We start from the raw sequence: 56,431 nt of genomic DNA, 5'->3' as shown, positions 1-56,431 counted from the left end.
CCGCGATAGGGGATGTGAGCCAGTTTGCCGCCGATGGCCTTGTTGTAGATCTCGCCGGCCAGATGCTGAGGCGTGCCATTGCCGGCCGAGGCGAAGGTCAGGCCCTCGGGCTTCTCGCGAGTCTGGGCGAGGAAATCCTTGATGTTCCTGATTCCCGTCGACGGATGGACCTCCAGCACCAGCGGGAAGGACGAGAGCTGCACCACCGGGGTCAGGTCGGTCAGTGGGCTGTAGCTGAGGGTCTTGAACAGACTCTGGTTCACCGCCATCGGGCCGCTGGCGGCCAGCAGGATCGTGTAGCCATCGGCCGGCGCCTGCTTGGCCACCTCGCCGGTGCCGACATTGCCGCCAGCCCCGCCCTTGTTCTCGATCACGATGGGCACACCCAGCCGGTTCTGCAATTCGGGCTGCAGTAGCCGCGCCATCAGATCAGTGGGGCCGCCCGGCGGATAGGGCACGACGAAGCGGATCGGCTTGGACGGATAGATCTCCTGAGCCGGTGCGGGACCGGCCAGGCCCAAGAGGGCCAGAACGACGGTGCCGAGCGGGATGAGGCGGTGGTGGTGTTGCATGGGACGTGTCTCCTTCTCTGTTGTTGTCGATGCTCGTTTTAGCCAAAGCGCGCGCGCAGGCTCCGGGCAGTGGCCAGCGGCCGGCCCAGAACCTCGGCCGCCTGCGCGGCCTGGCTCACCAGGGCAGCGTTGTCCGGCGCTAGCGCGCCGTCCTTCAGATACAGGTTGTTCTCGAAGCCGACCCGCACGTGACCGCCCAGTGCGGCAGCGGCCGCCATGCAGGCATGCTCGGCCGCGCCGAAGGCACAGACGGCCCAGGGCTCGGTGCCGGTGTGGCTTTGCACAAAAGGAAGCAGGTCCTGTGGCGACGAGGTCTGGCCGGCGCTGTAGCGGCCCAGCACGAAGAGCAGGAACCAGGCCGCGTCCGGGATCACACCGACGCGCTGCAAGGCCTGCCAGCGCTGCACATCGGCCGTGTCGTAGAGGATTACCTGGGTCATCATCCGCTGGGCAGCCAGCCAGCCGAAGAACTCGGCCAGCCCGCGCTCGCCAATCTCGGGGTGGTCCAGCTCGCGCAAGCCCACCGACACAGCCTCGGGGCGCAGCGCCCGCACCATCGCGATTTGAGCCGGCGCCTGGTAGACCTTGGCGGCCTCGCTGGTGACCTGCAGCACCATCGCTTCGCCGACCGCCGCGCGCACCACACGCAAGGCCTCGCGATAGCCCTCGACATCGAGGCTGTGGCGACCGGCGGCGTCGCGGATATGCAGGTGCAGCATCGCCGCGCCGGCATCACAGCAGTGCTTGGCGGTCTGGGCCAGCGTCTCGGGGGTCAGCGGCAGCGCGCCGTGATCGGCGGCCTGCTTGTAGGCGCCGTTTGGCGCCACGGTGATGATCAGTTCTTCTTGCATCTCAAGCCTCCTTCGGTTCGGGACGCCGGCGCAGCGGCGGCAGTTCGTCGGCTAGCAGCGCCAGGCCCTGACGCAGCAGCGCGTCGTAGCGGGCGCGCTCGGCCAGGCGCTTGCCCTCGGGCCAGTCGAAAAACCCGGCGCCGGCCTTCATGCCCAAACGCCCCTGGGCCACGCGCTCGCGCAAGGCCCGCGCCGGCTCGGCACTGTTGGACAGGCTCGGGTACATGGTCGCTGCGGCGGCGCAGTGCACGTCCAGACCCGCATGGTCGCGCTGCAGCACCGGCCCGGCCGCCAGAAAGCGAAAGCCGAAGCCAAAGCGCACCGCCGCGTCCACATCCTCGGCCGTAGCCACGCCCTCATCGATCAGCGCGAAGGCCTCGCGCGCCAGCGCGTGCTGCAGGCGGTTGGCCAGAAAGCCCGGCTTGTCCTTGCGCACCAGCACCGGCACCTGGCCGCAGGCCCGCATCGTCGCAGCCAGGCGCGCCGCGAGCGCCTCGTCGCTGCGCGGCCCCAGCACCACCTCGACCAGGGGTACCAGATGCGCGGGCATGAAGAAATGCAGGCCCAGCATCCGCCCCTGAGTGGACAAGCCCTCGGCAATGGCGCTGATCGGGAAGCTGGAGCTGTTACTGCTAAGCACGCAGTCGGGCCGCGCCAGCGCCTGCAGCTCGGCAAACAGGGCCTGCTTCTGCGACAGCTGCTCCGGGATGCACTCAATGACCAGGCCTGTGCCGGCCCAGTCGACTTGGGACAGCTCGTCGACCAGACCCAGACCCTGCGAAGCCAGGCCCAGCGGCGCCAGGCGCTCTGCCACGTAGGCGAGCAGGCCCTCACGGCGTTCCGCATGGCGCTCGATCACTGTGACGTCGAATCCGCCGCGTGCCAGCACCACGGCCACATCGGCCCCCATGGTGCCGCCACCGACCACCAGCACCCGCCCATCCAATACACCCGTCTGCGCCACCACCATTCGTCCCTCCTGATGCAATAGAGCGCAGTCTAGGAATCAGGTATTGATACGTCCATTCGCAAGTTTTGATAAATTAATCACCCATGCTGATCAATTGCTCGCTGCGTGAGCTGGATGTCTTCCTGACCCTGGCCGACACGCTGAACTACCGCCGTGCCGCCGAACGTCTGCATCTGTCGCAGCCAGCGGTCTCCGGCGTGATCACGCGCTTGGAGCAAAGCTTGGGCGCCGCGCTGTTCGAGCGCAGCACCCGAGCCGTGCGTCTGACCGCCGCCGGCCAGGTATTCCAGCAGCGCGTGGCCCTGCTGCGTCAGCAGGCAGATTCGGCCGTGCAGGCGGTGCGCGACATCAGCGAGCTGCGCGCTGGCCGGGTGCGGGTCGCGGCCCTGCCCTCGCTAGCGGCCACGGCCGTGCCGACCGCGTTCGCACGCTTCGCAGCCCTGCATCCGGGCGTGCGGCTTGAGATGCTGGACAGCCTGTCGGGCCCGGCCTTCGACCTTGTGCGGGCAGGCCAGGCCGATTTCGCACTGACCGCAGCCAACCCGGCCTATGCCGATCTGGAGTACCAGCCGCTGGGTGAGGATCGCTTCGTGCTGCTGCTGCCGGCCGGCCATGCACTGGCCGCAGGCAAGACTCGACCCATGCGCTGGGCCGACTGCGCCGCGCTGCCGCATATCTCGATGCCGCACCCGACCAGCGTGCGCCAGTACGCCGATGCCGCCTTTCTTCGCAACGGCATCGGCTTCGCGCCCCAGTACGAGGTCGAGCACCTGGCCACCATCAATGCGATGGTGGCAGCTGGCCTCGGGGTGGCGGCCCTGCCGGAACTGGCGGCCCTGGTGGCGCGCGGCCCCAAGGTCAGCAGCCGGCCGCTGAGCGATCCGGTGATGCCGCGCCCGCTGGGTTTGGTGACCCCGCGCGGGCGGCCGCTTTCGCTGGCGGCCGAGGCCTTGGTGGCGCTGTTACGCGAAGAGGTCGCAACGCTGATCTAGGGTCGCCCAAGCTTCAGCACCGTCGTGTAGGTCACCGCCACCCGGCCGTCCCGCGCAAAACGGGCAAAGATCTCGCGCGCCGTGGCACTCGCGACTTGACCCTGCTCGCTGTCAGGCCTAGGCATGTAAGAGCGCGAGAACACCAGGCTGATCAGACCAGCCTCGTCCAGCCAATGCTCATGCGGCCACTGCCATTCGCGCGGCATGGTGCCAGCGAAGAAGCGTCCGACCTGGCCACGGTCCTCATGCGCGAGCAGGCGCAAGCGGCCCTCGCCGCCATGCCTCGCGAACACCTCTTCGTCCAGTGCCATGTGCAGCGGCTGCTCGCGCTGGCGGTCGTTCCAGATCAGCGCCACCTGACCGACGGGGCTCAGCACCCGCAGGGCCTCGGCCCTTGCGGCCTCGGGCTCGAACCAATGGAAGGCCTGGGCGGCAGTGATCATGTCCAGGCTGGCAGCGGCGGCCGGGATCGACTCGGCCCGGCCCTCAGCGCTGCGGTAGCCTGCAAGCCCACCCAGCCGCGCATCGCAGGCGGCCCGCATCGTCGCATTAGGCTCCACCGCCAGCACTTGCCAGCCGCGTGCCAGCAGGCCCTGGGTCAAGAGCCCCGTTCCGGCGCCGACATCGGCGACACGACTCGGTGCCGCCTCGCTGTCCAGCGCATCGAACAGAGCCGGCGGATAGTCGGGCCGCGAGGCCTGGTAGTCGGCCACCTTGGCGTCGAACACCGCGCCAACACCACCGGCGGCCGCATACAGGCCGCGCAAGGCGGCACCTGTATCTTTCTGATCATGAGCTTTTGTCATGAGCGCGTAGCATAGCCGGCCACCATGACGATACCGATATGAGCGAACACTTCTACGAACCCCGCCTCGGCCATGGCCTGCCGCATGACCCTTTCAACGCCATCGTCGGCCCGCGCCCGATCGGCTGGATCGCGTCGCGCGACTCGGCCGGCGTGCTGAACCTGGCGCCCTACAGCTTCTTCAATGCCTTCAACTACACGCCCCCCATCATCGGTTTCGCCAGTACAGGCTGGAAAGACACGGTACGCAATATCGAGGCCACCGGCGAGTTCGTGTGGAACCTCGCGACGCGCGAACTCGCCGAGCAGATGAACGCCAGCTGCGCGGCAGTTCCGCCTGAGGTTGACGAGTTCGTACTGGCCGGGCTGGCGACAGCGCCCTCACGCATCGTCGGCGTGCCGCGCGTGGCGGCGGCGCTGGTGTCCTTCGAGTGCCGGCTGAGCCAGTTAATACGGCTGCAAAGCGCAGCCGGCACGGCGGTCGATACCTGGCTCACTCTGGGTGAGGTGGTGGGCGTACATATTGCCGAGCACCTGCTGGTCGACGGCATCTACGACACCGCCGCAGCCCGGCCCATCCTGCGCGGCGGCGGCCCGGCCGACTACTTCGAGCTGGGCGAGCGCTTCAAAATGCGCAGACCCGCGTAGAGCGAGGGCCACAGCAGGTTCAGCGCCAAGCCGCTCATCACCAGGGCGGCCGCGCCCAGCTTCCACAATGGCAGCGGCTCGCCCAGAAACAGGGCCGCGCTGCCGATGCCGAAGACAGGCACCAGCAAGGCCATCGGCACAATGGTGGCGGCCGCATGCCGCGCGAGCAGCCAACCCCAGACTCCGTAGCCGAACAAGGTGTTGCCGACCGACTGCCATAGCACAGCAGCCCAGGTGCCCCAGCCCGCCTGCTGCAGCCCGTGCCCGATCGCCGCCGGCCCTTCGACCAGCAGCGACAGCAGAATTAGCGGAGGCACCGCGAACAGGCTGGTCCAAACCATATAAGCCAGCATATTGACGCGCCCGGCCCTCTTGCCGACGATATTGCCGCAGGCCCAGCTGAAGGCAGCGGCCAGCACCATCAGCACGCCCAGCACCGTGGTGCTGCCATCGGTATGCATCGCGATCACCGCAATGCCGCCGGCCGCTAGAGCCAGGCCCAGCCATTGGTAGCCCTGCACCCGCTCCTTGGCCAAGCGCATCGCCAGCAGCAGCGTAAAGAAGACCTGGGTCTGCACAACCAGCGAGGCCAGCCCGGGTGAGATCTGGGCGCGCATCGCCAGATAGAGCACGCCGAACTGGCCGACGCCGATCAGGAGGCCGTAGGCAGCCAGATTGCGCCAGCCGACCTGGGGCCGAGGCAGGAAAAAAATTGCCGGCAGCACCGCAAAGAAAAAGCGAAGCGCAGCGAACAGCAGCGGCGGCAAGGCATTCAGGCCAAGCTTGATGACGACGAAGTTGCTGCCCCAGATGGCGACGACGGCAAGGGCAAGCAGGAAATGGCGGACAGGCATTGCGGCATGAGTCATGGTCGCAGCCTACCCTAGCCCATCTCGACCCGATTGCGGCCCTGCGCCTTGGCCTCATACAGCAGCAGGTCGGCACGCTCCAGTAGCTGGGCCAGCGTCTCGCTGCCGCGGTACTCGGTCAGGCCGATCGACACGGTGATGCCCAGGGCCTGGGCGCCGATCGGGATCAGCAGGCCCTCGACCTGCAGGCGCAGGCGCTCGGTGCCTGCCCGGGCGGCCGGCAGCGCGGTGTCAGTAAGCAGCAGCACGAACTCCTCGCCACCCCAGCGCGCCAGCACATCGGCTGCGCGTATCGCCGCAAGTGCGGCCGGTGCGAAGGCGCGCAGCACGGTGTCACCGGCACTGTGGCCATGGCCGTCGTTGATGCGCTTGAAGTGATCGAGGTCCAGCAGGGCCAGGCAAAAGCCCCGGCCCGACCGACGGCTGCGCAAGACCTCCTGCGCCAGCAACTCCTGCATGCGGCGGCGGTTCAGCAGACCGGTCAACTCGTCGCGCGTGGCCATGGTCTGGATCTTCTCCAGCGCCAGTTCCAGCTCTTGTTTCTGCACCGCCAACCGGCGGCGGATCTGGCTGAGCCGCCCCGCCAGCAAAGAAACACTGGGCAGCATGAAGGCCAGCATCAGGAAATGGCCGAACTCGACCGCTGGCCGATAGACCTCCGGTCGCCGTATCGCCATCACCAGCATCACCAGTCCCAGCAACAGCAAGGCATACAGGCTGAGCCACAAGGCGCTGCGCGCGCGGAGTTGGAACATGCCGAACATCAGAATCACGGCCAGGATGGGGAAAATTGCGCCGCGCACCGGGCCAGCCAGCGCATAGCCGGCGGCCGCACTGCTGATCGCATAGAGCATCTGCGGCACCGTCAGCGCAGGGTCCGGCAGTCGGCGCGACCAGCCGCTGCGGATGAGTAGGTAGAAGCCGATCAGCCCGCCTAGCGACAGCAGATTCCACCAAAACACCGGCGCCGCCGGCGCCTTCGCGACCCAGACCGCGTACTGCATAACCAGCACACTTAAGCCCATCAGTAGCAGCGCCAGCCCGGCCTGAGCCAGACGCAGCCGCTGGTCAGGGTCGGTCGTCAGCAACCAGTCGGCCAGGCGTTTGTGCATGGGCGGCGAGCCTAACTCAAGCGCCCGTCTTTGCAGCGGCACGATTGCTCAAGGAATGCAAATGCGTCAGCGGCATCGCCGCACCGGCCTTGACTTCGCCAAGCGAGAAGCTTGTGTGGATGTCCTTCACATTGGGCAGATTCAGCAAGGTGTCGATTGAGAAACGCGAGAAGGCATCCAGATCGGTAGCCATGACCTGCAGCTCGAAGGTGCCGGCGCCCGAGATGTAGTGGCAGGCTATCACCTCGGGCAGCTGGCGGATCGCGTCCTCCAGCAGCTTGGTGGCGGCGCCGTTGTTGCGGTCAGCATCAAGGCGCACAAAGGCCAACACGCCCAGTCCGACCTTGCGGCGGTCGATCTCCGCACGGTAGCCGGTGATATAGCCCTGCTCCTCCAGCCATTTGACGCGCCGCCAGGTCGGCGCGGCCGACAGGCCGATACGCGCGGCCAGCTCGGCATTGGACAAGCGCGCCTCACGCTGCAGCTCGGCAAGGATGGCGATGTGGTAGCGGTCCAGCGCCTCGCCCTGGGCTTGCTCCTCGGGCGCCGGCGCGGCGGGTCGGCCGCGGGTGGACAGCGAAGCTGTGGTCTTTCTAATGGTTTGCCCGGTATCGGTGTTTTTGGAAGCCAATTTGATTTCTCAAGTACCTTTTGAGCAAGATTATTGCGCAGACCCCCGCCTTTCAGCGAGATTTAGAAAGCACCACGCGGGCCGCTTTCCCTACACTGCGCGGCGGGTCTCAAAAGACCCATACTCACGATCAGCGAGGCTGCCACAAGCGGTTGACGCTGCTTGTCGCCCCACAGGAGACCGAAGCCAATGAACGCACCGCTACCCGAACACATCTTGCGCGCCCTAGAGAAGGTCTCGCTGGACGACAAATACGCGCTTGACCATGGGCGCGCCTTTATGAGCGGTGTGCAGGCCTTGGTGCGGCTGCCGATGCTGCAGCGCACCCGCGACGCGATGGTCGGCCTGAACACCGCCGGCTTCATCTCCGGCTACCGCGGCTCGCCGCTAGGCGGCTACGACCAGATGCTGATGCAGGCCAAGAAGCATCTGGCCAAGCAGAACATCGTGTTCCAGCCAGGTGTCAACGAGGAGCTGGGCGCCACTGCCGTCTGGGGGACGCAGCAGCTCGATCTGTTCCCCGAGAAAAACAAGTTCGACGGCGTGTTCGGCATCTGGTACGGCAAGGGGCCAGGTGTTGACCGCTGCATCGATGTGTTCAAGCACGCGAATATGGCCGGCACGGCCAAGCATGGTGGCGTGATTGCAGTGGCCGGCGACGACCATATCGCCAAGAGCTCGACCGCCGCACACCAGAGCGACCATGTTTTCAAGGCCGTCGGCTTCCCGGTGTTCTTCCCGAGCAGCGTGCAGGACATCCTGGACATGGGCCTACATGCGTTTGCGCTCAGCCGTTTTTCGGGCCTGTGGTCAGGCCTGAAGACGATCCAGGAGATCGTCGAATCGTCCAGTTCGATCAGCGTCGACCCGGACCGTGTCAACATCATCCTGCCCGAAGACTTCCAGATGCCCGACGGCGGCCTGCACATCCGCTGGCCCGATGCGCCGTTGGAGCAGGAAGCGCGGCTGATGGATTACAAATGGTACGCCGCGCTGGCCTATATCCGCGCCAACAAGCTGAACTACAACGTCATCAGCACGCCGCAGGACCGCTTCGGCATCATTGCCAGCGGCAAGGCCTACAACGACACCCGCCAGGCCCTTCACGACCTAGGTCTGGACGACGACACCTGCCGTCGTTTGGGTATCCGGCTGCACAAGGTCAATGTGGTGTGGCCGCTGGAAGCGACGATCACGCGCGACTTCGCGCAAGGCCTGCAGGAGATCCTGGTGGTCGAAGAGAAGCGCCAGATGATCGAGTATCAAGTCAAGGAGGAGCTCTACAACTGGCGCCCCGACGTACGTCCGAACGTGCTGGGCAAGTTCGACGAGATCGAGGGTGACAACACCGGCGGCGAGTGGAACCAGCCCAACCCCAGCCAGAACTGGCTGCTGCGCCCGCAGGCCGACCTGACCCCGGCCATCATCGCCCGCGCGATCGCCAAGCGCCTGAAGAAGCTCGGCGTAGACGTCGATGTGCAGTCGCGCCTGGATGCGCGCGTCGCCATCATCGACGCCAAAGAGAATTCGCTGAAGCTCGAAGAAAAGACCGCCGGCGGTGCCGACCGCACACCCTGGTTCTGCTCGGGCTGCCCGCACAACACGAGCACCCGCGTGCCCGAGGGCTCGCGTGCGGTGGCCGGCATCGGCTGCCATTACATGGTGTCCTGGATGCCCGGCCGCCATACCGCCACCTTCACGCAGATGGGCGGCGAGGGCGTGCCCTGGGTGGGCCAGCAACCCTTCACTACCGAGAAGCACATCTTCGCCAACCTCGGTGACGGCACCTACTTCCACAGCGGCCTGCTGGCGATCCGCCAGAGCATCGCCTCGGGCGTCAATATCACCTACAAGATTCTCTACAACGACGCAGTCGCGATGACCGGCGGCCAGCAGGTCGGCGAGCGCCCCGAGGGCCATAGCGTGATGCAAATCATGCAGAGCGTCACCGCCGAGGGTGTGGCCAAGCTCTGCATCGTCACCGACGAGCCGAGCAAGTACAACGGCGTCTCGCTACTGGCAGGCGTCACCGTGCACCACCGCGATGAGCTGGACGCGATCCAGCGCCAGTTCCGAGAAGTCATAGGCACCTCGGTCATCATCTATGACCAGACCTGCGCGACCGAGAAGCGCCGCCGCCGCAAGCGCGGCAAGCTGGTCGACCCGGCCAAGCGGGTCGTCATCAACGAGCTGGTCTGCGAGGGCTGCGGCGACTGCTCAATCCAGTCGAACTGTCTGTCGGTCGAGCCGCTGGAGACCGACTTCGGCCGCAAACGCCAGATCAACCAGAACAGCTGCAACAAGGACTACAGCTGCGTCAAGGGCTTCTGCCCCAGCTTCGTCACCGTCGAAGGCGGCGAGCTGAAGAAGCCCAAGAAGGACAGCAAGCTCAGCCCCTTCCACAGCAGCCTCCCTGCCCTGCCTCAGCCGATGATCCCGAATCCCGAGCGGGCCTGGGGCATCGTTGTCGGCGGGGTCGGCGGCACCGGCGTAATCACGATAGGCCAGCTGCTGGGCATGGCCGCTCATCTGGAAGGCAAGGGCGTGATCACCCAGGATGCGGCGGGCCTGGCGCAGAAGGGCGGCGCCACCTGGAGCCATATACAGATCGCCAACCATGCGCAGGACATCCACTGCACCAAGGTCGGCACGGCCGAGGCCGATCTGGTGATCGCATGCGATTCCATCGTCGCGGCCAACAAGACCACGCTGGCAGTCATGCGCGAGGGCCGCACCTATGTGGCGCTGAACACCCATGGCTCGCCGACCGCCAGCCTGGTCAACGACGCCAACTGGAGCTTCCCCGGCGCAGCCTGCGAGAGCGCGGTAGCCAAGGCGGTAGGCCCGGCGCTGCTGGGTAAGTTCGATGCAGAGGAGGTCTCGGTCAAACTGCTGGGCGATTCGCTCTACACCAACCCTCTGATGCTTGGCTATGCCTGGCAGCAGGGCCGGGTGCCGCTGTCCTATGCCGCGCTGATGCGGGCTATCGAGCTCAATGGCGTGCAGATCGACAACAACAAGGCCGCGTTCGAATGGGGTCGCCGCTGCGCCGAGGACCTGGCCGCAGTGCAAGCCTTGTTCGCAGCGACCCAGGTGATCCAGTTCGTCAAGCGCCCCGGCCTTGACGAGATCATCGCCAAGCGCGTCGAGTTCCTGATCGACTACCAAGACGAGGCCTACGCGCAGACTTACCGGGCCTTTGTCGACAAGGTGCGCGCCGCCGAAGCGCCGCTGTCCTCGACCAAGCTCAGCGAGGCAGTGGCCCGATATCTGTTCAAACTGATGGCCTACAAGGATGAGTACGAGGTCGCGCGCCTGCACACCGACACGAAATTCACCGACAAGATCGCCGCGCAGTTCGAGGGCGACTACAAGCTGGTTCACCACCTGGCCCCGCCGCTGTTGGCCAAGAAGAACGATAAGGGCGAGCTGATTAAGCAGCAGATGGGCGGCTGGATACGCCCGGCCTTCGGATTGCTGGCCAAGATGAAGGGCCTACGCGGCACGGCGCTGGACATCTTCGGCCGTACCGAGGAGCGCAAGATGGAGCGCCAATGGATCGTCGACTACCGTGCCGGCATCGAGCGCGTCTTGTCCAAGCTCTCGGCGGACAACTTGGCCACCGCGGTCGAGTTGGCCCGCGTTCCGGAGGATATCCGAGGATACGGGCATGTGAAAGAGCGCCATCAGCGGCTGGCCAGGGCCCACTGGGAGCGTCTGCTGGCCGGCCTCTGACCCCTCAGTTCGCGGCCTTGGTGGGTATCATGCGTCCATGGTGCTGTGCCGTTTCCTTGTCCTGCTGATGTGCGTGACCGCTGGCGCATGGGCCAAGGACAAGCCGAATGAACGGCCGCTTGTGCGGGCCTGTGGCCACCCGGCCGCGCCGCCCATGAGCTGGGATCATGAGGGGCAGCTGATCGGCGTTTGCGTAGACGCCGCGCGGCTGGCTTTCTCGGCCATAGGGCTGGCGCTGAAGGTCGAGCCGCCCGGCCCCTGGAGCCGTTGCCAGCTGATGGTCGAGACCGGCGAGGTCGACGTTAACCTGTGTGGCTTCGCGACCGACAAGCGGCGCGAGTACGCGGTGATGGTGGATCCTCCGGTCGGCCGAAACGAAGCGGTGCTGATCGTGCGCCAACAAAGCAGCCTGGTCTACAAATCCTGGGCCGACCTGCATGGTCTGCGCATCGGCATGGGGCGTGGCGTGAGCTTCGGATCGGAATTCGACACGTATCTAGCACAACATACCCGGCTCGATATTGCCATCAGCGAAACGCACAATCTGCAAAAGTTAACCCTCAATCGACTTGATGCGGTGATCACGGCAAGAATCGCAGGCCAGCAACTCATCCGCAGCATGGGTTGCGAGGGGCAGCTGCGCTTGCTGCCGGGCAAGGTGATCGAGGGACAGCTGTTCATGCAGATGTCCAAGCGCTCCAAGCACCTGGCCGTGCTGCCGCAACTGAGCTCGTTCCTGAAGCAGCCGGCCCAAGCTGCTTGGCTGCAGGATCAGCAGCTCGCCTTCGAAAACAAGTACGCCCAGCTGCATCCGGCGGTGCAGGCGGAGTTCTGCGGGCGCTGACGATTCTCACATGCCGCCAATCCCATCGGTGGCAATTCAATGCAGGAAGGCCTGCCCGAGCAGCGGCGCAAGGACTGACCCCGCCGGCTGCCCCTCACCGGCTGCCCCTGTCGGACTGTTGCCGCCTAGAAGCCCGCAGTGCCCATGGCCAGCGGGCTTTTTGTTGACACATCGCACGAGCCTCGGAACTGGGCTCCAAAACAGTGACTGTTCCGCATTGACTATTACGGCGCGGGGGCATTCAATCGACGGCATAAGGCCGGTGCTCGGCCAGCAGGAGACATGCGATGAAGAAATTGGGCATCTCTTTCCGTCTGTGGCTACCCACACTCGCGACCGCCGTACTGCTGACGACGGTGACTGTGGTCTCCAGCTGGCGCACCTCGAGTGAGCTGGCCAGCGAGCAGCAGGCCCAGACCGCGCAGCGCGACAAACTCGAGATGGCATTGCGCTGGGCCGGCCTAACCCAGGCCAATGCTGCCCGCACCATGGCCGGACTGATGAGCCAGGACACGGCGCTGGCCGGCCAGCTCAAACCCGAGATGGACGCCACCTCGGCCGCGATCTCCGAGCTTCAGAAAAAGATCGACGCCGCAGCCGACAGCGAGGCCGAGAAGGGCAGTCTCGCCGCCATCGCCAAGACGCGAGGTGTCTACATCGCCTCTCGCAACGAAGCCGCCAAGCAACCCAGCGAGGCTGGCATCGCCAAGGTGCGCGCCGAGCTGACGATTTATCTGGACGCGCAGAAGGCCTTTGTCGACCTTCAGCAGCAGCGCGCCGTCGCGCTGGCCGCCGAGGCCCAGCGCTCGCGCAGCATCGACATCACCATCACCGCCAGCGTGCTGAGCGCCGTCGTGCTGCTGCTGCTGGTGTCGACCGGGCTGATGGTGCGCGCCATTGTGCCGCCGCTGCGAGCCGCATTGGATGCCACCGAGCGCATCGGTAGCGGCGACCTGTCGGTGCAGATTGCCACCGGCGCGCGCAGCGACGAGATCGGCGATCTGCAGCGCGGGCTGAACGCCATGGTGGTGTCGCTGCGCGATATCGTGCAGTCGGTGCGCTCCGGCGCCGAGAGCATCCGCACTGCGGCCAGCGAAATCGCCGAGGGCAATGCAGACCTCAGCCACCGTACCGAGGAGGCCGCCAGCAGCCTGCAACAGACCGCCTCGACGATGGAAGAACTGACCGCCACCGTGCGCCACTCCTCCGACTCGGCCGCCACCGCCAATCAGCTGGCGCTGAATGCCGCGCAGGTGGCACAGAGTGGCGGCGATGTGGTGGGCCAGGTGGTGGCAAGCATGGGCCGCATCCAAAGCAGCTCGGGCCGTATCGGCGACATCATCGGCGTGATCGACGGTATCGCCTTCCAGACCAATATCTTGGCGCTAAATGCGGCCGTCGAGGCGGCGCGCGCCGGCGAGCAGGGTCGTGGCTTTGCGGTAGTCGCTTCCGAGGTGCGCTCGCTAGCGCAGCGCAGCGCCGAGGCGGCCAAGGAGATCAAGGGCCTGATCGGCGCCAGCGTCTCCGAGGTCGATGCCGGCTCATCGCTGGTAAACCAGGCCGGCAGCACGATGAGCGAGGTGGTCGGCAGCGTGCGCCGCGTCGCGGATGTGCTGGGCGAGGTCAGCGCCACCAGCCGCGAGCAAAGCCAAGCTATCGGCCAGGTCAATCAGGCCGTCGCCCACCTGGACACAATGACCCAGCAAAATTCAGCCTTGGTCGAGCAGAGTGCGGCTGCGGCCGCCAGCATGCAAACCCAGGCTGCTCAGCTGGCCGGCCTGGTCGAGGCCTTCAGGCTTGAGGCACAGCCCGCCTGAGCGGTTTCTTAAGACTCAGCCAAGTCGCGGTAAGCATGCCAGCCGGCGTGGGCCAGCAGCGGGAAGATCACGCGACCAAGCCCAGCATCAGCGTGGCAAAACCCAGCCCCGTCAGACCGACGATAAGCGCGGCCCAGAGCAGCATCGCAGCTCCGTTAACGCGGCAGCATTGCAGGCTCGTCAGCATCGCAGTGATCGCATCCACCGGGCGGTCGATCAGCAGCGGCGCGCTGACCACGCCCAGAGTAAACACCAGGGCCGCCAACCCGGCGCCGACGCAGACAAAGGCCAGAAGCAGCTCGCTGTACTGGCCGGACATCAGCTCCAGCGGCCAGCGCGACAACTGCAGCCGCTGCCCCTCGTAGAACAGCGCGAACACGATGGCCGCCAGCCGTTCTCAGACGATGTAGGCCAGGGCAAGCATCAGGCCGAACAGCGCAATCGAGCCGGCGTTCGCCCGCCAGGCACGCCAAGCCTGGGCGCTATCCACCACCTCGCTATGCTCCATCTGGCGTGACAGCGCATACAGCACGATGGCAAGGAATGGCGCCACCAGCAGAAAGCCGCCCAACAGGGCTGGCGCCATATAGGAGGCCTGCCAGCCGGCCCCACCCAGCGCCAGCCCAATGGCAGCGACCAGAGCGCCGGTGCCCAAGCTCTGCGCCGGCGTGCGCAGCAAGTCGGCGCCGCCTTGTCGCAGCCAGACCCAGGGCCGTTCGACACCGACTTTGCGCACACGCGGCACCGGGATGGTTTCGCAGGACTCGGCAAGCAGCTGATTCATGATGAGCTCCTGAGCAGACAGCCGATCGATGCCAGTCCTCCTGTCAGCGGCCGTACAGTACTTGCGGCAGCCACATGCCGATCTGCGGCCAGATGTAGAGCAGCACGATGGCCACCACCTGGATGCCCATGAAGGGCAGCATCCCTGCAAAGATCTGGTTCAGAGTCACATGTTTGGGGGCCACGCCCTTCAGATAGAAAGCACTCATCGCCACCGGCGGGCTCAGGAAGGCGGTCTGCAGATTCAGCGCCACCAGGAGGCCGAAAAACAGCGGGTCGACGCCGAAGTTGTCGAGCAGCGGGATGAAGATGGGCATGAAGATCACAATGATCTCGGTCCACTCCAGCGGCCAGCCAAGGACAAAGATGATGACCTGGCTGAGCACCAGGAACTGGGTCTTCGTCAGATTCATACCGAGCACCCACTGCTCGACAAGCTCCTGGCCGCCCAGCAGCGCGAACGCCGCCGAGAAGATCGCCGAGCCGACGAACAGCCAGCACACCATCGCGCTGGTCTTGGCCGTTAGGAACACACTCTCCTTGACCACATTGAGGGTCAGCTGCCTGTAGGCCACTGCCAAAAGAAAGCCGCCCAAGGCGCCGACAGCCGCCGCCTCGGTCGGCGTGGCCAGACCGAACACGATGGAGCCCAGGACCGCCATGATCAGCACCAACAAGGGGAAGAAGCTGGACAGCAGCATCTTGAAGATCTCAAGCCGCGCAAAGCTCAGGATGGCGTAGAAGGCCAGCAGCGCCAGCGCGCCGATGCCCAGACCGATCCAGAAGCCGGTAGAGGCGGGCTTGCGCTCGATCCGCACAGCGTCGACAGCAGATGAGGGCGCTGCTGCGGCGCTGGCCTCGGACGGTGCCACAGGTGCGGCCTCACTGACAACGTCGCTAGCGGCGTCCTCGCTGCCCATCTCTTTGAGTTCCTCCTCCTCGGCCGGCGGCTCGGACAGCCCGCCGCTGGGCTCGGCCAGCCCGCTCGGCTCGGCGAGTCCGCTGGGCTCGCTGCCGGCCCCCATCTCGGACAGCTCGCTGTTCGGCGCTTCCAGCGGCGGCAGCTTGGTGGCGCTGTTGTAGCTGGCCAGGGCCACTATCGCGAAGAGAAGGGCTGGCAGGAGCGCAATACACAGCTGCTTGAGCAGATACGAAGTCGGCACGCCATGGTTGCGTGAGCCCTTCAGCGCGTCGATCAGCAGTGGCACGGCACGCTTGGCTTGGGTGGCCCCGACCTTTAGCAGATCGGGTGGCAGAGGCACGAAGCGCTGTTCGGCCGTCAAGGGCGGCGCCATGGCCGGCTTGAGCTTGGCAAGGATGATGACGTAGAGGATGTACAGCCCCGCCAGCATCAGGCCGGGGAAAAAGGCGCCGGCATAAAGTTGCACCACCGACACTCCGGCGGTGGCGCCGTAGACGATCAGCAGCACCGAAGGCGGGATCAGGATGCCCAGGCAGCCACCGGCCGTGATAGCGCCTGCCGACAGCCGCACGTCGTAGCCGCCCTTGAGCATCTGCGGCAGCGCCAGCAAGCCCATCAGCGTGACGACGGCGCCGACGATGCCGGTCGCGGTGGCAAACACCGCGCAGGTCACCAAGGTCGCCACCGCCAGCGAGCCAGGCACCCGCGCCAGCGCCAGATGCAAACTGCGGAACAGCTTCTCGATCAGATTGGCCCGCTCGACCAGATAACCCATAAAGACGAACAGCGGTATCGAGATCAGCACATCGTTGGACATCACCTTGTAGGCCGACTGCACCATCAGATCCAGAGTCTTGGTGGTGTTCTCCTCGTAGGCGATCCAGGTGAAGACCATGCCCATGCCCATCAGCGTGAAGGCGGTGGGGAAGCCGAGCATGATGGCAACAACCACCAGGGATAGCATCAGCAGGCCGATGTGGCCATTGGTGATCTTTGGCACGGCGATCAGCATGCCCAGCGCGGCCGCGATGATCAGCCCCATCAGGATGAAGCCGAACCAAAGTTCCTTGCGTAGTTTCATGCCTTGCCGCCTTCCTTGCTGACGTATTGGTCCAGGGCCTCGATGTCGGCATCCTTCACATGCACCATCTCCTTGAGCTTCTCGACATCGACCTCTTCGACGTCCTCATCGCGCCGGGGCCATACACCGTCGCGCAGGCACAGCACACAGCGAACAATCTCAACCAGCCCCTGCAGCAGCAGCACGCCCCCGGCGATCGGGATGATGAACTTGAAGGGATAAAGGGGCAGTGCGTCGGCCGAGAAGGTCTGCTCGCGGATCGCCAGCGACTCCTGGGCGTATTGCCAGCCGGCCCAGGTCAGCGCCACGATGCCGGGTAGGAAGAACAGGACATAGAGCAGCAAGTCAACTGAGGCCTGGGTGCGTGGGCGGAAAAAGCCGTAAAGCACGTCGCCGCGCACGTGGCCGTTCTTGCTCAGCGTGTAGGCACCAGCGGTCATGAACAGCGTGCCGTAGAGCATGATCTGCGCGTCCAGCACCCAGGCATGGGGCTTGTTGAGCACATAGCGGGAAAACACCTCCCAGCTGATCAGCAAGGTCAGCAGCACGACCGACCAAGCGAAGGTCTTGCCTATCCAGGTGGAGAAACGGTCCACCGCCAGCAGCAGGTTCTGCATCACGAATCCTTCCCAACGCGGATCTCAAGAAAAAGGGGGCGCTGCGCCCCCTTTCATTCGGCGCTGGCAGTTCAGGCCTTTTTAGCCGGCGCCTTGCGACCGAAGTAGTGGTTGTAGGCCATCTTGAAGTCCACTGTGTAGTCACCCTGCCACTGGCCGGCCCGCGCCGCGAAGGCGCGCTGGCTGTCCAGGATCTTCTTGAACATCGCGTTCTCGCCGCCCTTCTTGGTCATGATCTTGTCCCAGGCGGCCAGCTGGGCGCGCAGGATGGCGTCGGGCGTCTTGTAGAACTTGACGCCGGCCTTTTTCAGCTCCTCGTAGTCCTTGGAGTTGCGCTCGATAGCCTTCCAGCTCATGTCGGCGCTGGCCGCCTGCACGCCGTACTCGACGATGGCCTTTAGCTCAGCAGGCAGGGCGTTCAGTTTCGTCTTGTTGAACAGGATCTCGAACTGCTCGCCGCTTTGGTGGAAGCTCTGCAGCATGCAGTTCTTGACCACATCAGGGAAGCCCAGAAGCTTGTCCGAGCTGGCGTTGTTGAACTCGGCGCCGTCGATCAGGCCGCGGTCCAGCGCCGGCACGATCTCGCCGCCAGGCAGCGGGTTCACCGCCGCGCCCATGTCGGTATACATATCCACCGCCAGGCCGACGGTGCGGAACTTCACGCCCTTCATGTCGGCTTCCTTGGCGATCGGCTTCTTGAACCAGCCAAAGGGCTGGGTAGGCATCGGGCCGTAGAGATAGGAAGCCACATCCAGGTTCAAAGAGGCATAGATTTCTTCCAGCAGGGCCTTACCGCCACCGTAGTTGTGCCAGGCCAGCAGCATGTTCGGGTCCATGCCAAACGAGGGCCCGGAGCCCCACAGCGCCAGCGCCGAGTTCTTCCCGTAGTGATAGGCCACCACGCCGTGGCCGCCGTCCAGAGTGCCCTTGGCAACGGCATCCAGCAGCTGGAACGCAGGCACCACCGAACCGGCCGGCAGCACCTCGATCTTCAGCCGCCCGCCGGCCATGTCGTTGACCTTCTTTGCGAAGTCCTGGGCGTACTCGTGGAAGATGTCCTTCGAGGGCCAAGTCGACTGAAAGCGCAGGCTGGTGGTCTGGGCCGTCGCGATCATCGGTGCGGCCAGAGCGCCTGCGGCGGCCGTCCCGGTGGCGGCTTTCTTCAGGAAGCGCCGGCGCGCGGCCGGGGCCTTGTCTTTGGGTTCTACGCTCATCTCGGTCTCCTAGGTTTTGAAGTCAAGCATTCGCGCCTGGGCTACCGCCCAACGCCGCGCCACCGCCTCTTGTGTCCGAGGCTGGCCGCGCTGGGCTTGAATATCAAAGCCTTGCCGTGAGCGGGCAAGTGGGTCAAACCCGCGAGGCCCCCCGGTTATATGGACATTTTCTGAACACTCGACTTTCAAGGCCGCAGCCGTGCTGGCACTCGGCTCTCGAGAGCAGGCGGCCGGTAGTCGGGCCGGAAGCGGCAGCTCGACGGGAAGCGTGCCTGGGCTGCTCGACATCCGTCGGCCACCGAGGCCGGCGTCGGCTTGCGCCCCTGTTCGGCCCAGGCCTGCAGCGCCTGCAACGCTGCTACATAGCTGGCGTCGCTGAGGTAGCTGTGATCGCTGTCGTCGGTGAAGGCCTGTACCAGCGCATTGGCACGCCCAGCGCTGGCCATGGTCTGGGCCCAGACCGACTCCAGCTCGACGAAGACGGTCGGGTCGTCAATGCCATGGACGGTCAGCACAGGCACCGGGATGCGGCCCTGGGGGTCGGCATCAGCGCCAAAACGGGCCACGGCGGCCGGGTCGGCGGCGTAGCGCAGCACGCCGGCGTTCAGGGCCTGGTCATCGGGGGAGCCGCGATAGACCGCGCCGATATTGCCGAACACATTGCCACCGCCGGTGCGCCTGGCCGCGATGTCTTGGAAGTGGAACGTAGCCCAGTTCAGATGGCTTTGCACGCTGCGCTCGGGAATGCGGATCACGTCGACAAGAGTCTTGAGCCGGCGGGACTGCTCGGGACTGCGTTCACCTGCCGGCAGGCCCAGGCCGAGGCAGTCCGTGGCGCGCTTTGCCAGCTCAACCGAGGTGAGCGTGGCTCCGGCCGGCAGCCCCATCCACAGCGGATACGGCGACTCATCGGGGCGCGGATGGTTATTGCACAGGTATTGGTAGACCACGCGCAGATCGAGCCGGAAGTCGTAGGAACGGGTACCGCCTGCCAGCAGGCCATTGCTCAAGAGCACCGCGTCATAGGGTTTGCCAGCAGTGAACAGCTCGGCGCCCCTGGCCGCCACGCTGCCACCCCAGGACTGGCCGTGCAGAATCGTCAGTGCCGGTACTGCCACATGCTGCCTGAAAATGCCCCGCAAGCGCTCGGTGTCCTCTGCCGCCGCCGTCACCGCCACCCCGCCCTGGCGGAAGCTGGACGCAGCCCATGCATAGCCAGCGTGCGGCATGACGGACCAGCGCCGCAAATCTTCCTCGACCCGTTTCATTGTTGGTGCGCCGAGGAAGGGGCCGCCATGGGCATGCAGCACCAGTCGGCCGTTCCAATCGCCGGGCATGGCGATCAGATAGAAGGCGCCGGCGCTATCTTGACCGCCCAGGCAGCGCACATCGGCGCCAAGACCGGCCGGGCACGCGCGGGGCTGCGGCGCGGCCTCGACCACGGGCGGTGTCTGGTGAGCACAGGCCGCCAGCAGCGCAGCACACAGAGCCAGCGACAGTCGTTCGATCCTCAGCATGGTGTCGAGCCCCGCTTCGCTCGCAGACCCAGCAGCAAGAGACCGGCCAGCAGCAGCGTGTAGCTGGCGGGCTCGGGCACAGGCGTACTGAAGCCCAACTGCTCGCTTGCCACGCGTTGCAGCCGCAGCGCGTCGGCGCTGCTGATGCCCAGGTCGGCCGCCGCAACCTCGGCGGCGCCCAGCAAGGCCGGATCGAGACCGGTCAAGCTGCCGAACAGGGTCAGCGCGCTGAGATAGGAGCCGTAGGTGCTGGCATGGGTGCCGTCGTCGAACCAGAGATCGATCAGGCCATCGCTGGCGGCATCGGCCGCATACATATCAGGTGTCGCAATGCCGCTGGTGATCGCGCGCATAAAGCTGTCGCCGACCGGCGCGATCGCGGTGACGCCGCCGCTGCCGTCGGCGCCGGCCAAGGCCGCCGCCGCCTGATAGGCGGAGCGCAGGTCCTCGTTCATCGCCCCCAGCGAGCCATAGAAAGAGGTGGCCGCCGTGCTGGTAAAGCTGACAGCGCCGGTCACCGGATCGGTGACGGTCGTGAACGGCGCGTTGACCAGGTTGGGCCGTGCCCAGGTCTGGTACAGATAGAGTTCCGTGGCCGTGCTGGCGTTCGCATTGGCAGGGATGTTGCGAAGGGTTCCGCAAGTGCCAGCGCTGGCGCCAGTGATGGCCGCGCATTCGGCGTTGCTGCCGCCGATCAGGTCGCGCTCCCGGTAGGACAGCGCATTGCCCTGGTGCGCGTAGTCCTCGATCAGGTCCACATAGGTGTTGAAATACGCCGGGTTGGAGGCCAGCCCGGCCTGCTTGGGCAGGGCCTCGTCGCTTTGCTCCTGCAGCACCAGCTTGCTCCAGCTCTGCGAGGCGATATTGCCGCGCAAGTCCCAGCCAGCCGGGTTGCTGTTCAAGAAATGTCCTCGCAGCGAGGCGGCATTGCGGGTCGACAGGGCCACGTCATAGTCGAGCCCCGCCTGAACGGTGAACTGCTTGAAGATACCGGCCACCCCGCCCCACGGGTGGGGCTCGAAACTGTTGCTGCCGGTCGGGTTGGCCAGCGCCATCGCGGCGGTCAGGTCCCGCACGTTCGCGGTGTTGTAGCTCATCACTGGATCGACCCGGCCAAAGGTGTAGCTATTGCCGACGAACAGCACGCTGATCGGTTCGGCCTGCAGGCTGCCGGCGCCCAGCAGGGCCAGCAATATGACGGAGAGTCTCTTCATCATCACGATCTCCTTGGTTCAGAAGCTGTGGCGCAGACCCAGGTCAAGACCCGAGCTGCTACCACCGGGGGTGGTCGGCGCCAGGCCGACATTGAAGCGCGTGCCTGCGCCCTTGTTGTCGACGCGGGCGGCCGTGGCATACAGCGCGCTGCGCTTGGACAGCGCGTGCACATAACCAATGGCCAGGTGCGTCGCATCGCTGGCGACCCGACTGGCCTTCAGTGTCGTGTAGGCAATGCGCAACTCGCCTTGGGCGCTGACGTCCCATTGCGTTCCCAGCATCATTGCGCGCGTGCGGGTCACGCCGACCCTGTTCTCGCCCCACAGCACCATCAGTTTGGCTGCGCCGAGCTTGTAGTTCAGGCCGAGATTACTCTGCCGGTAGTCACCGCTGGCATATCGGGTCCTGCCAATGGCCGCCGCCATATTCCAGCCGCCGCTGCGCCAGCCCAGGCGCAGGCCCTGGTGATTGCCGTCCTTGGCAGTAGCCGTGCCGCCAGATTGCTCGCCGCTGGCGATCATCAGCGCGCCATACAGGCCGGCGGCATTGGCCGGCAGGTGGTAGCCGATCGAGTTGGACGCGCGCACGCTGGTGCGCACCGTCGTGCCGCCGCTATTGACCGGGTAGAACAGCAGACCCGAACTGCCCACACCGTTGGTGCCGAAGGGGTGCATTGCGGTGGTCAGGTTGCCGAAGCTGGGCACATAGTCGCGGCCCAGGCGAAATTCGCCCCAAGTCCCTTGCAGGCCCACGGTAGAGCGCCGGCCCCAGGTCAGCCCACCGCTGACCGAGTCCTTGTTATTGGTGCTGGTGGCGCCGCTGGTGCCGTTGTCCACATTGATCGCCGACTCGATCCAGAAATTGGCCTTCAGCCCACCGCCCAGATCCTCGCTGCCGCGAAAGCCGATGCGGCTGGAGGTGTTCCCATCGCCGTTGATCAAGGACTGGCTCTCGGCCCCGCTGGCACTGAGCCGGCTCAGGCCCACATCCAGCAGGCCAAACACCGTGACCTGAGCCTGAACGGCCTGGCTGAGGAAAAGAAGGGCGGGCGCGAACGCGATCCCCGCGAGAAGGCGGTGTAGTGTCAAGTCTTGTCTCCAAAGTGTTGTTATGCATGGCTGCCGACCAACACGACAGCAGGCCATGAGTGCCACCTTAGGATCCGCACAACATAGCGTCAAATATACTGACAACACAGTCTCAAGACTTTTTACATATGGACTTGCGCCAGCTCCGCTACTTCGTCACTGTGGCCGAAACAGGCCATATGACGCGTGCCGCCGCGCTGCTGGGCATCCAGCAGCCGCCGCTGAGCCAGCAAATCAAGGCGCTGGAGCAGCAGTTAGGCCTGCCGCTGCTGCAGCGCCATCCCAAGGGCGTGAGCTTGACCGACGGCGGGCGGCTGCTGTTGGTCGAGGCCAGGCGACTGCTGCAGGACTTCGGCGAGATGCGCGAGCGCATGGAGCGCCTGGCCAGCGGCCAGCAGGGCTTGCTGTCGGTGGGCTTCACGAGCTCGGCCGCCGCCCATGCCTACACGCCGGCCGTGCTGCGCGCCTGCCGAAGCCGCCACCCGGGTATCGCCCTGACGCTCAGCGAGGACAACGCGGCTGCGCTCATCGAGGCGGTCGCGAAGGCGCGGCTGCACTGCGCTTTTGTGCGCGTGCCGGTGGCGCAGCCCGATGAGCTGGTGTTCGAGACCCTGCTCAGCGAGCCGGCCCTGCTGGCCGTGCCGCTGGACCACCGACTGGCCGGCACGGCACGCAACCGCCACACTGCGGTGCCGCTGGCCGAGCTGCATGGCGAGGCGCTCATCCTGGTGCGCCGCCCGGGCGCGGCCGGCCTCTATGCCAATCTGCTGAGCCTGTGCGAACGCTCTGGCGTGCAGCCGCGCATCGCCGCCGAGGTCGAGCGCATGATGACCAACCTGAACCTGGTCGCGGCCGGCGCCGGCATCTCCATCGTGCCAGCGTCGATGCGCGGCGCCCATGCACATTCCATCATCTACCGACCCCTGCAGAAGAACGCCGCGCTGCAAGCACCGCTGACCCTGGTCTACCGTCGGGCCGATCAGCTCGGACCCATGGCCAGTTTCTTGAACCTGGCACGCGAGATCGCGCTCCAGCATGCCTAAGCCTGTTGGTTTGCTGGCTCTGCTGCTGGCCCTGCTGGCCGCCCTGCCCGCCAGTGCCTGGCCCGAACGGGCAATCCGGCTGCTGGTGGCCTATCCGCCCGGAGGCGTCAGCGACGAGACCGCGCGGCTGCTGGCTCAGGGTCTGAGTCAGCGACTCAAGGTTCCTGTTCTGGTGGAGAACCGTGCCGGCGCCGGCGGCGTCGCCGCGATGGAGGCGCTGGCGCGCGCCGCGCCAGACGGCCACACGCTGTGCTACTCGGCCATCAGTCCGCTGGTGATCGCGCCGCTGCTGGGCAAGCTGGCCTATGACGCGCAGCGCGACTTCGCGCCGGTGATGCGGGTGATGGACACGCCGGTGCTGCTGCTGGCACATGCCGGCTTCAAGCCCGACAGCCTGGCCGAACTGCTGGCCTTGGCGCGCAGCCACCCAGGCCGTGTGCGCTGGGCCAGCTCGGGCCAGGCCACGATAGGCCATCTGGTCCTGGAGCAGCTGAAAATGACCGCCAGAGTCGACATCACCCATGTGCCCTACAAGGGCGGCGGCCAGCAGCTCAATGACGCGCTGAGCGGGCAGTTCGAGATGCTGTCCTCGAATGTCGCGCCCCAGCAATTGCAGTATGTGCGCCAGGGCCGGCTCAAATCCATCGCGGTCGGCGCGCCGCAGCGCTTGGCCGCGCTGCCGGAGGTGCCGACGCTGGCCGAGCTGGGCTACCCCACGGCCAATCTTGTCTCCACCTTCGGCATCTTCGCGCCTCAGGGCGTGCCGCCGCAACGGCTACAGCGCCTCAACGAGCTGCTCAATGAAGTGCTCGCCGAGCCCGAACTGCAGCAGCGCCTGGCCGCCAGCAGCAATCTGCCGGGCGGCGGAAGCGCGCGGGACTTCGAGCGGCTGATAGAACGCGAGCGCAGCCGCGCGGTGTCGATGGGGCTGGGCGGCATGGGCCGGTAGTCGGGACCCACCACAATGCGCCGTGCCTACCGTCGACGAGCTCCCTGTGCAAACCGATCATCGGCCGATCGGAGGCTGCAGAATCTGGCCATGACCCAATCCCTCGAACGCTCACCGCAGATCGGTCTGCGCTTGGCCGGCCTGCTGTATCTGGCCATCATCGCCCTCGGGCTGTTCGGGGAGGCGGTCGTGCGTGGCAGCGTGGTCCTGCCCGGCGATGCGGCGGCCACCGCGGCGCGCATCGCAGCCGAGCCGCTGCTGTGGCGGGCCGGCATCGCCGGCGATCTACTGATGCATGTGCTAGATCTGCCGGTGATCCTGGCGCTCTACTACCTGCTGCGGCCGGTCAGCCGGCCCCTGGCGCTGCTCGCAACCCTGTTCAACCTGGTCCAGACTGCCGTTCTGGCCGCGAACAAGCTCAATCTGCTGCTGCCTATACTGCTGCTGCAGGGCAGTGGCACCGGCCAGGCCTTCAGCGCGACGCAGCTGCAGGCACTGACCGCGCTGGCGATCAATCTACATGGCTACGGCTTTGGCATCGGCCTGATCTTCTTCGGCATTGCCTGCCTATTGCGCGGCTGGCTGATCGCCCGCAGCGGCTTCCTGCCAAAGCCCCTGGGCCTCTTGTTGCTTCTCGCGGGCCTCAGTTATCTGCTCAACAGCTTCGCGCTGCTGCTGGCCCCCAAGCTCGCGGCAGCGATGTTTCCCGTCATCCTGATGCCGGCCTTCGTCGGCGAGCTGGCGCTGGCGCTGTGGCTGATCGTCAAGGGTGTGGACCTTCAGCAATGGAGGCAGCGGCGAGCCGACTCGCTCGCCTGAGGCCACCCATACTTCTGGCACCCCCGCTTCGGGCTGCTACCCTTTGTCTCGCCAAAACTGCATCCACCGGATTTGTCACTATGACTCTTATTCGCCCCCTCGGTCTGGCGCTCTGCCTGGCTCTTTGTTTCGGCACGGCCGGCGCCCAGGCTGCAGCCAAGCCGCTGGCGGCCGTCACGACGGTCGAAGGCATTGCCGAGTACCGGCTGGCCAATGGCATGCAGGTGCTACTTGCGCCCGACAACTCCAAGCCCAGCACCACGGTCAATGTGACTTACCGGGTCGGTTCCAAGCATGAGAACTATGGTGAGACCGGCATGGCCCATCTGCTGGAGCATCTGATCTTCAAGGGCACGCCGAAGAACCGCGCGCCGTGGGCCGAGTTCAGCAAGCGGGGTTTGCGTGCCAACGGCTCGACCTGGCTGGACCGCACCAACTACTTTGCCAGTTTCGCCGCCAACAACGACAACCTGAAGTGGTATCTGGACTGGCAGGCCGACGCGATGGTCAACAGCTTCATCGCCCGCAAGGATCTCGACACCGAGATGACCGTTGTGCGCAACGAGATGGAGATGGGTGAGAACAACCCCGGTTACATCGTCTACGAGCGCCTGATGTCCTCGATGTACCAGTGGCACAACTACGGCAAGAGCACCATAGGCGCTCGCGCCGATATCGAGAACGTCGACATCCCGCGCCTGCAGGGCTTCTACCGGACCTACTACCAGCCCGACAACGCCACCCTGATCGTCTCGGGCAAGTTCGAGCCGGCCCAGGTGCTGGCCTGGGTTCAGGCAAGCTTCGGCAAGATCCCTCGCCCGAAGCGCGAACTTCCCAAGCTCTACACGCTGGACCCGGTGCAGGACGGTGAACGCATGGTGACGGTGCGCCGCAACGGCGGCGTGGCCAGCGCCAACGTGGCCTACCATGTGCCGCCCGGCCCGCATCCTGACTACGCGGCCGTCGAGCTGCTGAACCTGATCCTGACCGAGCCGCCAGCCGGCCGGCTGCACAAGCAGCTGGTCGAGAGCAGCAAGACCGCCGCCTCGGTCAGCGCCTTTAGCGCGCCGCTGGCGGAGCCGGGCTTCACGATGATTGGCGCCGACCTGGCACCGGGCGCTGATCTGGACGCGCTCAGCCGCGAGATGCTGAGCGTCGTCGAAGGTCTGAGCAAGACACCGATCAGCGCCGACGAGCTCAAGCGCGCCCAGCAGCGCTGGCTGAACCGCTGGGAGCAGCAGTTCGCCGATCCCGAGCAGGTCGGCACCGCCTTGTCCGAGACCATCAGCCAGGGTGACTGGCGCCTGTTCTTCCTATTGCGCGACCGCGTCAAGGCCGCCAAGCTGGCCGATGTGCAGCGGGTCGCCAGTGAGCGCCTGATCCAGGCCAACCGTACGCTGGCCCACTACATCCCGACCGACAAACCCGTGCGCGCACCGGCACCGACCAAGGTCGATGTGGCCGCCGAGATGAAGGCCTTCAAGCCGGCCGCAGCCGAAGCCGCCGTGGCGGCCTTCGACGCCAGCCCGGCCAATATAGACAAGCTGACCCAGACTCACCAGCTGGCCAATGGCATGAAGCTGGCCCTGCTGCCCAAGCCCACGCGCGGCGGCACGGTCAATGCCAACATCACGCTGCGCTGGGGCGATGCCGACAGCCTCAAGGGCCTGCGCCCGGTGGCCGAGGCCACCGGCGCACTGCTCGACAAGGGTACGCAGACGCTGAGCCGCCAGCAGCTGCGCGACAGGCTCGACGCGCTGAAGGTGGAACTGCGCGTGATGCCTGCGACCGATTCAGTCAGTATCGCCTGGGTCACCAAGCGCGAGCATGCGGTGGAGGCCGCCGCGCTGATCGCCGAAATGCTGCGCCGCCCAGCCCTGGCACCAGAGGCGCTGGAGGAGGTGCGCGCCCAGGCGCTGTCGGGTCTGCAGGCGCAGCGCGCCGAGCCCGAGGCGGTGGCCGAAAACGCGCTGGCGCTGGCCATCAACCCCTACCCGCGTGGCGATGCGCGCCACAGCCGCAGCTTCGACGAGATCGAAGCCGACACCAAGGCCGTGAAGATCGAGCAGCTGCGCGAGTTCCACCAGCGCTTCTACGGCGCAGCCCAGGCCCAATTCAGCGCCGTCGGTGACTTCGATGCAGCAGCATTGAAGTCGGCGCTCGACAAGGCCCTGGGCGACTGGAAGGCCGCCGCGCCCTACCAGCGCATCGCCACGCCCAGCGCCGGCGCGCCTGGCAAGCTGCAGCTGCTGGCAACGCCCGACAAGCAAAATGCCGTGCTGGCCGCGCGCATGCCGCTGGCGCTGAACGACGACCACGCCGACTACGCGGCGGTCTCGGTGGCCAACTACCTGTTCGGCGGCGGCCAGGATTCGCGGCTGTGGACCCGCATCCGCGAGAAGGACGGTCTGAGCTACGGGGTCTGGTCATTCCTGGCCTGGAGCCAGATCGACCTGAACTCGCCCTGGAATATCGGCGCCATCTTCGCGCCGAGCAACCGCGCCAAGGTCGAGACGGCGCTGCGCGAGGAAGTGGCGCGCGCGCTGAAGGACGGCTTCAGCGCTGGCGAGCTTGAGAGCGCCAAGAAAGCCATGCTCTCGCAGCGCCGCCTGGGCCGTGCTCAGGATGCCGGCCTGACCCGTGCACTGGCCGGTAACCTCTATCTGGGCCGCACCATGGCCAAGAGTCAGCAGGTCGACGAAGCGATCGCCGCGCTGAGTCTAGAGCAGGTCAACGCGGCGCTGCGCAAGTACTTCAAGCTCGAAGACTTCCAGATCGTGTTTGCGGGCGACTTCAAGTAAGCCACGGGCGGGACAACACGCCTCACGAAAAACGGCCTGCGGGCCGTTATTCCTTTTGCGGGCCGACTTCGGCCGGCGCCGCACTCTTGCTCCGCGCCTCCCCCTTCGGGGTGATGGATGCAGCGAATTCAAACGAATACATTTGATTTCAACGCATCAACCACCAAGGTCCGGTCATGAGTACCAGCACCAGCATGGAGCCGCTGTCGGCCCGGATTCCCAGCGATCTGTATCTTTGGCTGGCCCAGCTGCAGGTGGACGGCGCCACCACCAACAGCGACAAGCTGCGCGTGCTGCTGGGCCAGCTCAAACGCCAGCACGACGGCGCCTTTGACCATGTCGCCGCGCTGTCCTGGTGCCGCGATCTGGTGGCGCGACTGCGCGACTCGCTGGCTCGCCTGGAGCTGGCCGAGGGCCGCCATTCCGAGGTGCTGCAGCAGTTGCTGGACCACAGCTGCCACACGATGGCCCTCTTGATCAGCGCCCAGCCGGACAGCTCGGCCGCGGCGGCCCAGCTGGAAAACGCGCTGCTGCGCCGCAGCTTCGCATTGACCGAGTCGCTGCTGCGGCAGGCCACGACGGCCGAGGCTAGCGCATTCGATCCCCAGGTGGTGCACAAGCATCTGCCCACAACTTTGCAACTGGCCCAGGCCATCACTCTCTTAAAAGGAGCCCAACACCATGGCTGAGACTCTGAAAAATCGCGTCGGTCGCGTGATGGCCGGCGGCGTGCATGCCCTGCTCGACCGCATCGAAGACCGTGCGCCCGAAGCGATGATGGAGCAGGCGCTGCGCGAGCTCGACGGCGTGGTCGACGAGGTGCGCCACGAGCTGGGCGTGCATGCCGCCAACCGCCACCTGGCCCAGCAGCGCCATGCTGAGCTGAACAAGCAGCATGAGGCACTGAAAGGCCAGATCGAGCTGGCACTGGGCCAGCAGCGCGAGGAACTGGCGCGCGCCGCCGTGGGACGCCAGCTCGATATCGAGACCCAATTGCCGCTGCTGGAGGCGAGCCTGGCCGAGCTGGCGCGCCAGGAAGGCGAGCATCGAGGCTATGTCGACGCACTGCTGGCCAAGCGGCGCGAGATGGAGGCGGCGCTGAGCCAGTTCCGCCAGAGTCGTGCCGGCAGCAGCGCTGCGACAGCGGCCGGCGTCAAGCCTGCTGGCGATATCGAAGCCCGCATCGCCGGTGCCACCGGTGCCTTCGATCGCGTCTATGAGCGCCAGACCGGCCTTGCCGGCCCAGCCCGCGCGATGCAGGTGGAGCAGGCCGGTCAGCTTCAGTCGCTGGAGGACCTTGCGCGCCAGACCCAGATCGATGCCCGCCTGGCCCAGCTCAAGCAAGGCAGCTGAGCGCCATGAGCCTGTTCACGACGCCCCAGAACCTGCCCTTCGGCATCGCCTTCGCGCTGATCGTCGGCATCGCCCTGCTCGAAGGCCTGGGCATGATGATCTCGCTGAGCCCCAGCAACTGGCTGGACGACTGGCTGCCAGAGACCGGCCACGAGAGCGCGCTGGACCGGGTGCTGGGCTGGCTGCATCTGGGCCGGGTGCCTTCCCTGGTCTTGCTGCTGCTATTCCTGACCGGCTATGCGCTGTTCGGCTATAGCCTGCAGCTGGTCTGCCGCGGCCTGGTTGGCCACTACCTGCCGGCCTGGCTCGCCGGGCTGGCGGCTGTGCCGGCCGGTCTGGCGACGGTGCGCGGCCTGGGTGCACTGGTGGCCCACATCATCCCGCGCGACGAGAGCACGGCGGTCAGCGCGCAGACGCTGCTGGGACGCGTCGGCACCGTCTATGCCGGCCATGCCCGGCAGGGCCTGGCAGCCCAGGCCCGGGTGCGCGATGAGCATGGCCGCAGCCACTATCTGCTGGTCGAGCCCGATCTGGCCGACGAGGTCTTCGAGGAAGGCGCCCAGGTGCTGCTGGTCAGCAAAAGCGGTGCGATCTACCGGGTGATACGCAACCCGCATCCGGCCCTGGTCGAGAGCTGAACACGAACGCATTCATTCAAGGAGGAAGGGAAAGAAGATGGACAACCTGATCGAGATGGGCATGATCGCCGGCGTCGCGCTGCTGGGTCTGCTGACCATAGGCATTGTTTTTGCGCGCCTGTACAAGCGATCCACCAAGGAGACCGCCTTTGTGCGCACCGGTTTGGGTGGGCAGAAGGTCATCATGGATGGCGGCGCCATCGTGCTGCCGGTCTTTCATGAGCGCGTGCTGGTGAATATGAACACGCTCAAGCTCGAGGTGATGCGCCGCGAGCGCGAGAGCCTGATCACCAAGGACCGCATGCGCGTGGACGTAACAGCCGCCTTCTTCGTGCGAGTGCAGCAGACCGCCGAGGCCGTCAGCACGGCGGCCCAGACCCTGGGCACCCGCACCTTGGCCCCCGAGGCGCTGAAAAGCCTGGTCGAGGACAAGTTCGTCGACGCGCTGCGCGCCACCGCCGCGACCATGACCATTCAGGAGCTGCAGGACAAGCGCCGCGACTTCGTGCAAGCGGTGCAGAACGCGGTTGCCGAGGATCTGGAGAAGAACGGCCTGGAGCTGGAGTCGGTTTCGCTGACCAGCTTGGACCAGACCGACAAGCAGTTCTTCAACCCCAACAATGCCTTCGATGCCGAGGGCTTGACCCGCCTGACCGAGCAGACCGAGGCGCGCCGCAAACAGCGCAACGATGTCGAACAGGAAACCGAGATGCAGGTGCGGGCCAAGAACCTTGATGCCCAGCGCCAGAAACTGACGATCGAGCAGGAGCAGGAGTTCGCCACGCTGGCCCAGCAGCGCCAGGTTGAGACCGCGCGCGCCGAGCAGGCCGCCCAGATCGCCACCCAGCAGGCAGAGCGCAGCCGCGAGGCCGAGGCCGCCAAGATCGAGGCCGAGCGCCAGGTGGGCCAGAAGAAGATCGAGGCCGAGCGTGAGATCAAGAGCGCCGAGATCGACAAGAACCTGGTCGTGCAGACTCGCGAGATCGAGCTCGAGCGCAAGACCGAGATGCAACGCGCCGAGCAGCGTAAGCAGGTTGAGATTGCGCGCCAGGACATGCAGATCGCGATTGCAAACAAGAGTAAGGAGCAGTCAGTCGCCGATGCGCTGGCCAACCAGGCGCGCGCCGACGCGGTCAAGGCCGAGGAAGGCGTCAACACCGCACGCCAGGTCGCGGTGGCCGAGCGCGAACGCAGCATCCAGCTGATCGAGGCCAGCAAGGAAGCCGAACAGCTGGCCATCGCCGTCAAGGTCTCGGCCTCGGCCGAGAAGGAAGCCGCGCTGGACCGCGCCGAGGCCATCACCATCGAGGCCAAGGCCAAGCAGGCCGCCGCCATTGCCGAAGCCGAGGGTCGACGCGCGATCAACGAGGCGCTGAACACGCTGTCGGCCGCGCAGATCGATCTTCAGGTGCGCACCCTCTTGCTGCAGCAGTTGCCGGCGGTGATCGAGCAGGCGGTGCGGCCGATGGAGAAGATCGATTCGATCCGGATCTTCCAGGTGAATGGCATGAACGGCGGTCAGATCGGCCCGGCAGCCGAGGGCAACGCCAACAGCGCCACCTTCCCCGAGCAGGTGATGAACTCGGCCCTGCAGTACCAGATCGCCAAGCCCATCGTCGACGCGGTGATGAAGGACGCCGGACTCAGTAACGAGGGCATCACCGGCATGGCGCAAAGCCTGGCTGGGATGCTGCAGCCTCAGCCGCAGGCGCTGCCGGCAGCGCCGCGAGGCGCCTGAGATGCGGCGGCGGCACTGCCTGGGCTTGCTGGCGGCACCAGCGCTGCTCGGCGCCATAGCGGCCCGAGCAGAGTCTATCGAGCTGCTGGAGCAAGACCTGGTCCTAGAGCGCAGTGCACAGCGCCTGCATGGCAGCCTGCTAGGCCCGGCTGTAGCCCACAAACCGCTGGTTGTTCTGATCATTGCAGGCTCCGGGCCGACCGACCGCGACGGTAACAGCGCTGGTCTGCCAGGCAGGAACGACAGTCTGAAGCTGCTGGCCCAGGGTCTGGCCCAGGCAGGCATTGCCAGCCTACGCTACGACAAGCGGGGCGTCGGTGCGAGCGCTGCAGCGATGACGACCGAGACCGAGCTTCGCTTCGAGCACTACGCTGATGACGCGACCGCCTGGGTTGAATTGCTCGCCGGCGACACACGTTTCTCCGGCGTGGCCATCGTCGGCCACAGCGAGGGCTCTACCCTGGGCATGCTGGCCGCGCAGCGCGGCAAGGTCAATGCCTATGTCTCGCTGGCCGGCCCCGGCCGGCCGGCGGCCGAGGCCCTGCGTACTCAGCTACAAGGCAAGCTGCCGTCATCGCTGATCGAACGCAATGAACAAATCCTGCAAGCCTTGCAGCGCGGAGAAACGGTTGCCGATGTGCCAACACCGCTAGCCGCGCTGTACCGGCCTTCGGTCCAGCCCTATCTGATCAGCTGGTTCCGCGTCGACCCGGCGCGCGAAATCGCCAGGTTGACAATCCCAGTGGCAGTGATCCAGGGCACGACGGACATCCAGGTCACGGTCGACGACGCCAAGCGACTGGCCGCCGCGCGGCCTGGCAGCACGCTGCATCTGGTCGAGGGCATGAATCATGTGCTGAAGGCGGTGCCTGATGATTCATCTCGACAAAGGACCTCCTACCGCGACCCCTCCTTGCCGCTGGCGCCGAGACTGCTCGAGCCCTTGGCGCTCTTCCTGAAGGGCGCCGTCTGATACAAGTCAGCGTTGCCGTTCGACAATGCCGCACCAGGCGCTTTCTCGGAGTCCCCAAATGAGCCAACACGCCGCCCCGGCCCAACTCGCCCTCGGCCAATTCAAGGTCAAGATCGGCCCGCCCGAAGCAATGAGCGCACCGCCAGGCGCGGCGCCCTTATCGCGCCGCTCGCTGGACAAGCAGTACGAGGGCGGGTTGCAGGGCCAGGCGCTGGGCGAGATGCTGGCGGCCGGGCAGCCGCAGGCGGGCGAAGCGGCCTACACCGCGTTGGAGTCCTTTAGCGGCACGCTGGATGGGCGCGCCGGCAGTTTCGCGTTGGCCCATCTAGGCCTGATGAGCGGCGATCAGCAGGACCTGCGCATCGTCATCGTGCCCGGTTCGGGCCTGGGCGAGCTGGCCGGCATCAGCGGCGAGCTGCGACTGCGCATCGAAGGCGGCGTCCACCATTACGAGCTGAGCTATCGCCTGCCCTGATTCAGACAGGCAACTTCGAGAAACGCCCGCCATGACCTGGCTGCCGCTCGATCTCGCCGCCCTGTTTTTCTGCCCAGGCGTGGACATTCCCCGCATGTCCACATCGGGTCGCAGATTGCCTCAGATCGAGCCGGATCGAATCCCCTACGGCGACCGACGCGGCTTTCCCAGTCAAGTCGTGACTGTCTTGAGTCCAATCTCTTCGCACGCAGTGGCGGATCGCTACAGATTCTTGCGGTCATGTCTTTGGTCGCGGGTGTAATCATGGCTTTGCTGGGTCTAAGCGGCCTGGTCTGAGCCTTGTCGGCTGCGGCGCCCGGTCGAGATCACTCCACACTCAATCTCATCGATGTACTCCTCCACCTTCATGTTCGCGACCAAGCAGTTCGATGATGCCTTTCATCGCCTGGACCATCAGATCGCAGACCATGCCAAGACCATCCCAGGCTATCTCGGTGAGGAGAGCTGGAGCAATCCAGACACGGGCCTGGTCTCCAATGTCTATTACTGGGAGACGCTGGAGGCCTTGCAGCAATTGATGCAGCACCCAAGCCATCTGGCGGCCAAGGCCGCGCAGCAGCAGTGGCTGGCCGGCTACCAGGTGGTGATCTCGCAGGTGCTGCGCCGCTATGGCGACGCCAAGCTGACCGGCCTGCTGCCGAGCGCGTCTTTGTAGCCAGCCGTCCGGGCGCTGCCCGGCTGCGTCAATCGATCAGTTGGGGCGGCAGCCGCCTGACATCATCCGACTCTCGATGGCGACGATGCGGTAATGGCTGCGCCCCACGGCACCGGAGTTGTCGATACTGCTCTGGCGACTGCTCCGCACCGCCGCGTTGCGTCGCCCGAAGGCTTCGCCGCGCGCCTTGTTGAGATGGGCGCAGTCGGCCTGCTGGCCCACCGGCTGCGGCTGCCCGCCGCGCGTTGACGCATCGCCGAAGCTTCCCAGACGAGCCTTCTGGGCATCGGCTCGCGCCCTCGCTTGCTTCTGGTCCTGTTCGGTCGGCCCGGGCGCGATGGTCAAGGACTGGCCCTGACCGGCACAAGGCCGGGTCTGGTGGCTCGCCTTTCGGTCAACCGTGCACTTGTGGACGCTCTGGCTCCAAGCATTGGCCAGGGGCAGCAGCGAGGCAGAGACCAAGATGGTCGCGTGCGCAGCCAAGCGGGGCTCTCGTCATGGCGCGATAGAGAGTAGTTGAAGCGCTGGAGGCCGGTCTGAGCGGCCACCTCGATTGAAGTTGTGGACAGCTTCTCGGTCAATCGCCATGAGGGGGGACGAGTGTGATGCAGTACCGGACTCCCGCGCCACACAAGCGCTGGACGCTGCGCTATCCTCAGCAGGGGCCAGCCCCTTTCCCCGTGCTGGTCTTCGCGAACATGCTTGTGCCCCGGATCGCCCTACTTCTCGGACTGCCACTGATGCTGACGGCGGCGCAGGCCGATACGCTCAGCGGCTGCGGTCACCATGCCTATCCGCCGTGGAACTGGGAGCATCAGGGCCAAATCGTCGGCACCTGCGCCGAAGTAGCGCGGCGCGCCTTCGCGACCGCAGGGCTGACGCTGAAACTGGACCATGTCGGCCCCTGGGCGCGCTGCCAGGCCCTGATCGAGCGCGGCGATGTCGATGTCAATATCTGCGCCTTTGACAACCCCAAGCGGCGCGAGACCTCGGTCATCGTCGAGCCCGCGATGGGACGCAACGAGGCGGCCGTCTTCGTGCCGCGCGGTAGCCCGCTGACGTTCGAGCGCTGGCAGGATCTGAAGGGCCTGCGCATGGGCATGGTGCACGGCGTCAGCCTGGGTGCCGAGTTCGATACCTTCCTGCTGCAACACACACTGCTCGACCGCGCGCTCAGCGAATCGCTCAATATGCGCAAGCTGCTGGCCGGGCGGCTTGATGCAGTGGCCACAGGGCGCGAGCTCGGCCAGCTGACGCTTTCGGTGCTGGGCTGCCAACACAAGATCCAGGCCCTGCCGCAAGTGGTGCTGGTGGGCGAATTGTTCATCCAGATGTCCAAGCGCTCACCGCATCTGGCCGCGCTGCCCAAGGTGCAGGCTTTTCTGCAGCGCCCGGACTACAAGGCCCTGCTGACCCAGCTGCACCGCCACTACACGGAGCTCTACACCGCACAGCAAGCCTCGGCACCGATCGAGGCCTGCACTTCGCCCTGAGCCCTCAGGACTCATCCCAGTATGGCCGCTGGGCATCGAACTGCTCGGCCAGGAAGTCGACAAAGGTCCGCAGCAGCAGGGGCTGGTGGCGCCGGCTGGTGTAGACCGCATGGATGCCCAGCTCGTCGGGCTCCCAGCCGGGCAGCAGTCGCTCTAGGGCGCCGCTGGCTAGCAGCGGGCCAACCAGATAGGTAGGCAGCAGGCCGATGCCAGCGCCGGCCAGCACCGCCTGCAGCAAGACCATCGCCTCGTTGGCGCGCAGACGCGGCGGCGGCAGCGGCAGGCTGATGCGCTCGGCGCCGCGCTGCAGGTGCCACTCGTCGCTGCCGAAACGGGCATGACCGGCGACATCGTGCCCGGCCAGCTGGGCCGGCTCGGTCGGTGTGCCGCGCCGCGCCAGATAGGTCGGCGCCGCACAGACTACCGAGCGGCATACGCTCAGGCGCCGCGCGATCAGGGCCGGGTCGAGCTGATTTGTGATGCGCAGCGCCAGATCGATGCGGTCCTCGACCAGATTGACAGCATGCTCAGAGGCCTGCAGTTCAATCTGGGTTTGCGGATGCTGCCGCAGAAACACCGCCACCGCCGGGGCTAGGTGTTGCTGCGCGAAGGACATGCTGGCGGTGATGCGTAGTCGGCCGCTGACAGTTTGATGGCGCGCGCCGGCCACCACGCGCGCTTCCTCGGCCAGCTCGACCATCTGGCGGCAGCGCGGCAGCGCCTCCAGACCGGCATCGGTCAGACTCAGGCGCCGGGTGGTGCGCTGCATCAGCCGCGCGCCCAGCCATTGCTCCAGTGCCTCCAGATGGCGCGAGGCCATGGCCCGCGAGATGTCCAGTGCCTCGGCAGCCGCAGTCAGGCTGCCGCGGTCCACCACCTCGACAAAGACCTGCATGGCCTGCAAGCGGTCCATCGCCGTCAGACCTGCTTTCCCAGCTTGTGCATCAGCGGGGCCAGCTCGCGCAGGCGCTGATCATGGCGGGCCTGCAACCAGCCCAGTGCGAAGAAGCGGCGGTCGTCATCGCCGGCACCTTGCTGCAAGGCCAGCGCCAGGTCGTTGAGCTCGCCCAGCGCCTCTTGTGCTGCGGCCAGACCGCGTGACCAGCGCTTCAACTCCTTGGACTCGAACAGGCCGGCGCTAAACTCCAGCCCATAGCGCAGGCGCTTGATGCGCTTGCGAAGGCGATGGCGCTGCGCCTCGTCAAGCGCAGCAAAGCGCTTCGCATCGGCGCGCACCGCCTCGCTCCAGCGCTGCAGACGGCGGCGCAGGGCCGGTTTCAGCTTGGCCTTGGCCTCGGCCTCAGGCGCCGCAGCCAGCTCGGCAATCCGGCCCATCAGCGTCAACAGCAGCATCTGGCCGCTGCGGCCGCGCAGCAGCAGGGCCGGACTTTCGGCGGGCGCTGAACTCGCGAGTACCGGCTCCGCCTCGGACCAGCGCGCCCGCAGTGCCGCCGCCAGCTCAGCCGACCAAGAACCTTCGCGCAGCACATCGCCATCGCGCGCCGCGCCGAGGCCGCGGAACAGCGCCGCGCTCAGCTCGGCCAGCGTCTGATCATCGGCCGCCGGGTCCAGGCCCTTGAACAGCGCCAGCGCGCTGCGCAGCCGCCGCAGGCCCACGCGCAGTTGGTGCAGATGTTCGGGCGTAAACAGGCCATCGGCCAGCTGGCTGGCGTTCGGCAGGATTTGCTGCAGGCAGCCCAGCAGCGCCGCGTGCAGGCCCTGGGCCGGCGTGCTACCGCGCTGCAGCTGGGCGGGCCGCGCGCCGACCGGCGGCGCCATCGCCTCGGCGCGCGCCAGCATGTCGCCGCGTTGGGCCTTGGTGCGCTGGTCCAGCCACAGGCCCTGGCGCAGCGCGTGGCGCTGGGCCACCTCCAGCACCGCCTGCGGCGCGCCGCTGAGCAGCTCGATCTCCAGCTCGCAGACCGGCAGGCGCTGCAAGCCGCCGGCAGCCGCCTCGGCAATCAGAAAACCCTCGTCGAAGGCCAGCTCGACGACGCCAAGCCGCGTGCGCAGCGGCCGCTTCAGGCGCCAGATATCGGTGCGAAATAGGCATACCAGCGTGCCGGCAGGCAAGCTGGCCAGCAGCGCCAGCAGACGCTCGCCGGCCGGATGGCCGGCATGGCGGGCGGCATCCAGCGCCGGCAAGGCTGCGCTGCGATCGCTCAGATCGACATTGTGCTCAAGCCGCGTCATGCCGTCCGCGCCTGCGCCCTTGAGCGTCTGCACCCAGCGCAGCCCCTCGCGCCGCAGCCGTAGCGCCAGGCCCGCGCGAGCAAGGTCTCGGGCGGGCGTGTCGAAGTAGGCCGCCTGCAGGCGCTGGCGCCGCGCCGGTTGGGCAACGCTGCCGACCACCCATCGACGCAGCGCCTCGCGCCGGGCGTTTGGGACCTGGAATTTGAGTTCGACTTCGTTCATGGCTTGCTTGCTATTTGCTCGAATCATGCAACAAACAATCGACAAACACGTTGTTTATCGATTTATTCGTCGCAAATACAGTTGAACCATCGAAACACACCCCCCAACAGGTCACCCCATGAAGCAACTGCCCTCCTTCCTGAAGCATCTCGGCCTCGCCGCCGCCCTGGGCCTGTCGGTCGCGACCGCCGGTGCGCAAACACAGCCCGCCGCTCCCGCCCCGCTGGAACTGAAGGTCATCAACCATGGTCCGGCAAGCTTCCATGTCAATTCGGTGCTGGTGCTGGGCGCCAAGGAAGCCGTGCTGCTGGACGCCGGATTCACGCGCGCCGATGCGCTGCGCGTGGCCGCCGCCGTGCTGGACAGCGGCAAAACCCTGTCCACCATCTATATCTCGGCCGCCGACCCCGATTACTACTTCGGCCTGGAAGTGCTGAAGCAGCAATTCCCGGCCGCCCGCATTGTCACTGCCGCTCCGACGCGAGAGAAGATCGAGGCCTCGCTGCCAACCAAGCTCAAGGTCTGGGGCCCGCGGCTGGGCGCCAATGCGCCGCGCCAGCCCGTGATCCCCGAGCCGATGAGCGGCACCACGTTGAGCCTGGAAGGCAGGACCCTCGAGGTGCGAGGCCTCTCCGATGCACTGGCGCACCGCAGCTATGTCTGGATCCCCTCGCTGATGGCTGTGGTTGGCGGCGTCAACAGCTTCGGCGGCCTGCATGCCTGGACGGCCGACACCCAGACCGTCGCCGAGCGCGCCGCCTGGGTCGCCAAGATTGACCAGCAGCTGGCGCTGCAGCCGGCCGTGGTCGTGCCCGGTCATATGCTGCCCGGCACGGTGCAGGATGCCTCGGTGTTGCGCTACACCCGCGACTATTTGCAGCGCTTCGAGACTGAGCTGCCACGCGCCGCCAATGCCGCCGCGCTGATCACGACGATGCAGGCCGCCTATCCGCAGGCCGGCCTGGGGATTGCACTGGACATCGGCGCCAAGGTCAATAAAGGCGAGATGAAATGGTGAGCGAAACCGGCGCGGCCCTGCTGCACTACATCTACGACCCGCTGTGCGGCTGGTGCTATGGCGCCGCGCCGCTGATCCATGCGGCCAGCGAGCTGGCCGGCTTGCGCCTGCACGGCGGTGGCATGTTTGCTGGCGCCGCCCGGCGGCCGGTGACGCCGGAGCTGCGCGCCTATGTCGGCCCGCACGACCGGCGCATCGCAGAGCTCAGCGGCCAGCCCTTCGGCAGCGCCTATACCGACGGCCTGCTGAAGGACCCGGACGCGATGCTGGACTCCGAGCCGCCCATCACTGCGTTGCTGGCCGCCACCGAGCTGGCCGGTGCACACGCGGCGCTGGCCATGCTGGAGCGGACCCAGCGGGCCCACTACGTCGAAGGCCGGCGCATCGCCGAGCCCGGCGTGCTGCGCAGCCTGGCCATAGAGCTGGGACTGGACGGCCCGGCCTTCGACGCCGCCTACCAGCGGCAGGCGGGCCCGGCCACACAAGCCCATCTGCGGGACTCGCGCCAGCTGCTGCAGCAGGCCGGCGGCCAGGGCTTTCCGACCCTGCTGCTGCAGACCGCAGACGGCCGCACCAGACGCCTGGATATCGGCCGGTTCCACGGCCAGCGCCTGGCCTGGATCCATCATCTGCAGCAGGCGCTGCAAGGTTGAGACGGGGCAGAATCGGAGCGCATGAACACCCGGCCAGCCCTGACCCTGCGCGACGTCGATCCCTGCGGCGCCGATGCGCTAGCCCTGTTGCGAGAGGCAGCGCTGGAGGCGCGCGCGCTCTATCCCGAACTGATTCGGGCCGACGCACCGATGCCCGGCAATACCCCAACACCGCCGCGCGGCCTCTACCTGCTGGCCTATGCGCCGGACGGCCAGGCCCTGGGCTGCGGCGCGTTCCGGCCCTTGGATGAGGACAGCGCCGAAATTCGCCGCATGTATGTGCTGAAGGCAGCACGTCGATGCGGCGTGGCCTGGGCTCTGCTGGAGCGACTCCAGGCCGAGGCGCGAGCCCTGAGCTATCGCCGCCTGCTTCTGGAGACCGGCAACAAGCAGACACCGGCGATGGCGCTGTACCAGCGCTTCGGCTTCGTGCCGATGCCGGCTTTTGGCGAGTACGTAAATGACCCGAGCAGCCGCTGTTTCGAGAAAGCCCTGGCTTGACCTGGTCGTGCTGGCGAGCGCAGCATCGCACCATGCCGGCCCTCCCCGCCTCTGCCCAGCCCTGGCGCGACCCCAAGCGCTGGTGGTGGCTGCTGTCGCCAGCGCTGCCCGGCCTGATCTGGCTGAACCTGCTGCGCTTTGTCGAGACCGGCCAGGTCTTCTGGCTGTGGCTGTCGCCAGCCGTGATGTATGGGCTGATTCCCTTGCTGGACGCGCTGCTAGGCCCCGATCTCAACAGCCCGCCGGAGTCTGCGGTTCCAGGTCTTGAGCGCCGGCTCTGGTACCGAGTCATCGTCGTGGCCTTCGTGCCGCTGCAGTACGGCATGACGATTTACGGCGCCTGGATCGCCGCGAGCCAGGCGCTGACTCCACTGGGCTGGATCGGGCTGATCCTCAGCGTCGGCGGCATCAACGGCATCGCAATCAACACCGCCCATGAACTGGGCCACAAGCATCCGGCCTGGGAGCGCTGGTTGGCGCGCATCGCGCTGGCACCGGTCGCCTACGGACACTTCTACATCGAGCACAACCGAGGCCACCACCGCCGCGTAGCCACGCCCGAAGACCCGGCCAGCGCGCGCCTGGGCGAGAGCTTCTGGGTCTTTCTGCCGCGCTCGATGGGGGGCAGCCTGCGTTCGGCATGGGCGCTGGAGCGGGCCCGACTGGCCGGCCGGAGCCTGAGCGTCTGGCATTGGCGCAATGAATGCCTGCAGGCCTGGGCGATGACGGTACTGCTCTACGCCGCGCTGGCTGTCTGGCTGGGCCCGGGCGTGCTGGCCTTCCTGGCGGTTCAAGCCTTGTACGGCGCCTCGCTGCTAGAGGTCGTCAACTACATTGAGCACTACGGCCTGCTGCGCCCGCCCGGGCCGGATGGCCGGCCGGTGCGCTGCCGGCCCGAGCACTCGTGGAATTCCAGCCACCGGGTGTCCAACCTCTTTCTCTACCAGTTGCAGCGCCACAGCGACCACCATGCCAACCCGGCACGCCGCTACCAGGCGCTGCGCCATGTTGAGCAGGCGCCGCAACTTCCCTCGGGTTATGCGGCCATGCTACTGATGGCCTACCTGCCGCCGCTGTGGTTTCGGGTGATGGATGAGCGGGTGCTGCGCCACTATGGCGGCATGCTGGAACTAGCCAATTTGCAGCCGGGCCGCGAGACCGGGCTGCAGGCGCGCTTCCCTCAGCCGCCCTTGGCCACTTTGGCGAAGAAGTCGTAGATCGCCTGATCGCCCATCTGGCGGGCATTCGAGAGCTCACCGGCCTTGGTGGCATAGAGCGGTTCGCCCTCGGCCGACAGCACGGCCACAGCCGGAATGCCCTTCTTCAGCACGACGCCATAGGCCTCGGCGACATCGGTGTTCTTCGTGAAACGGCCCACATCGACCTTAACCACCCGGAAGTTCTGGGCAATCAGCGCTGCCGCAGTGCCGCTCTTGAACGCCATGTCCAGCACCTTGCAGTCGCCACACCAGTTAGCGCCGAACACCACCAGCACCGCAAGCTTTGCGCGCTGCGCCTGAGCCAGCGCCGTGGCGATTTCGGCCTTGGCATCGGCCGTCTCGTCATAAGGACCAGGGCTGGCCATAGCCACCGAGGCGGCGGCCAGCAGCATCACGGCAAGGGTCTTGCGCACGATAGGTTCTCCTCGATCGGGTGATCACTGAGAATATCAGGGCCGCTGCAACTCCAGGCGCAACTCGCCGGTGTCGGTACGCCCCACCTGGCGCCAGCCGTGCCGCTCGTAGAAGCCCAGCGCGCGCGTGCCCGGCCCGGTGGTCAGCCACAGAATGTCCAAGCCCTGGGCCCACAGCCATTCGATCATGGCCTCATGCAGCCGCGAGCCATAACCCCGACCCTGGGCCTCAGGGGCAACAAACAAGGCCCAGATATTGCCGGTCTGCGCATTGCCGATCGCAAAAGCCTGCACCACGCCGGCCTCGTCCTCTACCACCCAGCCGCGGCCCGTGACCTCGATCTCGGCGCGCACCTCGGCATCACTGATGCGACCCGGGGCCAGCGTGTTCTCGCGCACCGCATAACGTACCCGCCATAGTGCCGGAATGTCCGATACGAGCGCCTGGCGCAGCCATCCGCTGTTCGCGCTTACTGGCACTCCTGCATCATGGGGGCGGGTCTTGCTCATGGGCTGCCGTCAGCGATTCGATGTCCGATGGTGAGGGACGGCCGGGCCGGTGTAAAGCCCGGCGAACAAGGTCTTGCGCCTGCGGCCGGCTTCGGGCCACAGCCGACCTCTCGAAAAGCCGGTACCAGATCAGCGTCAGTTCGTCGTCGGCGCCCGGCAGGGCCCGGTACAGGCCGCTGTCGACATCCATCAGCACAAAGCCGCAGCACTCATACAGACCACAGGAGGCGACATTGCTGTCCTGGGTTTCCAGCATCACGCCGGCCAGGCCCTCGACCCGGGCCCAGGCGACAGCATCGCCGATCGCGCGATGGCCGCGCCCGAGCGACGCCAGGCCTTGTCGACCACCAGTTTGTCGATCAGCACCAGGCCGCTCCAGCCACGCGACAGATCGATGCGGCCGAACGCCTGCTCGCCGCTTTCGACACGCTGCATCAGCTCCGACGGTTCATCGTCCGGCTCGTCGGCATAGGATTTCTCATAGGCCTGTTCAAGCGCCTGTATCCGGTAGCCGAGCCGGCCGTCCTGCAGACTCGCCACCAGTCTTTGCTCGACGCGAAAACTGCCGTCGAACTGCACAGCGGCCTCGCGGCGCCTCGTGGCTCACCGGGACGATGCGCCGCATCGAATGCTTCTCTTGTCGCTCAGCAGTCAAAACGTGGGTCCGGCGGCGCCGGCAACATCAGCTACTTGACGAAGGTACATCCGACAGGCTCAACAGCGCCCCTGTCAGCAGCAGCACATCGTGCATGGGCACTGAGATAGCCCAACTGTAGGCAGATGACGGCCAGGCGCTGCGCAAGCAAGGCCTCGCGCAAGGCCTCGGCCCTGCCGTGCAGCGCGTGTTTGGAGTCATCGAAGCTCCCCTCGGGCCTACCGCTGCCGGGCTGGCCCGAGGTGGAGCGGGTCAGGATGATGTGGAGCTTGGCCGCGCCACCAGCCGGGGCAGCAGACGCTTGAGCAAAATGATGGCCGCAACCGTGTTGGTGTTCATCAGCTCGATCGGGGCCGCGTCCTCGTCGGCCAGGAAGTCGTAGTCCTAGCAGCGCGCGCGACTCCCAGAGCCCAGCTTGTAGATGATCACGTCCAGCGCCGCCGGGCACAGAGCCTCGATCGCATCGACCGCCGCGCGGATCGGAAAGCTCGTGGATGATCCATTCCTGCGCCACACCCGGTACCCCACTCAGCGCCACCGGCCGCGAGGGCGACACGCCGATCACGGTGTCGCCGTCCTGAACCAGGGCCTCGACGATGGCGCAACCCAGACCTTTGCTGGCACCGAGCACCAGCACTTTCATGCTGCTGTAGAAATTCCACCCTGCCGGGCGGGCGACGGACGCACAGGCGTCGCAGCGGCGCCCTGCTCGGTAATCAGCGTTTTCTGGTCATGGACCAGCTTCCAGCCGCCCGCCTGCTTGCTGAACACCAGGCTCAGCAGATAGTGCAGCCGTTACTCGGCACCCTGCTCGTCCTTGTCGCGGTAGTCCACCTCCAGGACCGCCACCCCGGTGTGGGCGTTCGCGCTTGAACCGACGATGCGCAAGGATCAGTGCCAATCGCCGTCGGCCAGCCAGCCCTGCAGCGCTTCCCTGAAGTCGGCAGTCGAGCCCGTGAACCGACCGTTGGGCCGCACAAAGCTCAGCGTCGGCGCGGTGGGGAGCGTGGACTCGAAGGCGGCCCCGTCGCGGCGGTCCATTGCCCAGAGATGCTGGCCCAGCGCCACCTCGAATGTCGCCGGGCTGGCCGGCGGCCAGACGGTGCCATTGGCGCGGTATTCTGAACGCCCTCATGCACTCAAGACTGCGGCAGCGCCTGCGCCGGCAGCGACAGCTGGTTCTCGGGCGATCCCGGAATGGTGGGCAGCTCGGCCAGCCAGGGCACGGCCGAGTGCTGCCAGATCTGCACGGCGGGTTTGAGCTGGGCGCGTTGCTCGACGCAGCCCAGGCGGATGATGACCGAGGCCGGGTTGTCGAGCGCGCTGCCATACAGCGGTGTGCCGCACTCGGGACAGAAGACCTGGGCGCGACGATTGCCGCTCTGGGCCAGCTTGACATAGGTCTTGGGCTGGCCCCGCAGCACAAAGCTGGCGGTGGGCGCGGCGACCACAGCGCGCAGCGGCGCGCCGGACAGGACCTGGCAGTCCGAACAGTGGCAGATCATCACCCTCAAGGGGTCGATCTCAGCGCTGAAGGAGATCGCGCCGCAGTGGCAGGCTCCGTTGATATGCATCCGTGATGACCTTTCTTCTTTCTTTTCGCTAGTTCGTCTGCCGCCCGTAGCGTATCGACTGAACGACGCCGGCCCGGAAGCGAACCGTTGCCATCAGATTGCCCGGCCCCCGGTCGTACAACCATTCCTCGATCGGCTGGCAGGGCATATAGGCCCCGGCGATCGGCGCCGGCACCAGCACCGGATTGGCCGTGCCGGCGTAGTACACCGGTTCGCAGTAAGCGTCAGAGAGCAGGGGCCGGCCGCATTTGTGCAGCACCGACAGCTTGGAGTCGCCTTCCACAGCGCTGGTGCCCTCGCAGCGCAAGGATTCAGCCTGTGCGCTGGGCACAGGGCCGGCAAGCGAGAGAAACAGGATCAAGACGATATGAGATATCCCCATGCTGCGCTCCTAGACAGGTTGTCAGGCCCCGCGCTTGGCCGCCTCCAGCGCCAGCGGCAGGTAGTCGGCCAACCGCTTGCTCTGCAGATCGGACAGGGTGCGAAGCTTGATGTGCCGGCGGCCCTTGCCGGAGCCTTCCAGGTGACCTAGGACATCAGAGATGGCCGCGCCCATGCCGAACTCGACCGAGACATGCGCTTGGTAGGCAAAGACGCCGCAGAACTGAATGCCCGATGAGAACAAGATACCGCCGTACTTGAGTTCTTCCGCGCAAGGCTGGCACTGCGCCATCACCATGCCACGAACCGCTTCAACGATCTGGTAGCGCTCTTCGCTGACAAGCCGGATGTCTTCGAGCAGGGTTTGTACAGATTTGTTGTTTGCCATCTCGAGATCCAGCAGAAGATTGGGCGGCAGGCTTAGGCCAGGGACGCCAAATCAAACACCCCGTCGGCAGCCGGCAGTTCGACTGCCTCGTGCAAGGGCCGCCGCGCCCGGTCGAACCACAGCTCGAGCCGGCCGCCACGCTGGCGCAGCAGCGCAAAGCCGTCGCCCGGAAAATCAGCCCAGGCGCTGACGGTGCAGCGCAAGACCTGGCCCCCGGGGCCGGGAAAGGTGAAACTCTCGGGGGCGGCGAAGTCCTCGGGATTGGTCACCGCAAAAGGCCAGGGCGCGTAGAGCCCAGAGCTGTGGATGGAGTGCAGCCGCACCGGCGCCGGCTCGTCGGACACCGCCTCGATGCGGGCCGAGACATGACCCGAGCGATGCTCGTCGCCGGACAGGAAGACCACATCTTGGGCCTGCTGCGCCCAAAGCTCGCCGAGCAACCAGTGCAGCGTGGCGGGATAGCCGTCCCAGGCATCAGAACGCAGCGCGCTGGCCGGATGCTCGGCGCTGCTGCGCCGACGTGGCAGCAGCAGCGAGCCGCTGAGCACAAAGCGGGGCCGGCCTTGCGTGGCCGCCAGCCAGGCGCTCAATGCCTCGCGTTGCGGCCGCTCCAGCAGCTGCGCCTCGGCCAGCAGGTCGACACGGCGCGGCCCGCGCTCGGTGCGCGAGTCGGCCATGAAAAAGGCCGCGCCGCGCCAGTCGAAGATGTGCCAGAACAGGCCATGCGGCGCACGCCGGGTGGGCGCGGCGTCCCAGCGATGGGTCCAGGCTGCCTGCGTTGCGCGCTTGAAGAAACGGCCTGCATCGCGGCCGCCAGGCGAGGCGGGATTGGCGACCGGCTCCCAGTTGTCCTGGATCTCGTGGTCGTCGGGCATGTGGACGATGCGCTCCAGGCTGGGCGGCAGATGCCGCATCAGGCCGGCCTTGAAGTGCTGATAGGGCTTGCCGTGCCGCTCCACGCTGTTGACCGGGTCAAAGAAGCCGCCGCTGGCATCGGCATAGACCTGGTCGCCGGCCAGCAGCAGCAGCGAGACCTCGGCGCCGGCCGCCGGGCCGCGCGTGAACGCGAGCAGGCGCGCCAGCGATGCCTCGGCGGGGCTGGCCAGGCTCGGGTCTTGCTCGGCGCCGGGGCTGCGGTCCAGCAGGCCCGGCGGGTACTGGCAGGCGGCCAGCACCAGGCTCAATCCGCCAGCCTCGCCAGCCGTGTCAACGCCAGGCCGGCGCAGCAAGGCATGGCGCAGCTCAAGAGCCGGCACCGCCAGCGCCTCGGCCAGGCTGCGCGCAATCGCCGCATCGGCATCCACATCGTCGGGCTCCAGATGCCCCTCATGGCTTTGCGCGCGCAGATCGGCATAGACCAGCAGACACAGCAGGCCAGCGTCAGGGGCGTCGGGCACCCAGGCCAGCGGCAACTCGCTGCGCAGCGGCGTGCCGGGGTCACCAGGCTCGGGCCGAACAAAGGGCAGGCGATGGGCCGGCCCCAGGGCCTGGGCGCCTTGCGCATCGCTCCAGCGCACCGGCAACCAGGCCCAGCAGCGTGGCCAGCCAAGCTCGGGGCGCAACTGGGTCAGCACATGCAGGTGGGCACCATCATCGGCGGCCGCGCGTTCCAGGCGCGTCAGCGGCGGGAAGGCGCAGAAAGTCTTGGACTCGAAGCGGCGCAGATCCACGTCAGTCTTCCTTCAGGAAAGCGATGATGTGCGGGAACACCTGGGTGCCGGCATGGCGACCGATCAGGCAGTCCTGGTGACCATGGCCGGCAATCATGCGATAGCGGTAACGGCCGGGGGCCAGGTGTTGATAGAGGTCGGCAGTCAGCTCGCCGCTCTCGCTCTGGCACAGGCCGTTGTCCTGGCCGTGCACCGACAGCACCGGAAAGGCCTGCAGCAGGGCCAGGCTCTTGGCCATATCGTCCAGATAGAGGCTGGCGCCGGCCCAGTCGGTGATCTCATTGCTGCGCGCGAAGTTGATGGCCTGAGCCACCGTGTCCATATTCAGCGGGCCGAAATGGTCGTCGATGTAATCGAACACTGGCTGGTCGACATTGCTGATCGCGAAGTCGCGGCCGTACAGCAGGTCCATGCGGTGGCGGGTCGCGGTCCAGGGAGTCTTGCGAAGGCTCGGGAACGGCGGGTTCTCGATATCGAATTCCTCATCGGGATAGGGCAGACTGGCCAGCAACCGGTCAATCAGCTGGTCCATCAGACCTTGCGGCCCCTCAGGCCGAAACGCGAAGTGCTGCAGCGGCAGATAAGGCCGCAGATACTGCATCATGAAGGCGCGCAGCGTGTTGGTCGGCGAGAAGATCATCTTGGGCGTGACCTGGGAGATCACCAGCCGGCGAATGCTCTGGCGGAGCCGGCTGCGCAGCGCAAAGAAATGCTCGAAGGGCTGCTCGCGCTCCTCCAGCAAGGCCATGTGAAGCATCACCGAGCCCATGCAATGGGCCAGCACATCGAGCTGCAGTTGGCCGGTGGCTCGCAGCACATGGTCGACCGCCAGCGGGATGTCGTTGAACGCCGCCTCCTCGAAGGTCCAGGGCAGGGTCGCCGTGGGCATGCCGGCGCTGGTGCGCATGTCCAGCAACCAGACGTCGTAGCCGGCGTCCCACAGCAGCTTGGCCGGACCGGGCTGCACCGAGTGATGGGCGAAAGTGGTTCCGCTGGCGCTATAGCCATGCAGCATCAGCACCGCCCGCGCGCCGGGCTCAGCGGCACGGTAGCGGGTCAGGCGCAGCATCACCGGGGTCTGGTCCTGCACTTCGGTGGCACCCTCGCTCGTGATCGGCTGACGACTCAGCCCCGCCTCGCCGCGCCGGCCCGCGGCTAGCTCCTGGATCTCGGGCAGCGGCAGACCCGGCACCTCGCCGGGCAGGCGCTCGATCACGCGCGGCGGCGGCGCATCGGGCTTGCGGAAACTCCAGACATGGATGCCAATCATCAGCCGCGCGATAAAGGCCATCAGCGAGCCAACATCGCGGATCGCGCTGGGCGAGTCCTGGGTCTGGGTCAGGCGCAGCAGCGGCACGCGCTGGCGTGCAAGGTAGAACAGGTCCAGCTCGAGCTCGGCCGGCATGTCATGGCCGACTGGCAAGAACGGCCCGCTCTCCAGCCGCATCCGGCTCAGCTGCTTCCAGGGATTGCCGCGCCGCGTGTAGCTGATGCGCTTGGCGCCGTGCAAGGCGAGACCGGCCAGGCCTGCGGCCCAGAGCGGCGTGGCCTCGGCCTCGCCGAGCTGCAGGCGGTACTCCATCAGCCGCACCTCGCCGCCGTGGCTAGCCAGCGCGCGGGCATTGCGCCACTGCTCGCGCGCCCATTGCCACAGCGGGCGCGGCGCGCGCTCGGGCGCCCGGTTCTGGCTCAGCCGCTCCAGCAGCGCCTGGCCGGCATCGCGCCAACCACGGTTGAGGAACCAGGCGCGCATGGCATTGCAGCGACGGGTGCGAGCGGCCAACGGCAGGCGGTGGAAGATGAGCAACTCGGCGCTGGCTAGCGGTGCCACCCACAGCGCGTCGGCGTCGGCCCGCTCGGCATGCATCCAGAGCTTGCCCTGGCCAGTCTGTCCGTTGATCGGGCTGCCGGGCTTGACCACCATCCAGCGGCCCGGCGAATCGGGGTCGAGCTGGGCCTCGAAAAGGCGCAGCCGACTTTCGCCGCCCGGCTTGATCTTGAGCCGCCGCCCGGAGCCGGCGCGCAGCAGCTGCCGTATGGCCAGCGGCTCGAACACCAGGGTCAGCTCCATGCAGACCACGCCCGAACCCGGCGCACCAGGCAGGCGCACAAAGCCGCTCATGCGCTCGCGGAGCTCGGCCATGGTCGGCAGCTGGGGCTGGACCGTGTCGGCCGGCACCTGGCGGTAGACCGGGCGCGGCCCAGGTTTAGGCAGAGCCAGGCATTGCCCTTGCAGACCCCATTGCCGCATCAGAGCCTCCAGCGCGCGCAGCGCCAGCGCGGTGATGGTCAGCGCCGGATTGATGCCCAGCGCGCTCGGCACGATGGCACCGTCCAGCACCACCAGATCATCGTAGACCACGGCACCGGCGCGACCGCGATAGACCTGACCCCATTGGTTGACCACGCCCAGCGCCGCATGGTCGGCCATCGCGCAGCCGCCCAGCGGATGCACTGTCAGCATAGGCCCACGCGCGCCTCCCAGCAGATGCTCCAGATCGGGCGGCAGAAGCCGCCACAGCGGATTGGCCAGCAAGCGAGCGCCCTGGCTCCGCAGCCGCGCGTCCAACCAGGCATGGCGAGCGGCCACCCGCACATCGTCCTTCAGCTCGGGCCAGTGCACCGAGGCCAGGCCCTCGCCCAGCGCGCCGGGCTCAAGCAAGCGCAGCTGGCCCTGGGCGCTGTCCAGGCCCATGATGGCAAGCGGCAGCATGCGTGCCGTGGCCTCGGGGCGTATCGTGTAGGGATCGTCGAACTCGACATCGGCGCCGTGGCTGCTGTCGTCCGGGCGGGCCAGGCCGTCCAGGCAATCGGCCAGTGCGAAGCTCTCCTCCCAGGCCCAGCGCAGCGGGCCAGGAATGGCCAAGTCTTGCACAACAAAGTCCTGCTCATCACGCACATCAAGCATCGCAGTGATCGTCGGACCAATGTTGCGCGAGTTCGGCGCCTGCACCTCGTCGGCGACCGCATCCAGCGCCTGCGGGACCTGCACGGCGGCGGCCAGCACATCGCCGTTGCCCGAGAACTGATGGCCCAGCCGGTCGGACAGGGCCAGGCCCGCGGCGCGCGAGCGCATCAGGATCTCGGTCGAGCCCAGGCTGCCGGCCGCCAGCACGACGCGGCGGGCGCGCAGTGCGAAGGGTTCGAGCTGGCGGCGGCGCAGGAACTCATCGGTGTGGTTGACCCGCACGATCCAGCCCTCCGCCTCCAAGCGCTCCAGCCGCAGCACGCTGGCGCCGCTGATCAGGCGCACGCCGCGTTGCCTGGCCTGCAGCAGCAGATTGGTGTCCAGCGACTGCTTGGCGCCATGGTTACAGCCCGTCGCGCAGTCCCCGCAGGCAATGCAGCGGTTCAGGTCCAGCCCGGCCGGGCTTTGCGGCTGCTCGTCAAGCGCAACCGTGATGGCCGGCCGGCGCGTGGCCGCATCACCGAGCTGCCGCAACCACAGCGCGCGCTTGGGAGCGTAGCTGGCCAGCCGGTCTATCGTGTTAGGCAGTCCCGCGCCGTCCAGGCTGCCCAGCAAGCGCCCGGCGCGCTCGTACCAGGCCCTCATCTGCTCAGGATCCTGGCGCAGCGCCTGCGGCCACGGCGATCGGGTGAACACCTCGGGCCGCGCCGGCTCCATCACGCCGGCATTGATCAGCGAGCCTCCGCCCAGGCCATTGGCCAGCACGACGCTGACATCAGGCCCCAGGCGCAGATCGAACAGCCCTTCCCAGCGCCCGGACGGCGTCGCGGCGGCCGGCGTCGCAAAGCGCACATGACCAGGCATATCGGCCATGCGCTCGGGAAACTGCCCCGCCAGATACTCACGGCCGCGCTCCAGTACGACGATTCGTTGGCCCGGGCAGCGCGACAACTCGGCGGCGGCGGCCGCGCCGCCATATCCACTGCCGACGATCAGCACATCGACGTCGAAACCATCCTCGGAGCGCGGCTGCTGCTGCAGTTCATACAGCAGAATCTCCAGCCCTTCGGACAGCCAGCGGCGCGCCGCCTCAGCTGGCGGGACTGGCGACGCCCCGGGCTTGTCCTTGGACTGCTGCTGCATCTCTGGCTCTCCCTCGTTCCGCCATGGCCGCCTCGATGGCGGTCACCAGTTGATCTGCCGACACCGGCTTGTGCAATAAGGTCAGGCCCGCGTCGTGGGCCTCGCGCAAGCGCTCGGGCGCGGTGTCGCCGCTGATCAGGATGGCCGGCAGCCCCGGCACGGCAGAGCGCAGCGAGCGCGCGGCGGCAATGCCGTCGTCGCCGCCGCGCAGGCGCAGATCGGCCAGCAGCAGATCGGGCGGATTGCTGAGGCTCTTGACCATGGCCTCGCGGGTGCTTCCGGCCAGCACCACCTCGCAGCCGTAGCCGGCCAGCAGGGTCTGCATCGCCAGCCGCACCGGCTCCTCGTCGTCGATCACCAGCACGCGCAGGTTCTGGAGGCTTTGCGCCGCCGCAGCCTGCGTTGCGGCCGGCATGGCCTGTGACTCAACCGCGGCGATGCTGAGGCTGAAGCAAGACCCGACACCGAGCTTGGAGTCTACTGCCAGATGCAGGTCCAGCAGATCGACCAGGCGGCTGACGATGGACAGGCCCAGGCCCAGGCCCTTGGCACGGTCGCGCTCAGGATTGCCGACCTGATAGAACTCCTCGAAGATATGTGCCATCTCCGCCTCGGCGATGCCGGCGCCGCTGTCGTGCACCGCGACGCGCCACAGCTCGCCCTGGCGCTCGGCCGTGATGCGCACGCCGCCGGCCTGGGTGTACTTGATCGCGTTGTCGATCAGATTGCGCACCACCCGCTCCAAGAGCATCGGGTCGCTTTCGACATAAGCGCCGCCCGGACACTCCAGGCTCAGGCTCAAGCCTTTGCGGGTAGCGGCCGGTGCGAACTCCTGCTGCAGCCGCGCCAGCCAGCTCGACAGCGAAAACACCTCGTTTGTGACCTGCACCACCTGGGCATCGAGCTTGGAGATGTCCAGCAGCGCGTCCATCTGCGAGGCGAGCGAACGCAGCGCGGTGTTCATGTGCTTGGCGATGTCCGCAGTGGCAGCATCCAGCGGCCGCATCGTCAGCGCCGCGCCGAACAACGACAGCGTGTGCATGGGCTGGCGCAGGTCATGGCTGGCCGAGGCGAAGAAGCGGGTCTTAGCGCGGATCGCCGACTCGGCCTGCTGCAGCGCCAGGCGAAGCTGCTGGTTGCTCTTGAGCTGCTGGGCCCGGATGGTGACCGACTCGACAAACACACGGTAGGCGTCGCGGGCCAGGCTCACCAAAATCCAGCCAAAGCCCAGAATCAGCGCCCCCAGAACCAGCTCGATCCAGGTCACCGCATGGACGCCGCCGCCGCCGCTGACCCAGGCCAGCGCATTGGCCAGCGTGACAGGGCCGATGAAGACCAACAGCACTGGCAGGTAGCCAGCCGTAGTCGCCACCGAGCCGGCGCAAAGGCCCAGCAGCACAATGGTCTGCACCATGCGCTGGTAATCCGACAGATAAGGTGCGAAGGCCAGCGAGGCGCTGAACACCACGCCGTTGAGCGCGCTCAGACCCACCGCCCATTGCAGGCGCCGGCGGGCCGGCACCTCGCTGAGCTGCGGCAGCCGCCCCAGCGCCCACCAGCGCAGCGCCAGCACCGCGAACACCAAGGCCACCCACAGGCCGGAGAACCAGGGCGAGACCTTGCCGCCGGCCATCAGTGCGATCACCACCGCCGACAGGCCGACCGGATACGGCACCCGCCGGCCCTGCTGGGCCAGCAGCTGCAGCAGCGCGTCATCGACGCCGACCTGCTCGGGCGCCCGTTCAATCGCCATGAGCGAGCTCCTCGTGCCAGCGCGGCAGGCCGGGCCAGCCCTGGGCGGCCAGTAGATAAAGAGCCTGTACCCGGTCGCTGACCCCCAGCCGCGCCCACAGCGCCGAGATATCTGTGCGCAAGCCGGCTAGGCTGCGACCCAACCGCGCCATCTGCACCGGCTCGGGCAGGCCTTGCAGCAGCAGCTGCAGCAGGCGGCGCTCGGCTGGCGCGAGCTCCGGCGCGCTGGCCGGCTTCGCGGTCAGCAGCATCGGCGGCAGGTAGACACCCAAATCCAGCACCTGCTGCAGCGCCTGCATGCTGCTGCTGGGGTCTATCGTGCCGGGCAGGTAGCCGGCGGCGCCGGCGGCCAGTGCCTCGCGCATCAGTGCCGCATCGGGCACATCCGACAGCGCCACCAGCACCGCGGCGGCATAGCGCTGACGCAGCACCGGTAGCGCCGCGCAACGCGCGCTACCGCTGCAACCCAGCTTAACCAGGATCAGGTCGGGCTCATGCTCAGAGGTGGCCAGCAACTGCTCGACGCTGGCCAGTTCCTCCAACCGGGCGCTCGGGCGCAGCACCTGCAGCAAGACCCGCAAGCCCTGCCGGAACAGGGCTTGGTCAGCGATGATGAGGATGCGCATTCGGTTCGGTCCCTGTAAGCGATTCGGCGTGCCGCCTTGTTCTGATTTTTTTGCACGCCGCGCACCATACCACCGACCCCGTGGCCGAGCACAGCGGGCGACTACCGGGCCGGGCTGCGCAGCAGGGCTGCGAACTGATCGGCCGGCATCGCCCGGTGGAACAACCAGCCCTGCGCGTCGCCTGCACCCAGGCCCAGCAGGATCTGACGCTGCACCTCGTTCTCGACGCCCTCAGCTGTCAGCGCCAGCTTCAGGCTGTGAGCCAGCGTGACGATGGTCTGCACGATGGCATGGCTGTCGCTGTCGGGCGTCAGGTCGGCGACGAAACAGCGGTCGATCTTGAGCCGGTCCAGCGGTAGGGTCTTCAGCTGCCCTAGCGAAGAGTAGCCGGTTCCGAAATCGTCCAGCGCGATATGCACGCCCAGCGCCCGCAGCTCGACCAGCATATGGCGCAGCGCCAGCGTGTTGCCGAACAGGCTCTCAGTCACCTCGATCTCCAGGCAGCCGGGATCAAGCCGGTGGCGCTGCAAGGCGTCGCGCACCAGCGCCGGCACATCGTCCTGCTCAAACTGCCGCACCGACACATTGACCGCCACCCGCAGCTCTGGCCACAGCCTCGCCCAGACCGCCGCCTGCGCGCAGGCCTGGTCCAGCACCCAAGCACCGATGGGCACTATCAGGCCGGTGGTCTCGGCCACCGGGATGAAGCGGTTGGGCGCAACCGCGCCGAGCTGGGGGTGCTGCCAGCGCAGCAAGGCCTCGGCGCCGAGTATGCGGCCGCTGCGCATCTCGACCACCGGCTGCCAGTGCAGCAAAAGCTCGCAGCGCTCCAGGGCCTGGCGCAGGCCCTGCTCTATGCGCAGCTGCTCATTGGCCTCCTCGGCCTGCGAATGCTCATACAGAGCGGCACGGTTGCGGCCGCGGGACTTGGCCTCGTACATCGCCGCATCGGCCGCCTTCAGCAACGCATGCGGGCTGCAGACATGCTCGGGCCACAGCGCCACGCCGGCGCTGGCGGTGACGCAGACCACCTGGGACTGCAGCGACACCGGCTTGGCGATAGCGGCCAGCAGCTTGGCCGCCAGCGCCAGCGCATCGACTGCGCGGGATGCGTGACTCATCAGCACGACGAACTCGTCGCCGCCCAGCCGGATCGCGACGTCCTCGCGGCGCAGCAGGCTTTTCAGCCGCGCGGCCAGCGCCTTCAGCAGCTCGTCGCCGCAGTCGTGGCCGAGCGTATCGTTGATGGTCTTGAAGCCGTCCAGGTCGATGAAGATCAGACCCAGCGGCGCGCCGCCCGAGACGATATGGGCCTGCAAGGCTTCCTGCAGATGCAGGCGGTTGCCCAGGCCGGTCAGCGGGTCGTGCAGGGCCAGATGCTGTAACTTGAACTGGGTGTCGCGGATCTCGCTGATGTCGGAGAAGCTCAGCACATGATGGCTGGCCTGGCCCTGGGCGTCGAGCACCGCGCATAAATGTTCCAAGGCCGGGAAGGTGCTGCCGTCGCGCCGCATGCAGGTCACCTCGCCCTGGCGCTGGGTCCGCGCCGGCCAGTCCATGTGGTCGCCATGGCGGCGCGCATACAAAAAACTCTCCGGCGCACGACCCTGCACCTCGGCCTCGGCCCAACCCGTCATCGCGCTGAATGCCGGATTGCAGCTGAGCACGAGGCAGTCGGCATCGAGAAAGAGAATAGCCTCGTCAGTGGCATCGAAAACCACCAAGGCCTGGCGCAGTCGGGTCTCGCCCTCGATGCGCTCAGTGACATCGCGCAGCATGCCCATCACCAACTGATCGGCCTCGAAACGGCGCGCATGGATCTCCATCCAGCGCGACGCGCCCGACCCGGCCTGCCAGCGGCACACCATGTCCATCGGCCGGCCCTGTTGCAGCAGCTCGTCCAGCGCCTGCCCCGCCGTGGGGTCCAGGTGCTGGCGCAGCTCTGCAATGCTCATGGCCTGGCCCAGCGGCCCCAGCTCGCTGCCCAGGCCATGGCCGCTCCAGCGCAGCGCGCCGCCGCCGGCGCTCTCCAACTCCAGCACCGACAGGCGGGCCGACTCCAGCGCTAGCAGCAGCCGGCGCTCGGCCTTCTCGGTCTTGATCTCCTCGCGGCGCCGCGCCATCGCCATGCAAACGGTGGCATTGAGCTCGCGCAGCTCGAAGGGCTTGAGCAGATAACCATAGGGTGCGGCCAGCGCCGCGCGCTTGAGCGTCTCGGGCTCGCCATAGGCGGTCAGAAAGATCACCGGCACGGCCAACAGCTCGCGGATCTGACGCGCCGCATCGATGCCGTCGCTGCCACGGTCCAGGTGGATGTCCATCAGCACCAGGTCCGGCACAGTCGAGGTCGCCAGCCTGACCGCCTCGGGCTCGTTGGCCGCAATGCCCACCACCTCGAAACCCAGTTGCTCCAGCCCGCTGCGCAGGTCCAGCGCGACGATGCGCTCGTCCTCGACGATCTGCACCCGCAAGGGCCGCTCGATGGCATCAAACATCTTGGACTCCCTTGACCGTATCCTGTTCCAGATGCAGGCTGATGCAGGTGCCGGCCTCGCGCCGCACGGTCAGCCGCGCCCGCGCCTGTTCGGCCAGCAGGGGCAGCAGTTGCAGCCCCAGACCGCGCCCCTCGCCCGGCTCCAGCCCCTCGGGCAGGCCGATGCCGTCGTCCAGCACCTCCAGCACCGCAAGGCCATCGCCTGGCGCCGCGCCAGTCCGAAGCCGAATGCAGACCAGGCCGGCGCGACCGTCCGGGAATGCATGCTTGATCGCGTTCGTGACCAGCTCATTGACCAGCAGCCCGCAGGGTATGGCCTGCTGCAGATCCATACTGAAACCGCGGTCCGGCGCGTCAACCTCCAGGCGCAGCTTGCTGCCGCCACCCAAATAGGTGTCGCGCAGCAGGCTGCCTAGCCGGCGCAAATAGGGGCCCAGTTCCAGCGCGCTGAAGTCGCGCCGCTCGAACAGCAACTGGTGCATCAAGGCCATCGACCGCACGCGACTCTGGCTGTCGCGCAGCGCCGCCTGCACCCCGGGCTCGGCATTGCGGGACTGCAGGTTCAGTAGGCTGGAGATGACCTGCAGATTATTCTTGACGCGGTGGTGTACCTCATTGAGCAGCACGGTCTTCTCGGCCAGCGCGCGCTCGATCTCGGACTGGGCGGCGCGCCGATCGGTGACATCGCTGATAGTGGCCAGCACCTGCTGGCCCTCGCTGCCGGGCAGCGGGTTCAGGCCGATCTCGACCGCGAACTCGCTGCCGTCCTTCTTGCGCGCGTACAACTCCTGACGCTTGGCCATGTAGCGCAGCGCCGGCGTGCGCATGAAACCTGCCACATGGTCGACATGGGCCTCGCGCTGTCGCTC

The 56,431-nt window shown here is 66.8% G+C and carries 52 protein-coding genes and 1 pseudogene (2 of these 53 only partly in view); 21 read left to right on the top strand and 32 right to left on the bottom strand.

All coding sequences use genetic code 11. The features are described from left to right. The 3 genes in view from OOZ63_RS01645 to OOZ63_RS01635 are tightly spaced (at most 38 nt apart) and all read right to left on the bottom strand, a layout consistent with a single transcriptional unit that may run on beyond the window. A protein-coding gene (locus OOZ63_RS01645; protein ID WP_266003566.1) for a Bug family tripartite tricarboxylate transporter substrate binding protein crosses the window boundary here: on the bottom strand, positions 1 to 572 show its 5' portion. Its footprint begins 415 nt before the window's first position; the window shows 572 of its 987 coding nt (coding positions 1–572); its start codon is at positions 570 to 572; the stop codon falls past the left edge of the window. Positions 573 to 610: 38 nt separating this feature from the next. Continuing rightward, positions 611 to 1,423, bottom strand: coding sequence for a 3-keto-5-aminohexanoate cleavage protein (locus tag OOZ63_RS01640; RefSeq protein ID WP_266003565.1), 813 nt, complete (start codon positions 1,421 to 1,423; stop codon positions 611 to 613). Between the two features lies 1 nt (position 1,424). Next, the gene (locus tag OOZ63_RS01635) at positions 1,425 to 2,393 is read right to left on the bottom strand and encodes a 3-hydroxyacyl-CoA dehydrogenase NAD-binding domain-containing protein (protein ID WP_266003564.1); all 969 of its coding nucleotides are present in this window, start codon (positions 2,391 to 2,393) and stop codon (positions 1,425 to 1,427) included. An 83-nt stretch (positions 2,394 to 2,476) separates the two neighbouring features. Between OOZ63_RS01635 and OOZ63_RS01630 the strand changes: the two genes are divergently transcribed. Further along, positions 2,477 to 3,385: a LysR family transcriptional regulator gene (locus OOZ63_RS01630; RefSeq protein WP_266003562.1), complete on the top strand. Its 909-nt coding sequence runs from the start codon at positions 2,477 to 2,479 to the stop codon at positions 3,383 to 3,385. Here the strand turns inward: OOZ63_RS01630 and OOZ63_RS01625 are convergent. After that, positions 3,382 to 4,191 carry a class I SAM-dependent methyltransferase gene (locus OOZ63_RS01625; RefSeq protein WP_266003561.1) on the bottom strand — a complete coding sequence of 270 codons (810 nt, stop codon included), beginning with the start codon at positions 4,189 to 4,191 and terminating at the stop codon, positions 3,382 to 3,384. The genes OOZ63_RS01630 and OOZ63_RS01625 overlap by 4 nt on opposite strands. A 38-nt stretch (positions 4,192 to 4,229) precedes the next feature. On the opposite strand from OOZ63_RS01625, the gene OOZ63_RS01620 reads away from it, so the two are divergent. Next, positions 4,230 to 4,838, top strand: coding sequence for a flavin reductase family protein (locus tag OOZ63_RS01620; protein ID WP_266003560.1), 609 nt, complete (start codon positions 4,230 to 4,232; stop codon positions 4,836 to 4,838). Here the strand turns inward: OOZ63_RS01620 and OOZ63_RS01615 are convergent. The 3 genes from OOZ63_RS01615 to OOZ63_RS01605 are packed head-to-tail and all read right to left on the bottom strand — an operon-like array spanning position 4,793 to position 7,396. Continuing rightward, positions 4,793 to 5,692, bottom strand: a complete 900-nt coding sequence (locus OOZ63_RS01615; RefSeq protein ID WP_266003785.1) for an EamA family transporter — start codon at positions 5,690 to 5,692, stop codon at positions 4,793 to 4,795. The two genes, OOZ63_RS01620 and OOZ63_RS01615, sit on opposite strands and share 46 nt — an antisense overlap. A 29-nt stretch (positions 5,693 to 5,721) precedes the next feature. Next, entirely contained in the window at positions 5,722 to 6,819 is a 1,098-nt protein-coding gene (locus tag OOZ63_RS01610) for a GGDEF domain-containing protein (RefSeq protein ID WP_266003559.1), read from the bottom strand. 16 nt (positions 6,820 to 6,835) lie between these two features. Next, positions 6,836 to 7,396: an Lrp/AsnC family transcriptional regulator gene (locus OOZ63_RS01605; protein WP_266003784.1), complete on the bottom strand. Its 561-nt coding sequence runs from the start codon at positions 7,394 to 7,396 to the stop codon at positions 6,836 to 6,838. Positions 7,397 to 7,639: 243 nt separating this feature from the next. Between OOZ63_RS01605 and OOZ63_RS01600 the strand changes: the two genes are divergently transcribed. The 3 genes from OOZ63_RS01600 (at position 7,640) to OOZ63_RS29055 (ending at position 13,846) form a co-directional block, all read left to right on the top strand. Continuing rightward, complete coding sequence (locus tag OOZ63_RS01600; RefSeq protein WP_266003558.1) at positions 7,640 to 11,185, top strand: indolepyruvate ferredoxin oxidoreductase family protein; 3,546 nt, start codon at positions 7,640 to 7,642, stop codon at positions 11,183 to 11,185. 37 nt (positions 11,186 to 11,222) lie between these two features. Beyond that, positions 11,223 to 12,029 (top strand): ABC transporter substrate-binding protein, encoded by an 807-nt coding sequence (locus OOZ63_RS01595; RefSeq protein WP_323055715.1) that lies wholly within the window; start codon positions 11,223 to 11,225, stop codon positions 12,027 to 12,029. A 287-nt stretch (positions 12,030 to 12,316) separates the two neighbouring features. Next, positions 12,317 to 13,846 (top strand): methyl-accepting chemotaxis protein, encoded by a 1,530-nt coding sequence (locus tag OOZ63_RS29055; RefSeq protein WP_323055714.1) that lies wholly within the window; start codon positions 12,317 to 12,319, stop codon positions 13,844 to 13,846. Between the two features lie 67 nt (positions 13,847 to 13,913). Here OOZ63_RS29055 and OOZ63_RS01580 read toward each other — a convergent pair. From OOZ63_RS01580 to OOZ63_RS01550, 7 genes and pseudogenes are all read right to left on the bottom strand, one after another. Next, positions 13,914 to 14,630 (bottom strand): annotated as a pseudogene (locus OOZ63_RS01580) (DUF2189 domain-containing protein). A gap of 43 nt (positions 14,631 to 14,673) precedes the next feature. Next, complete coding sequence (locus OOZ63_RS01575; protein WP_266003557.1) at positions 14,674 to 16,632, bottom strand: TRAP transporter large permease subunit; 1,959 nt, start codon at positions 16,630 to 16,632, stop codon at positions 14,674 to 14,676. Then, on the bottom strand, positions 16,629 to 17,249 hold the full coding sequence (locus OOZ63_RS01570) for a TRAP transporter small permease subunit (protein ID WP_266003556.1): 621 nt from the start codon (positions 17,247 to 17,249) through the stop codon (positions 16,629 to 16,631). Before OOZ63_RS01570 ends, OOZ63_RS01575 begins: the two co-directional genes overlap by 4 nt. 71 nt (positions 17,250 to 17,320) lie before the next feature. Then, positions 17,321 to 18,463 carry a TRAP transporter substrate-binding protein gene (locus tag OOZ63_RS01565; RefSeq protein WP_266003555.1) on the bottom strand — a complete coding sequence of 381 codons (1,143 nt, stop codon included), beginning with the start codon at positions 18,461 to 18,463 and terminating at the stop codon, positions 17,321 to 17,323. A gap of 185 nt (positions 18,464 to 18,648) precedes the next feature. Then, the gene (locus OOZ63_RS01560) at positions 18,649 to 19,980 is read right to left on the bottom strand and encodes a hypothetical protein (protein WP_266003554.1); all 1,332 of its coding nucleotides are present in this window, start codon (positions 19,978 to 19,980) and stop codon (positions 18,649 to 18,651) included. Continuing rightward, positions 19,974 to 21,197, bottom strand: a complete 1,224-nt coding sequence (locus OOZ63_RS01555; RefSeq protein WP_266003553.1) for a PEP-CTERM sorting domain-containing protein — start codon at positions 21,195 to 21,197, stop codon at positions 19,974 to 19,976. The genes OOZ63_RS01560 and OOZ63_RS01555 overlap by 7 nt, the downstream gene beginning before the upstream one ends. A gap of 15 nt (positions 21,198 to 21,212) precedes the next feature. Continuing rightward, complete coding sequence (locus OOZ63_RS01550; RefSeq protein WP_266003551.1) at positions 21,213 to 22,283, bottom strand: porin; 1,071 nt, start codon at positions 22,281 to 22,283, stop codon at positions 21,213 to 21,215. Between the two features lie 128 nt (positions 22,284 to 22,411). Here OOZ63_RS01550 and OOZ63_RS01545 point away from each other — a divergent pair, with 128 nt between their 5' ends. From OOZ63_RS01545 to OOZ63_RS01495, 11 genes are all read left to right on the top strand, one after another. After that, positions 22,412 to 23,326: a LysR family transcriptional regulator gene (locus OOZ63_RS01545; protein WP_266003550.1), complete on the top strand. Its 915-nt coding sequence runs from the start codon at positions 22,412 to 22,414 to the stop codon at positions 23,324 to 23,326. Next, complete coding sequence (locus OOZ63_RS01540; RefSeq protein WP_266003549.1) at positions 23,319 to 24,275, top strand: Bug family tripartite tricarboxylate transporter substrate binding protein; 957 nt, start codon at positions 23,319 to 23,321, stop codon at positions 24,273 to 24,275. Before OOZ63_RS01545 ends, OOZ63_RS01540 begins: the two co-directional genes overlap by 8 nt. Before the next feature lie 90 nt (positions 24,276 to 24,365). Next, positions 24,366 to 25,094 carry a DUF4386 domain-containing protein gene (locus tag OOZ63_RS01535; protein ID WP_266003548.1) on the top strand — a complete coding sequence of 243 codons (729 nt, stop codon included), beginning with the start codon at positions 24,366 to 24,368 and terminating at the stop codon, positions 25,092 to 25,094. A gap of 80 nt (positions 25,095 to 25,174) precedes the next feature. After that, positions 25,175 to 27,895, top strand: a complete 2,721-nt coding sequence (locus OOZ63_RS01530) for a M16 family metallopeptidase (protein ID WP_266003547.1) — start codon at positions 25,175 to 25,177, stop codon at positions 27,893 to 27,895. Positions 27,896 to 28,071: 176 nt separating this feature from the next. Next, complete coding sequence (locus OOZ63_RS01525) at positions 28,072 to 28,584, top strand: hypothetical protein (RefSeq protein ID WP_266003546.1); 513 nt, start codon at positions 28,072 to 28,074, stop codon at positions 28,582 to 28,584. Next, complete coding sequence (locus OOZ63_RS01520; protein WP_266003545.1) at positions 28,577 to 29,248, top strand: PspA/IM30 family protein; 672 nt, start codon at positions 28,577 to 28,579, stop codon at positions 29,246 to 29,248. Before OOZ63_RS01525 ends, OOZ63_RS01520 begins: the two co-directional genes overlap by 8 nt. Before the next feature lie 5 nt (positions 29,249 to 29,253). Further along, a complete protein-coding gene (locus tag OOZ63_RS01515) occupies positions 29,254 to 29,886 on the top strand; it encodes a YqiJ family protein (RefSeq protein ID WP_266003544.1) in 633 nt (210 codons plus the stop codon). Between the two features lie 37 nt (positions 29,887 to 29,923). Beyond that, positions 29,924 to 31,624: a flotillin family protein gene (locus OOZ63_RS01510; protein ID WP_266003543.1), complete on the top strand. Its 1,701-nt coding sequence runs from the start codon at positions 29,924 to 29,926 to the stop codon at positions 31,622 to 31,624. Position 31,625: 1 nt separating this feature from the next. Continuing rightward, positions 31,626 to 32,597, top strand: a complete 972-nt coding sequence (locus tag OOZ63_RS01505) for an alpha/beta hydrolase (protein ID WP_266003542.1) — start codon at positions 31,626 to 31,628, stop codon at positions 32,595 to 32,597. Positions 32,598 to 32,655: 58 nt separating this feature from the next. After that, complete coding sequence (locus OOZ63_RS01500) at positions 32,656 to 33,072, top strand: DUF3224 domain-containing protein (protein ID WP_266003541.1); 417 nt, start codon at positions 32,656 to 32,658, stop codon at positions 33,070 to 33,072. 349 nt (positions 33,073 to 33,421) lie between these two features. Further along, positions 33,422 to 33,748, top strand: coding sequence for an antibiotic biosynthesis monooxygenase family protein (locus OOZ63_RS01495; protein WP_266003540.1), 327 nt, complete (start codon positions 33,422 to 33,424; stop codon positions 33,746 to 33,748). A gap of 36 nt (positions 33,749 to 33,784) precedes the next feature. Here the strand turns inward: OOZ63_RS01495 and OOZ63_RS01490 are convergent, their stop codons facing one another. Continuing rightward, on the bottom strand, positions 33,785 to 34,231 hold the full coding sequence (locus tag OOZ63_RS01490; protein WP_266003539.1) for a hypothetical protein: 447 nt from the start codon (positions 34,229 to 34,231) through the stop codon (positions 33,785 to 33,787). Positions 34,232 to 34,353: 122 nt separating this feature from the next. Here OOZ63_RS01490 and OOZ63_RS01485 point away from each other — a divergent pair, with 122 nt between their 5' ends. Next, positions 34,354 to 35,241: a substrate-binding periplasmic protein gene (locus OOZ63_RS01485; RefSeq protein WP_266003538.1), complete on the top strand. Its 888-nt coding sequence runs from the start codon at positions 34,354 to 34,356 to the stop codon at positions 35,239 to 35,241. Positions 35,242 to 35,245: 4 nt separating this feature from the next. Here the strand turns inward: OOZ63_RS01485 and OOZ63_RS01480 are convergent, their stop codons facing one another. After that, on the bottom strand, positions 35,246 to 36,154 hold the full coding sequence (locus OOZ63_RS01480) for a LysR family transcriptional regulator (protein ID WP_266003537.1): 909 nt from the start codon (positions 36,152 to 36,154) through the stop codon (positions 35,246 to 35,248). A gap of 5 nt (positions 36,155 to 36,159) precedes the next feature. Next, positions 36,160 to 37,656 carry a CYTH and CHAD domain-containing protein gene (locus tag OOZ63_RS01475; RefSeq protein WP_266003536.1) on the bottom strand — a complete coding sequence of 499 codons (1,497 nt, stop codon included), beginning with the start codon at positions 37,654 to 37,656 and terminating at the stop codon, positions 36,160 to 36,162. A 118-nt stretch (positions 37,657 to 37,774) separates the two neighbouring features. Between OOZ63_RS01475 and OOZ63_RS01470 the strand changes: the two genes are divergently transcribed. From OOZ63_RS01470 to OOZ63_RS01455, 4 genes are read left to right on the top strand one after another with little or no spacing between them, the layout of a single operon-like run. Next, positions 37,775 to 38,674: an MBL fold metallo-hydrolase gene (locus tag OOZ63_RS01470; protein WP_266003535.1), complete on the top strand. Its 900-nt coding sequence runs from the start codon at positions 37,775 to 37,777 to the stop codon at positions 38,672 to 38,674. Beyond that, positions 38,668 to 39,327, top strand: coding sequence for a DsbA family protein (locus OOZ63_RS01465; protein WP_266003534.1), 660 nt, complete (start codon positions 38,668 to 38,670; stop codon positions 39,325 to 39,327). Before OOZ63_RS01470 ends, OOZ63_RS01465 begins: the two co-directional genes overlap by 7 nt. Positions 39,328 to 39,348: 21 nt before the next feature. Then, complete coding sequence (locus tag OOZ63_RS01460) at positions 39,349 to 39,828, top strand: GNAT family N-acetyltransferase (protein ID WP_266003533.1); 480 nt, start codon at positions 39,349 to 39,351, stop codon at positions 39,826 to 39,828. A 32-nt stretch (positions 39,829 to 39,860) separates the two neighbouring features. Beyond that, positions 39,861 to 41,045: an alkane 1-monooxygenase gene (locus OOZ63_RS01455; RefSeq protein ID WP_266003531.1), complete on the top strand. Its 1,185-nt coding sequence runs from the start codon at positions 39,861 to 39,863 to the stop codon at positions 41,043 to 41,045. On the opposite strand, the gene OOZ63_RS01450 is transcribed toward OOZ63_RS01455, so the two are convergent. The 15 genes from OOZ63_RS01450 to OOZ63_RS01380 form a co-directional block, all read right to left on the bottom strand. Then, positions 41,009 to 41,461 (bottom strand): thioredoxin family protein, encoded by a 453-nt coding sequence (locus OOZ63_RS01450; protein ID WP_266003530.1) that lies wholly within the window; start codon positions 41,459 to 41,461, stop codon positions 41,009 to 41,011. The genes OOZ63_RS01455 and OOZ63_RS01450 overlap by 37 nt on opposite strands. Positions 41,462 to 41,497: 36 nt before the next feature. Next, a complete protein-coding gene (locus OOZ63_RS01445) occupies positions 41,498 to 41,971 on the bottom strand; it encodes a GNAT family N-acetyltransferase (RefSeq protein WP_266003529.1) in 474 nt (157 codons plus the stop codon). After that, a complete protein-coding gene (locus tag OOZ63_RS01440; protein WP_416234683.1) occupies positions 41,949 to 42,239 on the bottom strand; it encodes a hypothetical protein in 291 nt (96 codons plus the stop codon). The genes OOZ63_RS01445 and OOZ63_RS01440 overlap by 23 nt, the downstream gene beginning before the upstream one ends. Next, the gene (locus OOZ63_RS01435; protein WP_266003527.1) at positions 42,227 to 42,550 is read right to left on the bottom strand and encodes a hypothetical protein; all 324 of its coding nucleotides are present in this window, start codon (positions 42,548 to 42,550) and stop codon (positions 42,227 to 42,229) included. The genes OOZ63_RS01440 and OOZ63_RS01435 overlap by 13 nt, the downstream gene beginning before the upstream one ends. Positions 42,551 to 42,657: 107 nt before the next feature. Continuing rightward, positions 42,658 to 43,269, bottom strand: coding sequence for a hypothetical protein (locus OOZ63_RS01430; protein WP_266003525.1), 612 nt, complete (start codon positions 43,267 to 43,269; stop codon positions 42,658 to 42,660). A 248-nt stretch (positions 43,270 to 43,517) separates the two neighbouring features. Continuing rightward, complete coding sequence (locus tag OOZ63_RS01425) at positions 43,518 to 43,667, bottom strand: hypothetical protein (RefSeq protein ID WP_266003524.1); 150 nt, start codon at positions 43,665 to 43,667, stop codon at positions 43,518 to 43,520. Between the two features lie 98 nt (positions 43,668 to 43,765). Continuing rightward, entirely contained in the window at positions 43,766 to 44,200 is a 435-nt protein-coding gene (locus tag OOZ63_RS01420) for a GFA family protein (protein WP_266003523.1), read from the bottom strand. Positions 44,201 to 44,228: 28 nt separating this feature from the next. Next, a complete protein-coding gene (locus tag OOZ63_RS01415; protein ID WP_266003522.1) occupies positions 44,229 to 44,582 on the bottom strand; it encodes a DUF2845 domain-containing protein in 354 nt (117 codons plus the stop codon). Positions 44,583 to 44,603: 21 nt separating this feature from the next. Beyond that, complete coding sequence (locus tag OOZ63_RS01410; protein WP_266003521.1) at positions 44,604 to 44,969, bottom strand: DUF1801 domain-containing protein; 366 nt, start codon at positions 44,967 to 44,969, stop codon at positions 44,604 to 44,606. Positions 44,970 to 45,001: 32 nt separating this feature from the next. Further along, on the bottom strand, positions 45,002 to 46,639 hold the full coding sequence (locus OOZ63_RS01405; protein ID WP_266003520.1) for an alkaline phosphatase D family protein: 1,638 nt from the start codon (positions 46,637 to 46,639) through the stop codon (positions 45,002 to 45,004). Position 46,640: 1 nt separating this feature from the next. Then, complete coding sequence (locus OOZ63_RS01400; protein WP_266003519.1) at positions 46,641 to 50,690, bottom strand: alpha/beta fold hydrolase; 4,050 nt, start codon at positions 50,688 to 50,690, stop codon at positions 46,641 to 46,643. Next, on the bottom strand, positions 50,638 to 52,443 hold the full coding sequence (locus tag OOZ63_RS01395) for an ATP-binding protein (protein WP_266003517.1): 1,806 nt from the start codon (positions 52,441 to 52,443) through the stop codon (positions 50,638 to 50,640). Before OOZ63_RS01395 ends, OOZ63_RS01400 begins: the two co-directional genes overlap by 53 nt. After that, positions 52,433 to 53,068 carry a hypothetical protein gene (locus OOZ63_RS01390; protein WP_266003516.1) on the bottom strand — a complete coding sequence of 212 codons (636 nt, stop codon included), beginning with the start codon at positions 53,066 to 53,068 and terminating at the stop codon, positions 52,433 to 52,435. Before OOZ63_RS01390 ends, OOZ63_RS01395 begins: the two co-directional genes overlap by 11 nt. Positions 53,069 to 53,169: 101 nt before the next feature. Beyond that, on the bottom strand, positions 53,170 to 55,563 hold the full coding sequence (locus OOZ63_RS01385; protein ID WP_266003515.1) for an EAL domain-containing protein: 2,394 nt from the start codon (positions 55,561 to 55,563) through the stop codon (positions 53,170 to 53,172). Then, positions 55,556 to 56,431, bottom strand: the 3' portion of a protein-coding gene (locus OOZ63_RS01380) for a PAS domain-containing protein (protein ID WP_266003514.1). Its footprint extends 954 nt past the window's final position; only the last 876 of its 1,830 coding nucleotides appear in the window; its start codon lies off the right edge, out of view — the gene reads right to left on this strand; it ends in the stop codon at positions 55,556 to 55,558. Before OOZ63_RS01380 ends, OOZ63_RS01385 begins: the two co-directional genes overlap by 8 nt.

Source organism: Paucibacter sp. PLA-PC-4 (assembly GCF_026241155.1).
Lineage (GTDB): Bacteria > Pseudomonadota > Gammaproteobacteria > Burkholderiales > Burkholderiaceae_C > Roseateles_E.
The sequence above is the reverse complement of the archived record's forward strand: the minus strand, read 5'-3'. Positions and strand labels throughout refer to the sequence as shown.

Coding starts and splice junctions, on each gene's coding strand:
- OOZ63_RS01640 (WP_266003565.1), bottom strand. CDS start 1,423: ATGCAAGAAGAACTGATCATCACCGTGGCGCCAAACGGCGCCTACAAG.
- OOZ63_RS01635 (WP_266003564.1), bottom strand. CDS start 2,393: ATGGTGGTGGCGCAGACGGGTGTATTGGATGGGCGGGTGCTGGTGGTC.
- OOZ63_RS01630 (WP_266003562.1), top strand. CDS start 2,477: ATGCTGATCAATTGCTCGCTGCGTGAGCTGGATGTCTTCCTGACCCTG.
- OOZ63_RS01625 (WP_266003561.1), bottom strand. CDS start 4,191: ATGACAAAAGCTCATGATCAGAAAGATACAGGTGCCGCCTTGCGCGGC.
- OOZ63_RS01620 (WP_266003560.1), top strand. CDS start 4,230: ATGAGCGAACACTTCTACGAACCCCGCCTCGGCCATGGCCTGCCGCAT.
- OOZ63_RS01615 (WP_266003785.1), bottom strand. CDS start 5,692: ATGCCTGTCCGCCATTTCCTGCTTGCCCTTGCCGTCGTCGCCATCTGG.
- OOZ63_RS01610 (WP_266003559.1), bottom strand. CDS start 6,819: ATGCACAAACGCCTGGCCGACTGGTTGCTGACGACCGACCCTGACCAG.
- OOZ63_RS01600 (WP_266003558.1), top strand. CDS start 7,640: ATGAACGCACCGCTACCCGAACACATCTTGCGCGCCCTAGAGAAGGTC.
- OOZ63_RS01595 (WP_323055715.1), top strand. CDS start 11,223: ATGGTGCTGTGCCGTTTCCTTGTCCTGCTGATGTGCGTGACCGCTGGC.
- OOZ63_RS29055 (WP_323055714.1), top strand. CDS start 12,317: ATGAAGAAATTGGGCATCTCTTTCCGTCTGTGGCTACCCACACTCGCG.
- OOZ63_RS01575 (WP_266003557.1), bottom strand. CDS start 16,632: ATGAAACTACGCAAGGAACTTTGGTTCGGCTTCATCCTGATGGGGCTG.
- OOZ63_RS01570 (WP_266003556.1), bottom strand. CDS start 17,249: ATGCAGAACCTGCTGCTGGCGGTGGACCGTTTCTCCACCTGGATAGGC.
- OOZ63_RS01565 (WP_266003555.1), bottom strand. CDS start 18,463: ATGAGCGTAGAACCCAAAGACAAGGCCCCGGCCGCGCGCCGGCGCTTC.
- OOZ63_RS01560 (WP_266003554.1), bottom strand. CDS start 19,980: ATGCTGAGGATCGAACGACTGTCGCTGGCTCTGTGTGCTGCGCTGCTG.
- OOZ63_RS01555 (WP_266003553.1), bottom strand. CDS start 21,197: ATGATGAAGAGACTCTCCGTCATATTGCTGGCCCTGCTGGGCGCCGGC.
- OOZ63_RS01545 (WP_266003550.1), top strand. CDS start 22,412: ATGGACTTGCGCCAGCTCCGCTACTTCGTCACTGTGGCCGAAACAGGC.
- OOZ63_RS01540 (WP_266003549.1), top strand. CDS start 23,319: ATGCCTAAGCCTGTTGGTTTGCTGGCTCTGCTGCTGGCCCTGCTGGCC.
- OOZ63_RS01535 (WP_266003548.1), top strand. CDS start 24,366: ATGACCCAATCCCTCGAACGCTCACCGCAGATCGGTCTGCGCTTGGCC.
- OOZ63_RS01530 (WP_266003547.1), top strand. CDS start 25,175: ATGACTCTTATTCGCCCCCTCGGTCTGGCGCTCTGCCTGGCTCTTTGT.
- OOZ63_RS01525 (WP_266003546.1), top strand. CDS start 28,072: ATGAGTACCAGCACCAGCATGGAGCCGCTGTCGGCCCGGATTCCCAGC.
- OOZ63_RS01520 (WP_266003545.1), top strand. CDS start 28,577: ATGGCTGAGACTCTGAAAAATCGCGTCGGTCGCGTGATGGCCGGCGGC.
- OOZ63_RS01515 (WP_266003544.1), top strand. CDS start 29,254: ATGAGCCTGTTCACGACGCCCCAGAACCTGCCCTTCGGCATCGCCTTC.
- OOZ63_RS01510 (WP_266003543.1), top strand. CDS start 29,924: ATGGACAACCTGATCGAGATGGGCATGATCGCCGGCGTCGCGCTGCTG.
- OOZ63_RS01505 (WP_266003542.1), top strand. CDS start 31,626: ATGCGGCGGCGGCACTGCCTGGGCTTGCTGGCGGCACCAGCGCTGCTC.
- OOZ63_RS01500 (WP_266003541.1), top strand. CDS start 32,656: ATGAGCCAACACGCCGCCCCGGCCCAACTCGCCCTCGGCCAATTCAAG.
- OOZ63_RS01495 (WP_266003540.1), top strand. CDS start 33,422: ATGTACTCCTCCACCTTCATGTTCGCGACCAAGCAGTTCGATGATGCC.
- OOZ63_RS01485 (WP_266003538.1), top strand. CDS start 34,354: ATGCAGTACCGGACTCCCGCGCCACACAAGCGCTGGACGCTGCGCTAT.
- OOZ63_RS01480 (WP_266003537.1), bottom strand. CDS start 36,154: ATGGACCGCTTGCAGGCCATGCAGGTCTTTGTCGAGGTGGTGGACCGC.
- OOZ63_RS01475 (WP_266003536.1), bottom strand. CDS start 37,656: ATGAACGAAGTCGAACTCAAATTCCAGGTCCCAAACGCCCGGCGCGAG.
- OOZ63_RS01470 (WP_266003535.1), top strand. CDS start 37,775: ATGAAGCAACTGCCCTCCTTCCTGAAGCATCTCGGCCTCGCCGCCGCC.
- OOZ63_RS01465 (WP_266003534.1), top strand. CDS start 38,668: ATGGTGAGCGAAACCGGCGCGGCCCTGCTGCACTACATCTACGACCCG.
- OOZ63_RS01460 (WP_266003533.1), top strand. CDS start 39,349: ATGAACACCCGGCCAGCCCTGACCCTGCGCGACGTCGATCCCTGCGGC.
- OOZ63_RS01455 (WP_266003531.1), top strand. CDS start 39,861: ATGCCGGCCCTCCCCGCCTCTGCCCAGCCCTGGCGCGACCCCAAGCGC.
- OOZ63_RS01445 (WP_266003529.1), bottom strand. CDS start 41,971: ATGAGCAAGACCCGCCCCCATGATGCAGGAGTGCCAGTAAGCGCGAAC.
- OOZ63_RS01430 (WP_266003525.1), bottom strand. CDS start 43,269: ATGAAAGTGCTGGTGCTCGGTGCCAGCAAAGGTCTGGGTTGCGCCATC.
- OOZ63_RS01425 (WP_266003524.1), bottom strand. CDS start 43,667: ATGGACCGCCGCGACGGGGCCGCCTTCGAGTCCACGCTCCCCACCGCG.
- OOZ63_RS01420 (WP_266003523.1), bottom strand. CDS start 44,200: ATGCATATCAACGGAGCCTGCCACTGCGGCGCGATCTCCTTCAGCGCT.
- OOZ63_RS01415 (WP_266003522.1), bottom strand. CDS start 44,582: ATGGGGATATCTCATATCGTCTTGATCCTGTTTCTCTCGCTTGCCGGC.
- OOZ63_RS01410 (WP_266003521.1), bottom strand. CDS start 44,969: ATGGCAAACAACAAATCTGTACAAACCCTGCTCGAAGACATCCGGCTT.
- OOZ63_RS01400 (WP_266003519.1), bottom strand. CDS start 50,690: ATGCAGCAGCAGTCCAAGGACAAGCCCGGGGCGTCGCCAGTCCCGCCA.
- OOZ63_RS01395 (WP_266003517.1), bottom strand. CDS start 52,443: ATGGCGATTGAACGGGCGCCCGAGCAGGTCGGCGTCGATGACGCGCTG.
- OOZ63_RS01390 (WP_266003516.1), bottom strand. CDS start 53,068: ATGCGCATCCTCATCATCGCTGACCAAGCCCTGTTCCGGCAGGGCTTG.
- OOZ63_RS01385 (WP_266003515.1), bottom strand. CDS start 55,563: ATGTTTGATGCCATCGAGCGGCCCTTGCGGGTGCAGATCGTCGAGGAC.